This is a genomic window from Paenibacillus silagei (genome assembly GCF_017874735.1).
GTDB lineage: Bacteria > Bacillota > Bacilli > Paenibacillales > Paenibacillaceae > Paenibacillus_AQ > Paenibacillus_AQ silagei.
In genome coordinates this window covers 57,672-115,342 of sequence record NZ_JAGGLV010000003.1, presented here as the reverse complement: position 1 = coordinate 115,342, position 57,671 = coordinate 57,672, and the positions used below count along the sequence as shown (strand labels likewise).

The 57,671-nt window shown below is 52.6% G+C and carries 46 protein-coding genes and 1 pseudogene (2 of these 47 cut by a window edge); 10 read left to right on the top strand and 37 right to left on the bottom strand.

Features of this window, described 5'->3' with window-relative positions:
- Positions 1-188, top strand: partial view of a hypothetical protein gene (locus J2Z70_RS06015; RefSeq protein WP_209870436.1) — the 3' end only. The gene continues 223 nt to the left of window position 1, outside the view; the window shows 188 of its 411 coding nt (coding positions 224-411); the start codon falls outside the window, past its left edge; it ends in the stop codon at positions 186-188.
- 436 nt (positions 189-624) lie between these two features.
- Here J2Z70_RS06015 and J2Z70_RS06010 read toward each other — a convergent pair whose 3' ends face one another.
- From J2Z70_RS06010 to J2Z70_RS06000, 3 genes are all read right to left on the bottom strand, one after another.
- Positions 625-1,743, bottom strand: coding sequence for a 5-methyltetrahydropteroyltriglutamate--homocysteine S-methyltransferase (locus tag J2Z70_RS06010; protein WP_209870434.1), 1,119 nt, complete (start codon positions 1,741-1,743; stop codon positions 625-627).
- A 15-nt stretch (positions 1,744-1,758) separates the two neighbouring features.
- A complete protein-coding gene (locus J2Z70_RS06005; RefSeq protein ID WP_209870431.1) occupies positions 1,759-2,691 on the bottom strand; it encodes a LysR family transcriptional regulator in 933 nt (310 codons plus the stop codon).
- Between the two features lie 126 nt (positions 2,692-2,817).
- Positions 2,818-3,957, bottom strand: a complete 1,140-nt coding sequence (locus J2Z70_RS06000; protein ID WP_209870428.1) for a phosphodiester glycosidase family protein — start codon at positions 3,955-3,957, stop codon at positions 2,818-2,820.
- Positions 3,958-4,108: 151 nt separating this feature from the next.
- On the opposite strand from J2Z70_RS06000, the gene J2Z70_RS05995 reads away from it, so the two are divergent.
- Positions 4,109-5,050 carry an amidohydrolase family protein gene (locus tag J2Z70_RS05995; RefSeq protein WP_209870425.1) on the top strand — a complete coding sequence of 314 codons (942 nt, stop codon included), beginning with the start codon at positions 4,109-4,111 and terminating at the stop codon, positions 5,048-5,050.
- Positions 5,051-5,132: 82 nt separating this feature from the next.
- Positions 5,133-5,672 carry a DUF4303 domain-containing protein gene (locus J2Z70_RS05990; RefSeq protein WP_209870422.1) on the top strand — a complete coding sequence of 180 codons (540 nt, stop codon included), beginning with the start codon at positions 5,133-5,135 and terminating at the stop codon, positions 5,670-5,672.
- Between the two features lie 69 nt (positions 5,673-5,741).
- Here J2Z70_RS05990 and J2Z70_RS05985 read toward each other — a convergent pair whose 3' ends face one another.
- From J2Z70_RS05985 to J2Z70_RS05940, 10 genes are all read right to left on the bottom strand, one after another.
- Positions 5,742-6,251, bottom strand: coding sequence for a GNAT family N-acetyltransferase (locus J2Z70_RS05985; protein WP_245368020.1), 510 nt, complete (start codon positions 6,249-6,251; stop codon positions 5,742-5,744).
- Positions 6,252-6,678: 427 nt separating this feature from the next.
- Positions 6,679-8,169, bottom strand: a complete 1,491-nt coding sequence (locus tag J2Z70_RS05980) for a TPM domain-containing protein (protein WP_209870420.1) — start codon at positions 8,167-8,169, stop codon at positions 6,679-6,681.
- A 129-nt stretch (positions 8,170-8,298) separates the two neighbouring features.
- Positions 8,299-9,129, bottom strand: coding sequence for an aldo/keto reductase (locus tag J2Z70_RS05975; RefSeq protein ID WP_245368019.1), 831 nt, complete (start codon positions 9,127-9,129; stop codon positions 8,299-8,301).
- A 39-nt stretch (positions 9,130-9,168) separates the two neighbouring features.
- Positions 9,169-13,692, bottom strand: a complete 4,524-nt coding sequence (locus J2Z70_RS05970; protein WP_209870417.1) for a coiled-coil domain-containing protein — start codon at positions 13,690-13,692, stop codon at positions 9,169-9,171.
- Complete coding sequence (locus J2Z70_RS05965) at positions 13,679-14,437, bottom strand: DUF6063 family protein (RefSeq protein WP_209870413.1); 759 nt, start codon at positions 14,435-14,437, stop codon at positions 13,679-13,681. Before J2Z70_RS05965 ends, J2Z70_RS05970 begins: the two co-directional genes overlap by 14 nt.
- Positions 14,434-15,957, bottom strand: coding sequence for a hypothetical protein (locus tag J2Z70_RS05960; RefSeq protein WP_209870410.1), 1,524 nt, complete (start codon positions 15,955-15,957; stop codon positions 14,434-14,436). The genes J2Z70_RS05965 and J2Z70_RS05960 overlap by 4 nt, the downstream gene beginning before the upstream one ends.
- Positions 15,954-17,033 carry a Wadjet anti-phage system protein JetD domain-containing protein gene (locus J2Z70_RS05955; protein WP_209870407.1) on the bottom strand — a complete coding sequence of 360 codons (1,080 nt, stop codon included), beginning with the start codon at positions 17,031-17,033 and terminating at the stop codon, positions 15,954-15,956. The genes J2Z70_RS05960 and J2Z70_RS05955 overlap by 4 nt, the downstream gene beginning before the upstream one ends.
- 1,025 nt (positions 17,034-18,058) lie before the next feature.
- Positions 18,059-18,655 carry a GNAT family N-acetyltransferase gene (locus tag J2Z70_RS05950; RefSeq protein WP_209870404.1) on the bottom strand — a complete coding sequence of 199 codons (597 nt, stop codon included), beginning with the start codon at positions 18,653-18,655 and terminating at the stop codon, positions 18,059-18,061.
- 58 nt (positions 18,656-18,713) lie between these two features.
- The gene (gene thrS, locus J2Z70_RS05945) at positions 18,714-20,627 is read right to left on the bottom strand and encodes a threonine--tRNA ligase (protein WP_209870402.1); all 1,914 of its coding nucleotides are present in this window, start codon (positions 20,625-20,627) and stop codon (positions 18,714-18,716) included.
- A gap of 484 nt (positions 20,628-21,111) precedes the next feature.
- Positions 21,112-21,831 carry an HAD family hydrolase gene (locus J2Z70_RS05940; protein WP_245368018.1) on the bottom strand — a complete coding sequence of 240 codons (720 nt, stop codon included), beginning with the start codon at positions 21,829-21,831 and terminating at the stop codon, positions 21,112-21,114.
- 73 nt (positions 21,832-21,904) lie between these two features.
- On the opposite strand from J2Z70_RS05940, the gene J2Z70_RS05935 reads away from it, so the two are divergent.
- On the top strand, positions 21,905-22,963 hold the full coding sequence (locus J2Z70_RS05935; protein ID WP_209870401.1) for a hypothetical protein: 1,059 nt from the start codon (positions 21,905-21,907) through the stop codon (positions 22,961-22,963).
- Here J2Z70_RS05935 and J2Z70_RS05930 read toward each other — a convergent pair.
- Positions 22,940-24,310, bottom strand: a complete 1,371-nt coding sequence (locus tag J2Z70_RS05930) for a glycoside hydrolase family 64 protein (protein ID WP_209870399.1) — start codon at positions 24,308-24,310, stop codon at positions 22,940-22,942. The two genes, J2Z70_RS05935 and J2Z70_RS05930, sit on opposite strands and share 24 nt — an antisense overlap.
- Positions 24,311-24,659: 349 nt before the next feature.
- Positions 24,660-25,178 carry a peptide-methionine (S)-S-oxide reductase MsrA gene (gene msrA / locus J2Z70_RS05925; protein ID WP_209870397.1) on the bottom strand — a complete coding sequence of 173 codons (519 nt, stop codon included), beginning with the start codon at positions 25,176-25,178 and terminating at the stop codon, positions 24,660-24,662.
- Between the two features lie 363 nt (positions 25,179-25,541).
- On the opposite strand from msrA, the gene J2Z70_RS05920 reads away from it, so the two are divergent.
- Positions 25,542-26,099: a TetR/AcrR family transcriptional regulator gene (locus tag J2Z70_RS05920; RefSeq protein WP_036728667.1), complete on the top strand. Its 558-nt coding sequence runs from the start codon at positions 25,542-25,544 to the stop codon at positions 26,097-26,099.
- A 108-nt stretch (positions 26,100-26,207) separates the two neighbouring features.
- Here the strand turns inward: J2Z70_RS05920 and J2Z70_RS05915 are convergent, their stop codons facing one another.
- From J2Z70_RS05915 to J2Z70_RS05900, 4 genes are read right to left on the bottom strand one after another with little or no spacing between them, the layout of a single operon-like run.
- Entirely contained in the window at positions 26,208-27,224 is a 1,017-nt protein-coding gene (locus J2Z70_RS05915; RefSeq protein ID WP_209870396.1) for a Gfo/Idh/MocA family protein, read from the bottom strand.
- Positions 27,225-27,262: 38 nt separating this feature from the next.
- Positions 27,263-28,351 carry a Gfo/Idh/MocA family protein gene (locus J2Z70_RS05910; RefSeq protein ID WP_209870394.1) on the bottom strand — a complete coding sequence of 363 codons (1,089 nt, stop codon included), beginning with the start codon at positions 28,349-28,351 and terminating at the stop codon, positions 27,263-27,265.
- On the bottom strand, positions 28,348-29,124 hold the full coding sequence (locus J2Z70_RS05905) for a sugar phosphate isomerase/epimerase family protein (protein ID WP_209870392.1): 777 nt from the start codon (positions 29,122-29,124) through the stop codon (positions 28,348-28,350). The genes J2Z70_RS05910 and J2Z70_RS05905 overlap by 4 nt, the downstream gene beginning before the upstream one ends.
- A gap of 53 nt (positions 29,125-29,177) precedes the next feature.
- Positions 29,178-30,341: a Gfo/Idh/MocA family protein gene (locus J2Z70_RS05900; RefSeq protein WP_209870389.1), complete on the bottom strand. Its 1,164-nt coding sequence runs from the start codon at positions 30,339-30,341 to the stop codon at positions 29,178-29,180.
- Between the two features lie 158 nt (positions 30,342-30,499).
- On the opposite strand from J2Z70_RS05900, the gene J2Z70_RS05895 reads away from it, so the two are divergent.
- Positions 30,500-31,333, top strand: coding sequence for an AraC family transcriptional regulator (locus J2Z70_RS05895; RefSeq protein ID WP_327196478.1), 834 nt, complete (start codon positions 30,500-30,502; stop codon positions 31,331-31,333).
- A gap of 537 nt (positions 31,334-31,870) precedes the next feature.
- Here J2Z70_RS05895 and uxaC read toward each other — a convergent pair.
- Positions 31,871-33,280 carry a glucuronate isomerase gene (gene uxaC, locus J2Z70_RS05890; protein ID WP_209870386.1) on the bottom strand — a complete coding sequence of 470 codons (1,410 nt, stop codon included), beginning with the start codon at positions 33,278-33,280 and terminating at the stop codon, positions 31,871-31,873.
- A gap of 155 nt (positions 33,281-33,435) precedes the next feature.
- Here uxaC and J2Z70_RS05885 point away from each other — a divergent pair, with 155 nt between their 5' ends.
- Together J2Z70_RS05885 and J2Z70_RS05880 are read left to right on the top strand one after the other, a co-directional pair.
- Positions 33,436-34,128 (top strand): GntR family transcriptional regulator, encoded by a 693-nt coding sequence (locus J2Z70_RS05885; protein ID WP_036728682.1) that lies wholly within the window; start codon positions 33,436-33,438, stop codon positions 34,126-34,128.
- 48 nt (positions 34,129-34,176) lie between these two features.
- Complete coding sequence (locus J2Z70_RS05880) at positions 34,177-35,031, top strand: SDR family oxidoreductase (protein ID WP_209870384.1); 855 nt, start codon at positions 34,177-34,179, stop codon at positions 35,029-35,031.
- Between the two features lie 66 nt (positions 35,032-35,097).
- Here the strand turns inward: J2Z70_RS05880 and J2Z70_RS05875 are convergent, their stop codons facing one another.
- The 12 genes from J2Z70_RS05875 to J2Z70_RS05820 all read right to left on the bottom strand — a co-directional run bounded on the left by J2Z70_RS05875 (position 35,098) and on the right by J2Z70_RS05820 (position 46,901).
- Positions 35,098-35,787, bottom strand: coding sequence for an ABC transporter ATP-binding protein (locus J2Z70_RS05875; RefSeq protein WP_209870382.1), 690 nt, complete (start codon positions 35,785-35,787; stop codon positions 35,098-35,100).
- The gene (locus J2Z70_RS05870; RefSeq protein WP_209870380.1) at positions 35,784-36,908 is read right to left on the bottom strand and encodes an ABC transporter permease; all 1,125 of its coding nucleotides are present in this window, start codon (positions 36,906-36,908) and stop codon (positions 35,784-35,786) included. The genes J2Z70_RS05875 and J2Z70_RS05870 overlap by 4 nt, the downstream gene beginning before the upstream one ends.
- A 276-nt stretch (positions 36,909-37,184) precedes the next feature.
- Positions 37,185-38,555 carry a sensor histidine kinase gene (locus J2Z70_RS05865; protein ID WP_342592990.1) on the bottom strand — a complete coding sequence of 457 codons (1,371 nt, stop codon included), beginning with the start codon at positions 38,553-38,555 and terminating at the stop codon, positions 37,185-37,187.
- Positions 38,556-38,572: 17 nt separating this feature from the next.
- Entirely contained in the window at positions 38,573-39,250 is a 678-nt protein-coding gene (locus tag J2Z70_RS05860) for a response regulator transcription factor (protein WP_245368017.1), read from the bottom strand.
- A 109-nt stretch (positions 39,251-39,359) separates the two neighbouring features.
- Complete coding sequence (locus J2Z70_RS05855) at positions 39,360-40,178, bottom strand: SDR family oxidoreductase (protein WP_209870377.1); 819 nt, start codon at positions 40,176-40,178, stop codon at positions 39,360-39,362.
- 124 nt (positions 40,179-40,302) lie between these two features.
- Positions 40,303-40,749 (bottom strand): MarR family winged helix-turn-helix transcriptional regulator, encoded by a 447-nt coding sequence (locus tag J2Z70_RS05850; RefSeq protein WP_209870376.1) that lies wholly within the window; start codon positions 40,747-40,749, stop codon positions 40,303-40,305.
- 171 nt (positions 40,750-40,920) lie between these two features.
- Positions 40,921-42,108: a metallophosphoesterase gene (locus J2Z70_RS05845; protein WP_209871034.1), complete on the bottom strand. Its 1,188-nt coding sequence runs from the start codon at positions 42,106-42,108 to the stop codon at positions 40,921-40,923.
- 177 nt (positions 42,109-42,285) lie between these two features.
- A complete protein-coding gene (locus J2Z70_RS33845; RefSeq protein WP_209870373.1) occupies positions 42,286-42,951 on the bottom strand; it encodes an HIT domain-containing protein in 666 nt (221 codons plus the stop codon).
- 350 nt (positions 42,952-43,301) lie between these two features.
- Positions 43,302-43,715 carry a bacteriohemerythrin gene (locus J2Z70_RS05835; protein WP_209870370.1) on the bottom strand — a complete coding sequence of 138 codons (414 nt, stop codon included), beginning with the start codon at positions 43,713-43,715 and terminating at the stop codon, positions 43,302-43,304.
- A 120-nt stretch (positions 43,716-43,835) separates the two neighbouring features.
- Positions 43,836-44,741, bottom strand: coding sequence for an NUDIX hydrolase (locus tag J2Z70_RS05830; protein WP_209870368.1), 906 nt, complete (start codon positions 44,739-44,741; stop codon positions 43,836-43,838).
- Positions 44,742-45,113: 372 nt separating this feature from the next.
- Positions 45,114-45,977 (bottom strand): cation diffusion facilitator family transporter, encoded by an 864-nt coding sequence (locus J2Z70_RS05825; protein WP_209870365.1) that lies wholly within the window; start codon positions 45,975-45,977, stop codon positions 45,114-45,116.
- A 420-nt stretch (positions 45,978-46,397) separates the two neighbouring features.
- On the bottom strand, positions 46,398-46,901 hold the full coding sequence (locus J2Z70_RS05820; protein ID WP_036728710.1) for a ferritin: 504 nt from the start codon (positions 46,899-46,901) through the stop codon (positions 46,398-46,400).
- 115 nt (positions 46,902-47,016) lie between these two features.
- Between J2Z70_RS05820 and nagZ the strand changes: the two genes are divergently transcribed.
- Entirely contained in the window at positions 47,017-48,363 is a 1,347-nt protein-coding gene (gene nagZ, locus J2Z70_RS05815) for a beta-N-acetylhexosaminidase (RefSeq protein ID WP_209870362.1), read from the top strand.
- A gap of 378 nt (positions 48,364-48,741) precedes the next feature.
- Here the strand turns inward: nagZ and J2Z70_RS05810 are convergent, their stop codons facing one another.
- The 5 genes and pseudogenes from J2Z70_RS05810 to J2Z70_RS05790 all read right to left on the bottom strand — a co-directional run bounded on the left by J2Z70_RS05810 (position 48,742) and on the right by J2Z70_RS05790 (position 55,872).
- Positions 48,742-49,842 carry an efflux RND transporter periplasmic adaptor subunit gene (locus tag J2Z70_RS05810; protein WP_209870359.1) on the bottom strand — a complete coding sequence of 367 codons (1,101 nt, stop codon included), beginning with the start codon at positions 49,840-49,842 and terminating at the stop codon, positions 48,742-48,744.
- A 27-nt stretch (positions 49,843-49,869) separates the two neighbouring features.
- Entirely contained in the window at positions 49,870-51,261 is a 1,392-nt protein-coding gene (locus J2Z70_RS05805) for an ABC transporter permease (RefSeq protein ID WP_209870356.1), read from the bottom strand.
- A gap of 263 nt (positions 51,262-51,524) precedes the next feature.
- Positions 51,525-52,190 (bottom strand): annotated as a pseudogene (locus J2Z70_RS05800) (ABC transporter ATP-binding protein); the annotation flags it as partial.
- 54 nt (positions 52,191-52,244) lie between these two features.
- Positions 52,245-54,854 carry a hypothetical protein gene (locus J2Z70_RS05795; protein WP_209870353.1) on the bottom strand — a complete coding sequence of 870 codons (2,610 nt, stop codon included), beginning with the start codon at positions 54,852-54,854 and terminating at the stop codon, positions 52,245-52,247.
- Between the two features lie 184 nt (positions 54,855-55,038).
- Positions 55,039-55,872, bottom strand: coding sequence for a helix-turn-helix transcriptional regulator (locus J2Z70_RS05790; RefSeq protein WP_209870350.1), 834 nt, complete (start codon positions 55,870-55,872; stop codon positions 55,039-55,041).
- 144 nt (positions 55,873-56,016) lie between these two features.
- Between J2Z70_RS05790 and J2Z70_RS05785 the strand changes: the two genes are divergently transcribed.
- On the top strand, positions 56,017-57,671 hold the 5' portion of the coding sequence (locus J2Z70_RS05785; RefSeq protein WP_209870347.1) for a beta-galactosidase. Its footprint extends 409 nt past the window's final position; 1,655 of the gene's 2,064 nt are visible here — the first part of the coding sequence; the start codon lies at positions 56,017-56,019; its stop codon lies off the right edge, out of view.

The window sequence follows — 57,671 nt, the reverse complement described above, 5'->3', positions numbered from 1 at the left end:
AACGAGAAAGTGGATTAAAGCATTTTGAAGAAAGTATTCAGCTTCTTAGTTCCCACGCACCAATTGTCTACCAATCTGGAAAATATATAGTTCTGTATTACGCCCTCGTCGATTCAAAAACTAGAACACCCAAGCTAAACGAAATAGAGTTTGGAGTAAAAATAGAAAAAGCTCTCAACAGTATGTAACAGTAACAGTAAAAAATCACGATTCAGGTCTATGCGACTATTAGAATCGAATGCCTCGGCTCATATGGCCAAACGATCAGTGCTCTTCGGAGGGCTACTTGTGATTAGATGCACGCCTTATAACGTTCTATTGATCTACAACTGCAATCACACAGAACACAAGCCATCCGCAGCAAACAAATGGAATAACGTATCTTATTTCCCTCGTTTCTAATAGTTTCAGGTAAACAAGTGGAAAAACAGCAACTACTGGATCGGGATATACCACTATGGCGGAAATATGGGAGAAATTAAGTGTCGTTTATCCAACTGTTGTCCCGGCAAAGTCCGTTCATTCATCAGCAAGTGGAGGAAATCCACCTATGATCCGCCACAGCCCGCTGCCTGGCGATCCCCGCAAAAAGGAGGATCGCCCCCGGCAATCCTCCCCACTAACCTACACCCAAACCTCATTCGCCGTCTCAATCACCAGCCGCAGCTTATCCCACTGCTCTTCCTCCGTCAGAATATTGCCTTCCTCCGAGGAGGCGAAGCCGCATTGTGTGCTAAGACACAGTTTGTTGATGTCTACGTACTGTGCAGCTTCTTCGATACGCGCGATGAGCTGCTCCTTGCTCTCCAGGCCGCCATGCTTGGTTGTCACCAGTCCCAGTACAACGAATTGATCTCGAATGAAGCGCAACGGCTCGAAGTCGCCGGAGCGTTCGTTGTCGTATTCGAGGAAGAACGCGTCCACGTTCGTATTCGAGAAAAGCTCCTCGGCGACCGGCCCGTACCCGCCGGCGGCGAACCAGGTGGAGCGAAGATTGCCCCGGCATACATGCAGGGCAATGGTCATGTCCGCCGGGCGGCCGGCAATGCTCTCATTAATCAGCCGGACGTAATCTTTTGCCAGCTGATCCGGGTCAACGCCCCTGCTGCGCAGATGAGCACGATGTCTGCCGCTGCACAGCGTCCCCCAGGTGGTATCGTCCAGCTGCAGATAACGGCAACCGGCATCATAGAAGGCCTGAATCGCCGTCCGGTACACCTGAATGATATCTCCGTACAGCGTTTCGGTATCGGAATAAATCTCGTTTCCGTTATACTCCTGCACGAAATGGAACAAAGAGGGTGAAGGAATCGTCATTTTGGCCAGCGTCTCTCCGGCCATCTGCTGCAAGGTACGGAATTCCGCGACCATGGGATGGTCCCCGAAGGCGATTTTGCCGGTAATTCTGAAGCTCTCCGCCCGGTTCGTCTGCTCCTTGGAAGCGCCGGGAGTACCGCCAAGAGTGATCTTTCCAGTACCCTCAATCCCCAGGAAGAAGTCCAGATGCCACCAGGAGCGGCGGAATTCGCCATCGGTCACAGCCTTCAGCCCAAGCGCCTTCTCCTGCTGCAGCAGCTTTCCAATCTCTATATTCTCAATCTCCGCCAACTGTCCCGCGGTTAGTTCACCTTCCACATGCAGGTTGCGTGCATTCTTGATCTCCTCTGTACGCAGGAAGCTCCCGACAATGTCGTAGCGGAAGGGCGGTGCATTTCTTGTCGATCCGATCACTGGACTGCTCATACGTCCCTCCTGCTCTTATAGTAAGAAAGATTCAAGCTTGAAAACATTACCCGACACCAGATCATTCAGAATATCGATATATGTAGACATAATCTCACTAGGTTTGCGGTCCTTGTGGGCGATCCAGCCGACAGAGAACACTTCCTTGCTGTCAAAAGGAATCGTGATCAGCCCCGCATCATCCAGCTCAGAGGCCATAATCCCGGTCCCCACGGTATACGAATCGCTTCCGAGCAGCAAATGAGTCAGTGTGGCCCGGTCGGTCACCTTAATATTCTTCTCAATCTGTGTGAAGCTAAGCATCTCCTCCGAGAAATGCAGCGAATTGTTATCCCCCTGCTCAAAAGTAATGTAAGGATACGGATGAATGTCCTCGGCCGTAATTCTCTCTTTTGCAGCCAAAACATGCCCTTCCCGCACATATACATGCGGATTCGTATTGAACAGCGGAGTGAACTTCAGGTTCCCGTCACTGAACAGCTTGTTCATGATCTTGTAGTTGCTCTCGTTGATATACAGAATCCCGATGTCACTGCGCAGGGTACGCACATCCTCGATGATCTCATAGGTCTGCTTCTCTCTCAGGCTGAAATTGTATTCCTGCACCTTGCTCTCCTTCATCAGCTTCACAAAAGCATCCGTAACAAACGCATAATGCTGTGTAGATACCGAGAAATAGATCGGGCTGCGCTTCTTGCCGGTATAGCGGTTCTCCATGAATTCAGTCTGCTCAATAATCTGCCGGGCATAGCCCAGGAATTCCATGCCTTCCGCCGAGATGCTGATCCCCCGGTTATTCCGTTCGAAAATCGTGATGCCAAGCTCGTTCTCCAGCTCCTTGATAGCATTCGAGAGGCTGGGCTGCGACACAAATAGCCGTTTGGCCGCTTCATTCATAGAGCCGCTGTTCGCAATCTCAATTGCGTAGCGGAGCTGCTGCAAAGTCAAACCTTTTCCCCCTCCGATCATGGACTTCACCTGGCAGGTTCAGCAAAATAAGAATTTACTTGTTATCCTAGCACACCTGCCGCGTCTGATCTACTATTGATTATGAAGCAGGGAACCTAGCGTATGTTACTGGGTGCGCTTCTTGCCTGCGTCGATCTTGGCCGGGTCCAGCCCTTCCCAGATATTCTTGATCTTCGCGTTCTCGGGGTCATCGAATACCAGGAATGCCGTCGGCAAGTAACGCTCCCCATACTGCGAAGAGGGCTTGTTGACAATCTCATTGTCCTTCACCAGCACCGTCGAAGATCCCCCATCCAGATTGGCCGCAATGACCGCCCCATGCTTCAGCATAATCTGCTGCACATCATATAGATTCGCCCCGATGCTGTAGCCCGGCTGCCGCCCGTCAATTACTACGAAGATGAGCGCACCGTCCGCCCGTTGGCCCATAGCCGTTCTTGGCGCGATGCCCCAGCCTTCGGCGGCATTCTTAATCTGACCTTTACCGTTCACAATAATCCGTGGCTGAAAAGAAACCGCCTCCTGCACCCCCATCTTGCTGAGCTGATCCAGAGTGTAGTTACCGGCGACCATTTTGCCTTCCTTATCGATACCGACAATCTGTGTGGATTTCTTGCCGCCCAGTCCATTGTAGAACAGCTTCCCTTGCGAGATCACCAGCCCGATCGGCTTGAAGCCATTGCCCTTCCAGTTCGGATCGGCGAAGCCGCCGCCGTTCACCCCGGCGATAGCCCCGGTCCGCGCCACCATGCTGGATACCTTTTCCCCGGAGCCGATTTTGCTAGGCACACCCAGGCGCACCTTCTTGGGATCGTTCACAATCATGACATAGCCGCTATAGCCGCTGCCCGTGACTTCTTCAATCTGGACGAGCGGAGTATGTTCGGCTTCCTTTACAGGCTCAGGCTTGATCTCATGGGTATCTACCTCGTCGCCCATCTCCTCGAAGCGCTTGGTATAATCGCTGACGCGGTGCTTCAGTTCCTCTTCGCCGATAATATATTTGGCCCAGTGCCGGTGTTGAGTCGTAATCAGCGTATCTGCGATCAGGAAGCGCGTATTCTGGGCCGACGGTGCAAAATAGAGCCAGCCTCCGGCTGCTATAACCAGAATGAAACAGACCATGAACACTCTGAAGAGTGTGCGGAAGAAACCTCTTTTTTTGCGCTTCAGCGCCGGTTTCTTCTTCTTACGTACAGTAGAACGTTGTGGTAAAGAGCTCACTTCTGAAATCCTCCCTAACATACTGATAGTGGTTAAGTCTATAAACTCACAACTTCCATGATAGACGAAATCTCTGTTTTAAAAGTTTCAGTTTGTTTAACTCTGTCCAGAAACTGTAAACTAGTTCATATAAGCGCAGGCCGGCCCAATTAAAACATAGGAGGACAGCGGCATGAAACAGCAATTCATCACAGCCTTGGAGCAGAACAATCTGGACAGCATCCGGCAAATACCTAAAGGCGATCTGCACAACCATAGCACCCGGGGAGGCAACAAACGGTATATAAGTGCCTGGTGCGGTACGGCTATACCGGAATGTCCAACATTTAAGGATCTTGGGGAGATGAACCGGTGGAATGCCCGCTTTATTAAGCCTTTACTGCCTGGGCGAATCGGATATGAGAAGCGGATTGAAGCAGCTTTTGTCCAAGCGAAGACTGATGGTGTTCAATTGCTGCATATGAGTGTGACGATGGGAGAAGAGGAGTGGTTTGACGGCTCGGTAACAACACTGATTCAGACCATCCAGGGCATTCACCAGCGGTTTGCACCAGAGATTCATTTTGTCCCGGAGCTTGCTTTTCTCACCCATACGCCGATTCAAGAAACCATTGAGATGCTCGAACAATATCTGGAACATAACTACTTTAAATCCCTCGATATCTTTGGCGATGAGTTTGCCGTTCCCGGATTTAAGCAGGTGTTCCGCATGGCGAAGCAACAAGGGCTAATTCTCAAAGCGCATGTTGGGGAGTTTGGTACATCTGATCTGGTAAAACAAGCTGTGGAGGAACTGGAGCTCGATCAGGTTCAGCATGGCATCGCAGCCGCACAATCACCAGAGACGATGAAGTGGCTTGCCGACCATCATATCCAGCTTAACATCTGCCCTACCAGCAATGTTCTGCTTTCCCGGGTGGCCAATTATGCGTCACATCCCATCCGCAAGCTCTATGATTATGGCGTCACAGTCACGGTGAACACTGATGATATGATTATTTTTGACCAGAGTGTGTCGGAGGAGTTCGTTAATCTGTATCGGAGCGGATTGTTCCGTGCAGAGGAGCTGAATACGATCCGGGAGAATGCGCTTACGGACGAAAACCGGAAATAAGGACAGGTGCTTGCATTCCTATACGCAACGCCACTATTCTATAAGTGAAGTCATACTTAATCGTAATATAAGGAGGGTTATAATGAACGCTTTTCTTACTGAAATTGAACAACGGATTCGCGAGGGCTTGGTGGCTGACCTTGAAGCTATATTGGCCGAAGTTGCACATGAGAAGGTATATGTCTGCGCAGTCGGGACCGATAGCGACTTTGTCACTCTGTTCCTTGCTGTCAATACAGAGCAATCACTTGCCAGACATATTGCCGATATGACAAGTGAAGGCTTATGTGATGATGCTGAAACAGAGCTTTATTACAAATGGGCAATTTCCGAATTTCAATATGGTGAGCATTCGCATTTCAATCATATCAGCCGTTTTTTATATGCAGAGGATAATGTATACCAATATAAAGATGAAATGGTCAAAATCATTGCCAAGGCTGTTAATGAAACCAAGGACGATTTATTCACAAAATATAATCAAACCAAAGAGGACATTACCTTCTTTGTATCCATGACCGACGATGAGCTGGCTGAGGAATTAGAGAATGAATCGGTGGCGCTTATGACAAATCCTGAATTAGTTCCTGAATTCATGGCACGCTATGATGCTGAAATCTAAAGAAACCTAATAGCGGCAGCCCGGACATTAATATCCCTGACTGCCGCTATAGTAATGGTAATTCGTGTTCTACCTTGATTTTGTCAAGTATAGAGTAAGCTCATCATCCACCCGCACCTGACTTCCAGGAACCACAGGCTTGTTGTCATACATGAGTCCCCGGCCATCCGGAATGTAGCCGCGTTTGGTGTACAGCCTTTGGGCCGTACCGTAGCTGTCATATAATCCGAAACCAATGCCAATTGTGTCAAATCTGGCGAATGCTTCTGCTTCGAGAGCGTCAATCAACACACTGCCAATGCCGCATTTCCGTAAGGTAGGAATCACATCAAGATTCTGGATCTCAGGGATGTGATTCTCTGCAAAATAAGGATAGTGTGAGGTATACACGATATGTCCCCAGCCTGCAAACAGATTCTCATGGAAGGCTAATAGCGTAAGCCGCTTCTCCCCTTCGTTTTCCTTCCAACACTGTTCAATGTACGTTAACGGTTTGCTGACATCATGCGGGGCCAGCCCTTCATGTATCCATGTAATGTCTTCGGACTTCATCCGGCGGACCCTTATAGTTGAACTCATAAAGTCAATCCTTCCTTTCCAGTTGCACTGTGCCTATCCCCTAAGTGTACTTTGTACAATTAAAACGGTCCATTATTGCGCCGGGATTGACTTAATTGCACTTTGTACATTTAAATTCACCCTTATTCGGTAAAAGAGGGCTTTCGACCAATTATAGTTGTACATAATACATTTAAGCTTACAAATCCAGATTTACACCGTCATTTAGCTGCACGGAATACATCTATTTGCTGCATGCCCTCCGTAAGTACGTGTAAAATCTGCATTCCTCTTAACTCGTGTTACGCTGCTTACTTAACCACATAATAGCTTTTGAAAAGAAGCCGCGCATCCCTGCACGGCTTCCCCTTCTTGTCCATTCTATGCGTGTTACACTTCAGAATGTGGACGAACAATGCCTAACCCTTAACGGGTCAGAGTACCAGGCTCACCCATGTCTCCCGACACCGCCGCCGCTGCTTGCACTGCCGCCACCGCCGGAATTGCTATCATCGTCGTCATCGTTGGAGGAATACCGGCCGGCTCCGCCACCGCCCGAGTATCCGCCACCGCCACGATTCCGGTCATCATCATCATCATCGTCACGCGAGGAATACCGCCCCGCTCCCCCTCCGCTCGAAGAACCGCCGCCCCCGGAGTTACTGCCCCAGAAGCTGCTGGAGCTGGATGAGCCGCTCCCCGAGGAGGAGTGATGGTGCGGCCGCCGGTATCTTCTTCTCTGGCTGTAGCCATAGCCGGGCTGGCCGGTCCAGACGCCATATCGCCGGATATTGCGAGGGTTATGCGGATTCAGCCGTATCCCGTAACGGGCAACATAACGGTTGCGCGCGGCAGTCGCGAGACTGATTAGCGCGACAAGAACCAGGAAAATCCCTAGAATCATCATCCCCTTCGATCTGGAGACAGGCACCAGCTCCACAGGTTCTTTCGCCTTCACAGGTGCTTTGCTGACGGTGGAGGCTGCTGTAGATGTGGAGTTGCCTGCGGCTTGTCCCGAAGCAGCATCTGCCCGGGCCAGGAAGAAGCTGTAGAAGGCATTCGCCGTCCCCGTTGCACCGCCAGCGTAATCTTTTGCCGCGAATTTAGGCTCCAGCACCGTATTCAGAATCCCGCTGATCCGCTCATTCGTCAGCACTCTGTCGATCGACTTGCCCTGTAGCGCATGATAGTTATCCCCGCCGATATCCAGCACCAGCATCACATCTCTGGGACCGGCAGCAACCCCGGCGAATTTCGCATAGGTGTAATCCTGCAGGCTCTTACCGCCAGTATTCTTAACAGTTACCACATAGATTCCGCTCCCGGTGGTAGCCGCGTAACGGTTGCTGGACTGGTTCAGATAATCCTTGGTGACTTGCGGGAGGATTCCGGCATTGTCCGAGACATAGCTTCGGGTGCCTAGTGTTTCCGAGTAGCTTCCGCCGAGCTTCTGAATGAAGGCGCCATAGGTTTTATTCGCACCGGCGCTATACTTCTTGGCTGCGAAGTCCGGCTCCAGCGATGCCGAGAGAATCTTCGAGATTACACCACTGTTCAGTTCATTCTCCAGTCCCTTGCCGGGAACCGCCCAGTAATCATCGTCCTTAATGGAGAGCAGCAGCAGCAGTCCATTATTCTTGTCCGCTGAGCCGACTCCCCATGAATTGAACAGCGAGGTCGCATATTTCTCCATAGAGACGCCGTTCGTCGAATCCACGGTGACCAGCACTACCTGCGCCCCGGTCTCCTGATAGAGCTTCACCCCATAGTTGACCATGTAATTCTCGGTCTTCTCATCAATTACGCCTGCAAAGTCATTCACATAGAATGATTCTGAATGTTTCGGAACAGCAGCCTCCGCCCGCCCGGGTGCCAGCGGCAGCAGAAGCACAATCATCAGGATGGCGGTAAGTGCTGCTTGTATACTTTTACGATTCATAGTTACCCCTCCGGCTTCTCAAATCTCTTCTATTACTATATCGGTTACGCACAGGATGGACTTATAGTTCCATCTCTCTTATGTGTATGTCCGAATCTAGCAAATATTCAAAAGAGACCGCCGGGCCCTTTACTCGTTGTTGAACCGGTCCGGGTGAGAGCCGAAGCGCTGATCGCGGTTCAGGCCGTTGATCCGGCTGATCTCCTCTTCAGACAGCTCGAAGTCAAAAATATCGGCATTCGCAATAATCCGCTCCTCCTTGATCGACTTCGGAATCGTCACGATTCCGTTCTGCAGATCCCAGCGCAGGATGACCTGCGGCAGTGTTTTGTTGTGTCGGGCTGCAATATCAGCCAGCACCTCATTGTCCAGCAGATGCCCTTGGGCCAGCGGGGCCCAGGCTTCAATCTGAATGCCCTGTGCCTTGCAATATTCGCGGAGCTCTTGCTGGTTAAGCAGCGGATGCAGCTCCACCTGGTTGACCATCGGCTTCACGGTGGCGTCAGCCAGCAGATCCTCCAGATGATCGATCTGGAAGTTGGATACTCCGATGGCACGGACTTTACCGTCCGCATACAGCTTCTCAAGTGCGCGCCAGGTGTCTTTGTATTTGGCCCGGATCGGCCAGTGTACCAGATACAGATCGGCATAATCCAGTCCCAGCTTGCTTAAGCTCTGGTCAAATGCAGCCAGCGTAGAATCATAGCCCTGCTCTGTATTCCATACCTTGGTGGTGATGAACAGCTCCTCACGCGCAACTCCCGATTCACGGATAGCCTGTCCGACCCCTTCTTCATTTCCATAGACGGATGCCGTATCAATACTTCTATAACCGGCCTTGATGGCTGTTTTGACCGAATCAATAACCTCCTGACCCTCTTGTACCTTGAAGACACCCAGCCCGAACCATGGCATTTCTACACCGTTAGCTAATTTCGTTGCCGATTTTAAGTTCATCATAATCACACTACCACCTGTCTATTGGATTGGTTAGATTAACTAGAATAATGAAGCAGGGATCAGCTTGCGCCCGCCTTTGATCAGGGTCGATTCCAGGGCATCCCCTTTATCTCCGCCAAAATACAGCTGCCAGTACACGCCGAAGCGGATGCTGACATCATTCTTGACCAGCTCCGGCGGCGTGACGATCAGCCACTGGAACTTCAGCGCCTTCGAGATCTCGAAGACCGGATCGAGCACGTTATTCGAGACCATCTCACCGAACGGGTTATCGTACAGGAAGACCGTCCAGCCTTTGTTTTCCCGGTTAACGCGCTTGTGAGTCATAATCATCATCGCCACTAGCAATTGAACAGACTGACGCTGTCCGCCGCTGCCCACCGCCTCATCCAGCGCGCCGCGGTTGATGACCTCCCAATCGGAATAATGATAGTCCTCGGGAGCGGCATACAGGAAGTAATTCTCCGTCACCGGCTTATACACCTGCAACACCGGGAAGCGGTTCTGCAGTGCGGCGTACACCATGCGTCCATCGTTAATCAGCTCTCTGACAGCTGAAGCCGGAACCTGCTCCATCTTCGGGAACCGCTCCAGCAGGCTGCTGATGCAGCGGTTGAAGTACTCGCTGACCAGCGGTTCGATGTCATCGGTCGTCCGTGGAACGTTAATATTCCTGTAATTCAGCTTAACCAGCGGGAAGGCATGGCCGTTCTCATTGTGAATGATCATCCGGCGTTCCATCCGCTTCAGAATATCAACGATCTGCACCACACGCTTGGTTGCCCGGCCTACCCACAGCTTGCGGGACAGCTCCATATCCTCTTTATCGCTGCGGATGCTCTCCATCTGATCACGTGAGCTCTGAAGCATCGAATCCAGCACCTGTAAGGCGATAGCGAAATCATCCCAGTGAACATTGTTCAGGCGTTCCTGAATCTTGGTCTCAAGCTCCGCATTCCAGCCGGACTTGGCCACCTTGCCGCTTAGCTCCGTCTTCTCTTCCTTCACCTTGCGGGAGATCTCTGCCCGCTGGCTGCGGCTCTCCTTGCTGCGCTGCAGCCAATCCTCCACCAGCGTCTCGCAGCTCTCCCGCACCTTCAGCTGCAATTCTTCAGGCACATCCCGGAGCGGCACACGGTGCTCAACATGGGTATCCATGATCCGGCTCTGATTGCCGAGAACGAGCAGCCATTGATCCATAGAAGCCAGCGCCTGCTTACTGGTATTCAGCAGATGCTCATTCTCCCGGACCCGCAGACTGATCTCTTCTTCCTTCTGTTCCAGCGGCTCATGCCACAGCTCTACCGTCCGCTCATGCTTCTCCTTGATCGCCTTCTCGGACTTGCCCAGCTCTTTGCGCAGGCTGTCAAGCTCGGTCTGGCAGCGGATGAAGGAATCACGGAGCTGTTGATAGTCCTCGTCCAGAATCATCGTGTCGCTCTTCTGTCGGACTCTGGCGGACTGAATCATATCCGGCGACTCCTGCGGCTCAGGGGCAGACGGCCATCCGGCATCTACCTGCTGTACAGCAGCTTCCAGCTCGGCCAGCTGTTCTCTGGCCCCCTTAATCTGGGCTGTTCTTGTGCGGATCTCCAGCTCATTCTGACTTAGCGACTGCTGAAGACTCTCAACTGTACTGAGCAACTGCAGCAGCTTGTCCTGTACCTTCTCATTTAGCACTTCATCGGCAGCAGCTTCGTCTGCCTTAACATCCGCCTCAGCATCAGCACCCTGAACCTTCGCACCCGCAGCTTCTCCGGGGAACTCTATGTCCGGGAACCAGTTTTGCAGCCGCGGAAATACGGAATAACGGGCATCCCCGATCCATTTCTCGCGCTGCAAGGCGAGACTGTCCATCTCCGCCTTCAGCCGGGCGAGCTGCTGGTCCTTAACCGCAATCTCTTTGCTGAGATTATTCTTCTGCTCCACAGACTTGTGCTTGTCTGTATAGTTCTGCTCGTGCTTCCGGCTCCGCTCACTCCACTCCCGCAGCGCCGCCGCCCGGGTCTCCTGCTCAGACTTCTCCGCTTCACAGGCTGACAGGTCTCTGGAAATACCAGCCAGAACCTCCTCATAGCGTACCTGTTCTGCGTTCATTTCATTCAGCTGGCTGTGTAGCTGCTGCAGCAGGGTCTCCGCACTCTTCTGTCTGCTCCGCAGACTTGCGGTATGTTCGCCTTGATGCAGGCGTTCATATTCCTGCCGGCCGGATCTCAGCTTGGCAAGATACGCTTCCTCCGCCTGAAGCTCCTCCTCCTGCTCACGGAGTCTGGAGGCCATCCCCCGCTTCCACTCCTGGAAATGATCCGGCTGCAAGACCATCTGCGGCCCTTGATGCGCCAGCAGCAGGAAGGCGTCTGTACCGCCCTCCGCCATCTCCTCGCGCACGAAGATCGGGACCGGAGCCTTAAGCAGAAGCTCCTTAAGCAGCTCCGGCTGCAGCTTAGCCGCTTCACGCTTCGTGACAATCAGGCCGTAAGGAAGCAGCGGATGGCGTTCCAGTTCCTCCTCGCGGACCAGATAAGGCTGATCGTTCAGATACATGGTGCCGGTCATGGAGCTAATCTTGAGGGCATCCAGCGTATCCTTCACCGTTACGATATCATGGTTAGGCAGCCAGTAGGTTTCCTGCTGCAGCTCGACATCCAATAGCTGCTGATAATAATCCCGCCGCAGCCGCTTCGTCTGCTGCTCGGTATCCTCCAGCCTGCGAATGAACCGCTCCTGGATTAGAGGCTTCGCTTCGAATAGAGCTGTCGCGCCCAGCAGCTGATGCTCCTCATACATCTCCAGCAGCACTACGAGCTGTGACCAGAGCTGTGATTCCTTGTTCATCTGGGCTTCGATGCGTCCGCTCAGCTCCTCTGCCTGGGCCTCGGCCCCCAGCAGCTTCTCAGCCAGCCGGGTATGCTGCGTATGCAGAAGCAGCTTCTGGTCCTCAGCGGTCTTGCGCTGTCCGTTCAAGGCCTCAATCTGCTCAGTGAGCCCTCTGGCCGCAATCAGCGCGCGCTGAAGAGCGGCTCCCGGTGAGTGGGCGGCTTCCTGCCCGTGGCGGGAAGCGAACACGCCCAGATCCTCCGTATATTGACGGATCATAGCTGTTAATTCTTGCAACTTCCCATCCAACCTGCCCAGCTCCAGCAGTAATTCCTCCCTGCCCTTGCGCAGAATCTGCTCTTCCGCTGCATGGGACTGCTGCTGTCCGCTGTAGAAGCGGCTCTTCGCCTGCCATAGCCGGTATACCTGCTCCCACTGTACGCGCAGCTCCTGCTTGGCCCCTTGAATCACCTCTTGGCGCTCCTTCATCGCAAGCGACCCTTCGATGGCTTCAATCTCCTTCTGCCACTGCTCCATCTGGCGGAGCTGCAGCTTGCGCCGGGCCAGATAATGGGCGACCTCCAGCGATTTCTCTCTCTGCTTCGATTCTTCCAGACGCTGCTTGGCCCGTGTCTGATTGTCAGAGACCACTCTGAAGTGCTCCTGCTTGCCGTCATGCTCTTCCTTCAGCCGCAGGTACTTCAGATTATCGCTCTCGAATCTGAGCGTCTTCGCTTCCAGATAATGTCCGGCCAGCTCATCCGCCGTTCTGCGGCGCTTGTCTTCCGCCTGCTTCAGTTCATCATGAATAACGGTATAGAGCTGCGCTCCTAGCCTCTCGGTCTCCCGGAAGCTGAGGTCCGCCTCCGTTCCGAGTTTCACCGCTTCATACAGAGGAGCCGCAAGAGAGGTGAACTCGGCAAAAGCCCGCTCCCGCTGCTCCAGCATCGGCAGCCGCTGTGCAACCGTAGCGGTATCCACAAACATCCGCTGAAGCGAGCCTTCATCCTCGCGCATACTTCCCCCAAGACTGGAACCAATCTCTGGAATAATCAGCCGCTCAAAAAGATTATGATTGGTGAATGCGTCATTTTTCTGAAAATAGCCCTTGATGCCGCCCTCTTCCCCGTTGATTCTGCGCATATTGCGCCATTCATCAATATGGATATCATGGTCAGCCAGGTAGGCATAGTATTTCTTCAGATCGGAGCTGCTGCTGCCGTAGACATTAATCTCACCCCGCCGTTCCCGCACAAACTGCTGAATCGCTTCGAAGCTCGCAGGCGTATTCAGCTCATGATCATATAAGGGCAGGGTGGATAGTGTAAGCTCAGCCGTCTCCTCATATTTCAGCAGCGCGTATAGCAGATAATCCACTTTGATCTCAAGCTGGTCCATGGAATGTTGAGCAGTCATCGCGATCCCGGTGGTGACATACTCCGTCCGCTCCTTATCGTCGAGCCGCCATTCGATCGCCACGTGGAAGGTGTAGGGCTTCAGCTGTTTTTTGTGATTATGGAAGAAGGCCTCGACCTGGTTCTCATTATCCTTACCCCAGGCGGCTCTAGGCATCAGCAACTGGAAAATCGACTGCAACAATACGCCCTTCCCCCCGCCGTTCATCAGCGTAATCAGGGTATTGGCCGGGCCTTCTTCATTACAGAGATCAAGCGTCATATCCTCATATTTCTTCAGCATCTTCTCGTATTTCAGTCCGGCGATGCGGATTCGCTCAATGCGCGGCATGGGCTTCACCCTCCTGTTCGCTGAGTGTCCGGCCAACCAGAGCCTTCAGCTCTTTGTACCGGTCCACATCGTGGTAGAGATAACGCATCCGCTCGTACAGCTCTTCTCTTGGGAAAATCCGCTTCTCATTCTCGGAAATGAACACCAGATGCTCTTCCTCCAGCAGCTTCATGCCTTCATGGATGAGGCCAATCCGGGAGCCTGCGCCGCGGGTTAGCGAATCGCCCTCCTCCTGGCTGCGGGTCTGCATATAGAGGCTGGTCCACACTCTATGCATCGCCTGGATATCCAGCCGCCACTGCTTGCTGAAGCTGCCGTCTTCATCCATGCCGATCCAGCCTTGGAACAACTCGGATACCTGATCCGACAACTGAATATAGGACATGCTGTCCTGTCCCGGCTTGAAGTGCTGCTCATCCTGGTCCATCTCCGCCAGAAAAACGAGGATAATAACGTTAATGATATGTAGATGCGTCTTGCGCTCAATCCGTGAATACTTATTGCGCAGCTGAGTGAAGTTGCTGGCGAATCCGGAGCCGATCGGACTCACGAGCAGGTGCAGGCGGTGACCGGAATTCATAATCCGGCAGCCGGCTTCTTTGGCTACGTATTGCAAGGCGTCATAAGCGGAGGTATCCTGCAGACATTCGGCGGCAGCGGGATCATCCAGCGGAATCACCTTGCGCTTAAGCAGGTCGAAGAACAGCCGGGAAGCCTGCTGAACTTGCTCTAGGGAATAACTCATATCCGAATCATCTCACTTCTCTCTACTATAGTAATGGTATAAGGGCTGATCTCAAGACCAGGGATACAGATGCGGTCCTGCTGCTGTGAAGAGATGGTGGTCCGCAGCCTTGAGCCGCGCAGCACCGCAAGCTCCGGGTGGTCCAGCATCAGCCGCTGAAGCAGCTTCTGGCATTCGTCTGCCACCCCGTGGCCCTCTGCTTCCTGTTCCTCGACAGTAATTACGGTATGGAAAAATTGCACCCACAAATCCACGGCATCCGGGCAATCCGCCCAGCGCCGTTGCTCCTGCTCCGTGAACACCTCGGCAGTGAAGGTGAAGCTGCCGTGCGCAGCCACTCCGGCTATGACCGGCAACCACAGCTCGCATACCTCGGTCCAGGGAATACCTCTGGGCACATAATGGATGTCCTCGTCTTCCCCAGCTTCCTCCGTCACATCCGGCGTATCCTCCGGCAGGAAGCCAACCTCCTGCTCTTCCCAGGCCCAGGCCAGCGGATAGATGAAATCCTGGCTGGGCGAGAACAGCCCGCTGATCAGCGTCTCCAGGCTATCCCCATCCCGCAGCCCTTCGGGCTTCACCCATTCCTCCCACACATGGGTGCGGAAGTTAAAGCCCGCTGCTCCCCAGAATAATTCCGGGAAGTTCAGCCGCAGATTCGTCTCCGCTTCGAAGATGCTCAGCACGACCTCGGCCAGCTCGTCATGCACCCGCCGGGACAGCTCCACCCGCTCGGAGAGCTGACGCAGCTCATTGAAATCAATGACATCCTTCTCATCATTGGCCAGCCGGGCCAGCGAGCGATGGATATTATCGAAATGCTTGCGTTCCTCGTCAAATTGCTGGTGGATCTCCTCCAGCCGCTCATGCCGCTGGGTGCCGTATTCGCTGAAGATATGCTTCGGATTACGGCGCAGGGCATTGCGGTATTCCTGCTGCTGCTGTGTCATTTTGCGTACGCGAGAGATCAGCTCATTCACATCCTGCATCGCCCGGGTAACCCGTCCATGCTTGATATGCATCTGAATCTCCAGCAGCTTGATGCTGACCTGGAACTCATCGATAATCTCGTGGCTCATGAAGATCAGCTCCATCGCATACTCGGAGAGCCGGTAAATGGTCGTCCCGTTCTCCTCCCAGCTGATACGCGTAGCATCCTCGTCCACAGTGAAATACTTGTATTTCTGGACCCCGATCTGCCGGGTGTGATCATCGTAATAATGGGACTCGAAATCCCCGCCGCTGCCGCTCCACAGCAGTCCGTCTACCAGCCGTTCAACCGATTCCGGGCTGCCGAGCTTCTCTATGCCGAAGCGCTCAAGTGAGCTCCAAGCAAGATCCACCAGGTCCTCCCGGGCCCGCTGTTCATTCGATTCCAGCTCCAGATAATAGACCTGCAGCAGCACACTAAGCGCAATCATTTCCTTATACGGCTGCAGCTCACCCAGATTCATGCCTGCGCCCAGACTCCACAAGGGGTTCAGCCGCTTGTTCCGTTCTCCGAAATCATTCCAGTTCATGCTCTTGCCAACCTCGCCATCACTTCATAATTTAAGACTTCCTGCGGAATCCTCTTATTCTCAGTTAGTTGGGTATTCATACACAGCAATAATTCTGGAATAGCAGAGAACTCCTGACGCACCCGCTCCAGATAAGGCGGAGGACAGTCCGTTTGTTCTTTCGCATAATCGTACGACCGAGTGGCGTTGCTATGCATGGAAAGGTAAACTGGCAATGCCAGTTTCATGTTCAACTCCGGGTAATCGAGCTTCAATTTGCCATAGATCTCCCAGCCCTTCTTGTCCATATCGCCCACATAGAACAGCTGCGCTTCACACAGATCGATCCCCCGTTCCTCCAGATAAGACAGACTGCTGACAATCTTCCAACCTTCCCCGTAGATCAGCATGTCCGGCTGCAAGCCGCATACTGCCATATCTTTCACCATTAACCTTTTGGCAGATTGATAGAAGGAATGGTTCTCTGAAATAAGGATACAAAGTATTGGTCTATCCGGCATCATATGTGCCTCGAAATCTTCACGTACAATCTCGGCCCGGAGCAGTTCTAAGTTCAGACCCAGTCTGAATAGAAATTGCTTACCCTCCGATTCTGCCAGATATTTCTCCTGATCAAAAAGCTCCAGCGAGCGCTCTTCCCGAGTAATCGTCTCCCTGTTCTCTGCTGTTCGCAAAAATTCATATATCCGTTCTATGTACTTCCACGTGTCCGCCGTCTGGGCTTCAGGATGATTCCGGTAGTAATCCAGATTCATCCCTTTTGCGCCGATAACCCGCATCATGGCCGTCTCACTCCATCTAGCCTGAGAGGAAACAGGTACAGTCAGCCAATAGGATTCATCCAGATGGGTAGAGCTATACTTTGTCTTCTTTATAATAGGGGTCAAATATCCCTCTGTTATTAGTTCTTCAATTCCTCTAACAAACGCTGAGAGCCCTCCATCTTGATAATAGTCTGTTTTATAAGCAAAAGATTTCGTAACTGCTTCTTCAAGCTTCTTAAGCTTGATTATGCTTCTGGCTGTGTGAGAATTTCTGAACTTACCTTCCACCACTTGCTTAATGCGCTCTTTCATCCCATCACCCTCGCAACATAACATAAACCCAAATCCGCACCACAGGTGAAGGTTGGGCCAGAACATACAGAGATATAGACGGTTTGTTAATGCTCAGGACCCTGAAGAAATGGGAATGTATGTTTCTATTCTCATGTCATTCTATTATATCAATGTTTCATAGATATGGCTATTTACAAAATAAATAGGGGCTGTCCCATAAGTAAACTAGCGGAGGCAAGCCTCTATCTCCAAAAGCTTAAAACTCAAAAAGCAGCGATTCTCCCGTCATTGGAGAATCGCTGCTTTACGTTTTTGGTCATTTGCAGCTTGTTTTAATACAGTGTGGGCAAGTGAAAGCCAACCGACCTCGAGCGTCACTTTTTTGATTCTGCGAAGCAGAAAACGCCGGAAGCCCTGGTTAGGTGATGTTCTGGACTATCTTTTTCGAGATCCATTGGCAAGCAAAGTTGGTCCATTTCCGCTTAAACAGCGGAGAGAACGAAATGATTGTGGAAAAGCGGCAGCGGTTGCCTTGGTCTCCGGATTTTCAGCGCTAAGGGGAAGAACTAAGTCATCCTAACGGATGAATAGGATTACCTTCGTACCAACACAATGTATGCTGTTTTTCGCATACATTCGGGCCATATGCCTGCGTGGGGCCACAATGTATGCTGTTTTCCACATACATTCTGGCCATATGCCTGCGTGGGACCACAATGTATGCTGTTTTCCACATACATTTGGGCCATATGCCTGCGTGGGACCACAATGTATGCTGTTTTCCACATACATTCTGGCCATACCATTCAAAGACCCCTTATCCACTAATCCACACACCTTGTCCACAAAAGGAGGAAACCATAATTTCCTAAACAATGATAAATTTTCTTACGAGCAAAGCGATTGTAACAACGTTTCGTTCGCGGAGCGTCCTCACCAAGCGCAAACGTTCATCCAACTCCAAAACAAGGGGGCCAGCCATTTCATAGCTTATGTGCCCCTCTATGTTAAAGCACTACTTTATGACACACCATAGCACACCGCTATTTGTATTTCTCATTCACCAAATATAGCAGATTCTTCTTCACCGCAGGCCATTCTTCATCGATAATGCTGTACAGCACATTGTCCATAACAGTACCGTCAGCGGTGATCCTATGCTTGCGCAGAATGCCCTCCCGGACCGCTCCAATCCGCTCAATGGCCCGCTGGGAGCGCAAATTGTGACTGACAATGGAGAAGTCCACCCGGATCAGGCCCAGCACTTCGAAGGCATATTGCAGTAAAAGCAGCTTCGACTCTGTATTCACCGCAGTTCTCCAGTATTCCGGTGAAATCCAGGTGCAGCCAATCTCTGCATTGCGATGCGTACGGTCCAGATGCATCAACCGCGTGGTCCCTACGATCCGGCCTGATGGCTGCTCTATCATGACATAAGGCATATCCTTGCCTGCCGCCTGATTCTTCAGAGCCGTATCCACCAGTTGTCCTGCCTCTTCCTCTGAGCTGATCTGCCTCCATGTGTACTCCCAGATCAGCGGATTGTGCAGCAAATTCTTAAGCTCAAGCTTATGCTCCTCCGCCAAAGGCACAAGCCGGATTACGTTGCCTGCAAGCTGACCTGCTTCTAGTACTGTCAACTGACTTCCCCCTATATCTTTACCTGTTATACTTTTCAACTATTATATATGAAGCGATTTATTCCCAACCGTCAATCTTAGCTGTCAGTTGCTGAATGAACTCCTGGGCGCTCAGTGTGAATAATATGTTCTCCGCACGGCTTCGTACCGAGATTGTTCCGTCATTCTGCTCCTGATCTCCCAGCACCAGCATATAAGGGATTTTCTCCAGCTGCGCTTCACGGATTCTGTAGCCCAGCTTCTCATTCCGGGAATCTGTCTCCACCCGCAGTCCGGCTGAAGCCAGCTGTCTTCTGACCTGCTCGGCATACTCGTCATGAACCACAGAGACTGGCAGCAGCTTGACCTGCACCGGAGACAGCCACAGCGGGAACGCTCCGCTATAGTGCTCTGTAAGAATACCCATGAACCGGTCAATAGAGCCGAACACCGCACGATGGATGACAACCGGACGATGCTTGTTGTTATCTTCGCCAATGTAAGTCAGGTCGAACTTCTCAGGCATCTGGAAATCCAGTTGAATCGTACCGCATTGCCAGCTCCGCTTCAGGGCATCGAGGACATGGAAATCAATCTTCGGTCCGTAAAAAGCGCCATCCCCCGCATTCACGCGGTACTCGATTCCATTCTTCTTCAGTACACGCTCCAGCGACTCCTCCGCCTGATCCCAGAGCTCTTCGGAACCCATATAGTCCTCCGGGCGTGTAGACAGCTCGACCTTGTACTCGAATCCAAAGATCGAATAGAACTGATCGATCAGCTCCAGCACCCGAGTAATCTCGGATTCAATCTGCTCCGGGAGCACGAACAAATGGGCGTCATCCTGGCAAAAGGTACGGACCCGCATCATTCCGTTCAGCGCACCGGAGGATTCATGGCGGTGAACCTGCCCGTATTCCGCAATGCGGATCGGCAGATCCCGGTAGGAACGGAGGCTGTTCTTGTAGATCAGCATGTGTCCTGGACAGTTCATCGGCTTCAGCGCAAAGTCTGTCTCATCCACCTTCGTGAAATACATCTCATCCTTGTAATGATCCCAGTGCCCGGATTGCTCCCACAGACGGCGGTTCATCATCAGCGGCGAGCGCACCTCCTCGTACCCGTCCGCGCGCTGCAGCCTGCGGGAGAAATCCTCCAGCGCTGTGCGGATCAGCATCCCTTTGGCCAGGTAGAACGGCATGCCCGGCGCTTCCTCGGAGAACATGAACAAGCCCAGCTCCTTGCCCAGCTTGCGGTGATCCCGTTTCTTCGCTTCCTCCAGCAGGTGCAGATGCTCCTCAAGTAGAGCTGTGCTCAGGAAAGCCGTGCCGTATATCCGCTGAAGCACCTGATTGTCAGCATCCCCGCGCCAGTAGGCACCCGCTACACTAAGCAGCTTGAACGCCTTAATCCGGCCAGTGGAGGGCAGATGCGGCCCCCGGCACAGATCCGTGAATTCGCCTTGCTCATACAGGCTGATGACCGCGTCCTCCGGCAGATCCCGAAGCAGCTCCAGCTTCAGCGGCTCTTCCAGCTGTTCAAAGAACTGCACCGCTTCCGCCCGGCTAACCACCCGGCGCCGGATCGGCAGGTTCTCCTTGATGATCTTCCCCATCTCCCGCTCAATTGCAGCAAGATCCTCGCTGGACAGGGGCTGTTCAATATCTATATCGTAATAGAAGCCGTCCTCGATCACCGGACCAATGCCCAGCTTCACGTTCCGTTCTCCATAGATCCGTTTGATTGCCTGGGCCAACACATGGGCTGTGCTGTGTCTGTGAATCATCAGCCCGTCGCTGCTGTCTGCTAACACAATCTCCACGAGGCTGTCCCCTTCAACCGGACAATCAAGGTCAACGAGTCTGCCATCGATTTTGCCGGCTACTGCATTCTTCCTTAGACTTACGCTAATCGACTCCGCAATCTGCGCAATTGTGGTGTTACGCGAATACCTCCTATTTGCTCCATCCGGCAGCTGCACTTGAATCTCCATGATTATGGCCTCCATTTCTTCAGTGTATATTCGTAAATGTAAACACAAAAAAACGCATCTCATCCCGGAAAGGGACGAGTGCGTCTTAAGCTCGTGGTTCCACCCTAATTCGACTATACGTCACTTCACCCCCGGCTGTTCGGCGGAAACGTGATCAGTACAATCCTCATGGCATCCGTTAACGGGGATGGGTCGGTGGCATTTACAGCCTCGCTAACAGCAGGAGGGTTCAGTGTCACGGCTATAGAGGGGTAACATCCGGCTGGTCTCTGTAAGAAGCTCTCACCTTGCACTTCTCTCTCTGGTCAGTCCTCACGGGATATCCTGTCTCTGGTCATTGCCTTGGTTATGGTGTTGCTGGTTACATAATACGCACGGTCTTCGTCAGAAGTCAATACCGCGCAGAAAAAAACTTAAAATCCGCTTCCCGCTTGACCGCTTAATCCTTTTAACTTTAACTCCCTTAACCCTCAGCCCGCGGGCCTTATCCGTTAAGCTCAGTCCGCTGCAACCGCAGAATAATATCCCCTACTTCTTCCACCGTATGCGCAATAAAATCCGCTCCGGCCGCCGATAATTCCTCCTCGGAACCATAGCCGAACAACACGCCCACAGAGGCTACACCGCAGGCTTTTGCCCCAATAATGTCATGCTCCCGGTCCCCGATCATCAGCGACTGCGAAGCAAGAAGATTATTCTCGTCCAGCACGTGTTGAATGACCTCGCGCTTCTTCGAGCGTGTCCCGTCCAGATTGCTGCCTGCCGCATACTTGAAGAACCCGTCCAGCTCATAATGGCGCAGAATCTGCTCAGCGAATACAATAGGCTTGGAGGTCGCCACATACAGCTCGAACCCCTTGGCTCTCAAGCTCTCCAGCAGCTCTGGAATGCCTGGAATGACATGATTCTCGAACATCCCCAGCGTCCGGTAACGCTCCCGGTAGAACTCCACAGCCTGTGCCGCTGCCTCCGCCGTGAAGCCCTGAATTTCAATAAAAGAATCATATAGCGGCGGACCTATGTAAGGAATCAGCAGGTCAGGATGCTCCACCTCGATGCTGAATTGGTTAAGCGCATACTCCACGCTTTTGGTAATGCCTTCCTTGGGGTCAGTCAATGTGCCGTCCAGATCAAATAAGATGTGCTTCAAGCTGTCCTTCATCTCTCCCGGATGCTCCCTTCGTGTGCAATTGCTATCTATCATACCTTTCTTCCTGTTTATTTTCCATCCTTAGGATGCTATAATTCAGAACAATTCGAGGAGCAGGAGGAATACGATGATACTGCTTAATCCCGCTACAATACTCATAGGCGACTATAACTTCGCCGCAAGGAACAATGCCGGACCTCCTGTTGTTGTATATGACAAGGAAGGCAGAGTGTACCGCCTGGATGCGGACTTAACGCCTCGTGAAGCCGGACAGCTATATAACTTGCAACCGCTTAACCTGGACTCCCTTTCGTTCCATCCTGAGCTTGCGCTGGCGGCTTTCATTATGGAGGATGAGGCAATGGGCGCAGGAGACTTCACGGGCCGCTTGCTGTGGAGCAAAGTCGGGGCTTATGTATGTGTTCTTTTCTCGCGTGATGGGGGGCTAATCTGGTCTGTAGCCAGGCTGGACGGGGAACATCTGCGGATTTCAGTGTTTCATAGCGGGGACGGAACGTTAGCACATTCACTAGACTTGGAAGATCCGTTCGGTGATAGTGCGCTGCGGCTGATGGACATTCCTGGGTCGGATGCTGTAACACTGGAGCTTGCGGCAGGTCAGAACGGTATATCCGTGTATGAATTATCTATTCAGCAGGGCGGGTTACATAGCAGGGAGATGTTCCCGCAGGGATGTTATATTGCGCCAGCTTGGCATCCTAACGGCAGTCAGCTGTTCACCTTGGAGAATGATGCGCAGGTGTATGCCCGGTTCTCCTATCCAGCCTTGGAGCTGCTACAGGAACAGGGCCCGCACGACGGGGAATACGAAGACGAGTATGAGGAAGAAGACACATATCCGGGCTATGGTATGCTCTATCTTCAGAACGGTCAAGTCATCACGCAAAATACGAATGAACGGTTCTTTTTGTTTGATCCTGAAACGATGGAACGAATCGGTGAATGGGCTTTTGCCGGATATGAGCCTGTGCCTGCGAGTGTGGTTTTCCCTTCGCTGGATGATGATCCTTCCCAGTATTCCCAGCTTCAATTGTGCGAGAGAGTCGGCAGCCTGCTTATATTCAGGACCGGCTCTCTACACGATATCCCTCATTTGCTGATGATTGAGGAAGCTGCGCTGCTGGAAGCCTTCGGCTCTATCTTACCAGGCCACGCGAATAATTAGACCTTTAGGGTCACCGACTTCCAGATAGGCTGCCTGGCCGTTAACATCGTCATACGGGAAGCCATAAGCCAAGCCGCTGATGCTGTGATCATGCCAGAATTTCGCATAAAAGTTGGCGGGAGCCGCATTGTAATAGTTCGCTACGTTGTTCCAGTTACTAGTGGTGTACACATGGCGGTTGATCGCAGCGGAAGTGGCGGCATCGATTAACGAACCGTCATTGCGCAGAATATCCTGGGTGCTATAGCTGGAATAGCCTGCAAAGTAATTCGCGTTGGCACCGCCGGCCTTGAACGATCCATGGACTGGAGCAATAATCCGGTAAGGCGCCTGATCGGTTGCCAGCGATTTGAAGGCGGACGGAACTTCATTCTGGTATTTGGTGAAAATGCCGGCCCGTGTCTCCGATTCCAGCTCGCCAACCGTCTTGTCATAACCGCCGGACAAGCCGACCAGCCGGTGCTGGATCGGGAAGCCGAAGGCATCTACACGGGTCGTATTGCCATGGTAGCCTGTAGCATCGACCGTGAATTCAACGAAGTCGAAATAGAGATTACGGTTAGGATCGGTTGGGTTATCAATATCCGGTCCGGCAAAGCCGTCGTCATAGGTCTTAATATACAACGGCGTGCCAACACTTAGGAACATGCGGCCGGAGGTGATTTTGGGCAGCGTTACCCAGTTGGTCTGGCTAACCGTATGATAAATATTGGCATAGTTGACCCCGTTCTTGGTCAGATGGCCGGAAGCATTATTCAGCGCATTCGAGATCGGAATGAGATTGCCGCTAAGATCCAGATAACTCCATTTGCCGTTGGCCGGATTGATGCCGATGACGCCCCAATAGACCTGGTTATCGGGGTAAGCGCCTCCCGTTCCATTCATGACTTTGACAGACACGGAGCCTCCCGGCGGTGTCGGAATAGAAGATGCAGCGATAGAATAGATCGAACCGGAAGACCCGGAAGGCGGAGTAGTCGGCGCTGCAGTGGGCACGGTTCCCGCAGTGTAGTTGAACCAGCCGGTATCATAAGCCGGAGTCCCATTGTTGTAGGTGAAGAAGTACGAGAGTGCTGTGCCGCTGGCGACGCCTGTAACCACCTGCTCATAACGCGCTTTATTGTTGTTATAAGTCATTCGGTAGTTTAGCTGGGTTCCCGAGTTCACCTTGTAATGCACATCGGTCCAGCTGGTACTGACCGTAGATTTGAACCAGATGGTAGCTGAGGTTCCCGACAGATCTACCCCTTGGGTATAATCAGCTGCGGCTGCTTTGGAATTGAACAAAGGCAGGCAAGAGAGCAAAAGCACGAACGCAAGCATCGTCATTAGCCATTTTTTGGACATTCTTAGATTCCTCCTGAATAATATTGGCATTGCAGCACTTCCCTTCAACTACAGGAGCTATAGAGCATTCTGTATTTCGCTGAGCTGCTTATTCTATCCCCTGTTCCCTCCTCTCTCTTCCCGCTGCATCAAAACCAGAATTACCAATGCTTGTATCCGTTTACAAATATGATTATAGTTGCACAATCGGCAATTGAGTAGGCACGGAATTTCGGATTTAGGTTCCCATATTTTGGTTTTTGGCATAATGATCTATAGCTTAACCCACAGGATGCTGCAAAAATAGTAAAAAGCCCGCAATTCCCAGATGCCGGGTAATCACAGGCTTTGTCTAACGGATATTCACGAATCACTTGTGCCAGTGCTGCGAAATAAAGGTATCCCGTCCGGATTGCTCACGGTCCTCTTTATAATGCTTCGGATTCTTCTTATGATAGTCCTGATGATAGTCTTCTGCCGGATAGAATACCGGCGCAGGCAGAATCTCCGTCACCACCGGAAGCTCGAATCTGCCGCTGACTGCCACCTGCTCCCGGGAAGCAAGTGCAGCCAGCCGCTGCTCTTCCGTATAATAGAATACCGCCGTGCGGTACTGCGTTCCCCGGTCCTGAAACTGTCCACCGTCATCCGTCGGGTCAATCTGCGGCCAGAATAACGCAAGCAGCCGCTCATATGGGAACAATTCCGGGTCAAAAGTGATTTGAACCACCTCGTAGTGACCGGTTGCACCGGTCTTCACCTGCTCATAAGTAGGGTTATCTACCGTTCCTCCGGCGTATCCCGATACAATCCCGTGAATTCCGGGAAGCTCTTCGAACGGCGTAACCATGCACCAGAAGCAGCCTCCGGCAAACATTGCCTGTTCCATAGCCATACTTCCACTCCCTGTCTCTCTTCTGCTGACTCTAGGTAAACCCTGTACTGAAGATAAAGCCTAATGGTCTAAAAGTCAATTGGATTGCTTGTATTAGCAATCCATTCATAAGCTTAAGAAATAGAATATTTATTCTATTGATATTCTAAAAGGAAGAAAATTAAACTTCAAATAAATTCAGAATGAAAATTCCACTTCTCCTAATTTTGACATAAATATAGTTCTTTTATTGTCTATTCCACCACAAATTCAATCTTTTTTCCACTTTACAGCGGAATAGACATTCTGATAATTGACATTTCCTTGCAGAAGCTGTACTATTTTATAGAATGATTTTTCCGCTAGTGAGGTGTAATGATGGGTAAACGCGATGATATTCTTCAGGCAACCCTTGATTTAATTACTGAAGAAGGCTTACAATCTGTTACTTTTGCCAAAATATTCAAGAGGGCCAATGTAGGATCCAGCACATTCTATCATTATTTCGAGAACAAGGAGCAGCTGGTCAATGAGTTGTACCATAAAGTCCGCATACATAAAAATGAGTTCGTCATGAACGGCTATGATCCCGGCTTAACCATCTATGAGCGTGTGAAGAGCCTTCTGAAGAATACGGCCAACTATTCGCTTCAATACCCCAAAGAGGTTGATTTCACAGAGAACTATTGCTCCTCGCCCTATATTTCCGAGGACTTGCGGAACACGCTGGCCCCCTCAACCTTAGAGATATTCTCCATCATTGAAGAAGGCCAGCGGCAGGGAATCATCCGGGAAATGAATGTCTGTCTGTGCTATCAGCTGATCTACGGGATATTAATTGCTGTCATCAAAGGATACCTGGACGGAAAATATCCGCTTAACGAGCAGCAGATTCAGCAGACCATTGAAGCCTGCTGGCTTGCGATTAAGCTGTAGCGGCTTACTTCCAGTCTCTTCGGCTAAACGCAACACAAATAAGGCTGTCTCTTACGCAGAACTCTGCCTAAGAGACAGCCTATTCCGGCATCAGCCGGTTGATGAATGCTAGACCTGAGGGACCAGATTCCGGCTGCCCGAGGACTTGTAGATCTCTGCAATCAGCTTGAGCGCTTTGATGCCCTCAGCACCGTCAATCCAGAACCTGCGGCCTTCACGGATGTGGGCGTAGAAGTCATGAATTAACCGTGAGTGCCCGGTGCCCCAGTACGATTTCCCGCCGCTGCTGATGCTCTGCGGCTCGCAGAGCAGCGTCTCCTCACCCTCTTTCCACAGATAGAGACTGTCACGGCGCTGCTGCAGGGTCCCTTGCTCGAAGACCAGCTCCAGCTCCACCGGCGAATTGGCCTGATACGCATTGGTTCCGTAGAAAAGTCCGCGCGCCTTGTTTTTGAAGTCGATACACGCATGTGCGCTGTCCTCGACCTCAATGACATCGTTCAACACATCGGTGCTGACACTCCCTTTCACGGCAGCGATGTCACCGCCGAACCATTGCAGCAGATCCAGGGTATGGATAGCCTGATTGATCAATACCCCTCCGCCTTCCGTAGACCAGCGGCCTCTCCATGGACTGTTCGTGTAGTACTCCTCAGTCCGGGTCCAGGTTACCAGGCCCTTCATACAGAGGAGATTGCCCAAGCTGCCGGAATCGATTACTTGTCTGATCCGCACTGAAGGTTCATTATAACGGTTCTGGAACACTACACCCAGCTGACCCGCTGCATGCTCCGCCGCCTCCTGCATCAAGCGGGCCGAAGGTACATCCAGCGCCATGGGCTTCTCTGTTAACACATGCTTGCCGGCCTTCAGCAGCTCTATCGCCATTCCGGCATGCAGATGATGCGGCGTGCAGAGATGGACAATGCCGATATCTGCACGCTCCAGCAGCTCCCTGTAATCCGTCAGGCCTTCACATTCGTAATCCTGAGCAGACTGTGCTGCCTGAACAGGGTCACTGTCCACCACGGCTACCAGCCGCGCATTCTGGATGGAAGCAATGGCTCTGGCATGCAGCGGGGCAATCGCCCCGCAGCCGATAATCGCTGCTCCATTGGTATTCATCTTAACCACCTTCCGATCTTCTGATAGCTGTAATGCAACTATTTGAGCGTATCCGGGGTCAGATTCACCGCTTGCCGCTGCGCCTCCAGACACAGCTCAGCAGCCTTGAACGCATGCTCCTGCGTCATCGCCTTCTCCGTCCGTTCCAGGCAGTCCAGAATCAGCTCACCGAAGAACGGGAAGCCGATCTTCCCGGCCACATGCTCATAATGCTCGCCCTCACCGTCTACCCAGTAGACATGGTCCGGTGTGCTGGAGCGGCCGATATCGCTGTATTTGCGCAGTTCAATATAGCCTTCCGTGCCGAGAATGATCGTCCGGCCATCGCCCCAGGTTCCGAGTCCTGACGGAGTGAACCAGTCCACGCGAAAATACTGCGTAGCCCCGTTATCCCCAACCAGCGTAGCATCCCCATAATCCTCCAGCTCCGGGTAAGCCGGATTGTTGTAGTTGGCGACCTTGCTGTGAAGTACCTTGGCATCACGGCAGCCCGCGTAGAAGAGGAACTGTTCAATCTGATGGCTGCCGATGTCACAGAGAATGCCGCCGTATTTATCACGCTGGAAGAACCATTCCGGCCGGCTGGGTGCATTTAACCGGTGCGGCCCCAGTCCCATCACCTGAAGCACACGGCCAATCGCCCCCTGCTGCACCAGCTGACCGGCATAGACAGCGCTCTCTACATGCAGTCTCTCACTGTAATACGTCATGTATTTCCGCCCCGTCTGCTCCACTTGAAGGCGTGCTGCCGCGAGCTGGTCCAGAGAAGTAAACGGAGATTTGTCCGTGAAATAATCCTTCCCGTGTGCCATCACCCGCAGACCGAGCGGACCGCGCTCCGAAGGAACGGCCGCTGCTGCTACGAGCCGGACCTCAGGATCTTCAAGAATCTCTTCAGCAGAGCGTGCGGCTTTGACGCCGGGATACTTGTTCAGGAATGCTTTTACCTTCTCGGGGTCAGGATCGTATACCCACTTCAGCTCGGCTCCCGCCTCCACCAGCCCGTTGCACATCCCGTAGATATGCCCATGATCCAGTGCCAGCGCAGCAATTACGAATTCACCCGGTCCCACGACAGGCTTCGCCTCATGTACCGGAGCATACATCATTCCATCCTTGCGGCTCATGCTTGCACCTCCAATCTGGAGTGCAGATGCCGGAGGCTGATCTCCAGGCTCTCGAACGGATCACGCTGGCACACATCCTGCTCCACGATATGCCATTCCACCCCGGTCTTGCGGCAGGCATCAATAATCGCTCCATAGTTCATATTGCCTTCGCCGATCTCGGCAAACACTGCCTTACGGTTCAGAATAGTCATATCCTTGAAATGCACGGCCTGCATTCTGCCTTCCACCTTGTGAATCCACTCTACAGGATCTCCGCCCCCCGCCTGAACCCAGTATAGATCCAGCTCGAACCCGAAGACCTCCGGATCACTGTCCTGCAGCAGCACATCCATACCGGTCAGACCGTCAAAACGTTCAAATTCAAAATCATGATTATGATAAACGAATTGCAGACCATACTCTTCCTTAAGTGTACGTGCAATGCCGGAAGCCAGCTTGGCGAAGGTGCGGTAGCCCTCCTGGCTGGTCTGATATTCCGCAGGCAGCGAGCCAAGACCGATGTATTTGCAGTCCCACAGCTTATGTTCGGCGGCGAGCGCATCCAGATCATTCACCAGCCGGTCCCAGGGAACATGTGTCGCACATATTTTCAGATTAAATTCATCGGCATATTCCTTCACCAGCCTAGGGTCCATAGGACCGATCCCGGAGATCTGCACAGCCTGATACCCGATGCTGCTCACCTTCCGCAGGCTCTCCCGCAAGGCTTCCGGCGTCTGGGTATATTCACGCAGGGTATACATTTGGGCGGCAATCGTTGAACGGTTCATTGTATTCATCCACTCCTAGATAAGTTTAATTGGCGTAAGAGAGTAAAGTTAATCTAGTGGGTACCCGATACATCAAGGGCTTTTTGGCTGACCGGAGCTTTCTGAAAAGTCGAATTCTCCACCTGCTCCATCAGCTTCTCATAGAACAGCTCGCTGTCAATCGGCAGGTCCACCCAGTTGTCGGTCCACGCAGACAGATACATGGCATTGGACAGGGTCAGCCCGTGAATGCCCTCTTCCCCCGGAGCCAATAGCGGCTCATCATGCAGAATCGCATTGGTGAAGTTGCGCAGAATCCCCTTATGCTGCTCTCCATTCCCGGAGTCCACCGGAATTTCGCATTTCCAGCATTCCGGCGCTCCGAAGCCTCCGGTATATTCCGCATTGAACTTCGGCTCAGGGGTGCGAAGGCGGAAGAAGGTCAGCGTGCCGTCTTCGATGACGATTTTACCGTTGTCGCCTGTAATCTCGAACCGGTTCGTCCCCGGCGCTTCCCCTGTAGTCGTGATGAACAGCCCGGTTGCGCCATTCTCATACTCCACATAAGCGGTCACATCATCCTCAACCTCAATATTCCGGTACTTCCCGAACTGGCAAAAAGCTCGTACCCGCTTAGGCATCATCCCGGTGGTCCACTGCCAGAGATCTAGCTGGTGCGGGTCCTGGTTCAGCAGCACTCCGCCGCCTTCCCCGCCCCAGGTCGCCCGCCAGCCGCCGGAATCATAGTAGCTCTGAGAGCGGTACCAATTGGTGATAATCCAGTTCGTGCGCCGGATCTCTCCCAGCTCCCCGGATTGAATCAATTCTCTCAGCTTCTGATAGAGCGGATTCGTCCGCTGGTTATACATAATGCCGAATTTGCGGTCAGACTTCGCTGCGGCGTCATTCATCTCCTGTACTGCCTTCGTATAGACACCGGCAGGCTTCTCAATCAGAACATGCAGCCCGTAGCCCAGCGCTTCAATCGCCAGTGGCGGATGATCATAATGCGGGGTGGCAATCATCACCGCATCAATGATCCCGGACTTGAACAGCTCCTCCGGCGACAGAAAGCGCTGCACATGATCCGGCAAATGCTCCTCTGCCCATTCCAGCCGCTCAGGGCTGATGTCGCAGACGGCCGTTAGCTCGGCCCCCTTAATATCACTCAGCAGACTCTGTGCATGGGTCCGCCCCATACCCCCAACGCCAATAATTCCATAACGTACCTTATCCATCTCCCATTCCCTTCCTGAAACAGTTTATGTTATGAGGATAACCCTATTTGCCGGTGGTGAACATGACTGTAATTAAGGTATATTTGTATAATAATAAGATGTATTGGATAAATGGAAGCGTTATAATAGATTTATATCCTTAATGGAGGGGCCCTGACATGAATATGATTGCGAACGGCAATTTGACCGGACGCCTGCTGCACAACCTGACGGTTACCGTTACCCATGCCCAGTTAACCAGCAGATATCCGGGATGGAACCGGACGAATGAGACCCCTGCCTTCAACCGGCTGTATTATATTGATTCCGGCGAAGGCAAGGTGATTATCAACGGAGTGGCGTACTATCCGAGACCCGGACAGCTGATGATTATGCCCGCAGGTTCCACCCAGACCACGGATACTTCACGTGATGATCCTTATACACGCTACTATTGCCACTTCGATGCGCAGATTGGGGAATGGCCGCTGTTTCATTCGGCGAATAAGCTCTACATCTGTGATGTGCCTGATCCGGAGGCCACCCGGACGATGTTCGCGGAGATGATTGAATGGTTCCAGGATACCGGCTTCCTCGCTACCCTGCGGACGCAGGCCGCGCTGCTTACGCTGCTGTCCCTTTGTCTGGAATCGGGGGGCTACAGCAATTTCCTTGACGATCTGACACATACGAGCGACCAGGGCAAGCTGGCGAATGTGCTGGGTTACATCGATCAACGGTTAATGCGGCCGCTGACGGTCGAGGAGCTGGCAGAACGGGTCCATCTGCACCCGAACTATTTCATTCCCTATTTCAAGAAATTCATCGGCGTTCCGCCGATGCAGTACGTCCAGCTGAAACGGATGGAGCTCGCGAAGAGGCAGCTCTCCTACACCGATTTCAGCATCTCCAGTATCGCCGAGCAGGTCGGCATGGAGCTGGCCCACTTCTCGAAGGTGTTCAAGAAGTCAACCGGCGTATCCCCGTCTGCTTACCGGAGCAGTACGCGGTAGGGTGCACCGGAAGGTGCCAGAACAAATACGCACCAGCACCGAATGTATGCTGTTTTCCACATATATTCGGGCTACATGCCTGCGCGCCAGCAAATGTATGCTGTTTTCCACATACATTCGGGCCACATGCCTGCGCATCAGCATAATGTATGCTATTTTCCACAGACATTCGGGCCACATGCCTGCGCGCCAGCAAATGTATGCTGTTTTCCATATACATTCGGGCCACATGCCTGCGCGCCAGCAAATGTATGCTGTTTTCCATATACATTCGGGCCACATGCCTGCGCATCAGCATAATGTATGCTGTTTTCCGCATACATTCGGACCACATGCCTGCGCGCCACTTATCCACAACAGAGGAAAATCATAGTTTCCTCAAGAAACAAAAAATCAGCATGCCTCTTTAGAAGCCTGCTGATTTTTTGAAAATATAATTTATAGGTTTCCGAAACGGTACCGTCCTTTAAAAGGACGGCAAAGCCGTTTCCACTTGTGCTTTTCCAACCCATGAATGGTATGCTGCGCTCCTGCTCTCTACTTGATCCCGAAATACGCATCCGCATTGTTGTAGCATATATTCTCAATGGTCCGGCCGATCAAGGCATAGTCTCGCGGCAGGTCCCCCTCTTCCATCCACGTGCCGAACAGGTTGCAGAGAATGCGCCGGAAGTATTCATGACGAGTGAAGGAGAGGAAGCTTCTGGAGTCAGTCAGCATGCCGACAAAAGGGCTGATCAGGCCGATGCTGGAGAGCGCCTTCAACTGCTGCAGCATACCCTCCTTCTGATCATGGAACCACCAGCCGGAGCCCATCTGCACCTTGCCCTTGATGCCATCGCCCTGGAAGTTACCGATCGCGGTGGCGATCATCTCGTATTGCGAAGGGTTCAGCGTATAGACGATGGTCTTCGGCAGCTGTCCGCTGGCATCCAGCTCATTCAGCAGTGCGTTGAGACTGCGGGCCATATTGAAATCCAGAATCGAATCGAAGCCGCTGTCCTTGCCGATGGCACTGAACATCCGTGCGTTGTTGTTGCGCAGCGCTCCGATATGCAGCTGCATGCTCCAGCCCCGCTCATGATAGAGCCGGCCTAATTTGATCAGCGTATGGCTCTGGAACTTCTGTTCCTCCTGCGGGCTGATCTCTTCCCCTTTGAAGGCCCGGGCGAATATGTAGGCCGCTTCATGCTCTGTAGACTGGGCATGCGGCAGCTCGCCGAAGGCCTGATCCGACAGCCGGCAGCCATGCTTATGGAAATAATCGATCCGCGCGGTCACAGCCTGGAGGAATCCGGAGTAATCGTGGATCTCAATACCGCTCGCCTCACCAAGCAGGCCCACGTATCCGGTGAATCCTTCATCACGGATATTCAGCACCCGGTCCGGTCTGAAGGTCGGGGCAACCACCGTCTGAAGCACATTGTCCTTCTTAATCTGAATGTGATGCTCCAGTGAATCAATGGGATCATCCGTTGTGCAGACCACATCGACATTGAGTTTTTTGAGAATCCCCTGCGTAGTCAGTTCATCTCCCTGGAGCTGCTCATTGCAGCGTTCCCACACACTGTCCGCAGTCTCCCCGGAGAGCAGCTCGTCGATCCCGAAGTAGCGCTTCAACTCCAGATGAGTCCAGTGGTAGAGCGGATTGCCCACCATCTCAGGCAGGGAACGCGCCCAGACCATGAACTTGTCCTTGTCCGGCGCATTCCCGGTAATGAGCTGTTCGTCAACGCCCAGCCAGCGGAGCGCCCGCCACTTGTAATGATCCCCGGATAACGCGAGATCAGCGATATTGCGGAACCTGCGGTTACTGCTGATCTCCTGCGGATTCAGATGACTGTGGAAATCATAAATCGGCATTGCAGCGGCATAATCGTGATACAGTCTCTGTGCACTTGGACTTAACAGCAGCCAGTCGTCATGAATAAAAGATGAGGTACTCATATTGTTATCCAGCCTCTCGTGTATGATATTGACGGGCCACGGATACCGTCCTGAAGCGGACAGCAGGCGCTTCTGCCCATTCGCACTACCATACTACCATACAAGTATGGTAGTATGGTAGTGCTTACATTAATCATTAACAGGAGGGTTACACGATGGAATACACTATCGGTACACAAGCACTCTCCACAAGGGACATCGTGTATCGTTCACTGAAGAATCAGATTCTGCTGCTGGAGCTGCCGCCCGGAACCGGGATTTCGGAGAAGGAGATTTCACTGAAGTTCAGTGTCAGCCGCACTCCGGTCCGTGAGGCCTTTGTCCGTCTGGCCCAGGAGGGCCTGCTTGCTGTATACCCCCAGCGGGGAACGGTGGTCTCCCTGATTGATTCCGAGCTCGTGGAAGAAGCCCGCTTCATGCGCGAGCATCTGGAGCGGGCAGTCATCCGGGAATCGTGCAGCGCCTTCCAGGCCAGGAATCTTATCGATCTAAAGGCTAATCTGGACAAGCAGAAGCTCTGCATCGAAGATCAGGACTATAAGGAAATGTTCATGCTGGACGAAGAGTTCCATCATGTGATTTTCATGGGCTGCAATAAAAAGAATACCTGGGAGGTCATCCAGCAGATCAAGGTTCATCTGAACCGCAGCCGGATGCTCAAGCTCACGGCAGATCACAACTGGGAGCATCTGTACCGGCAGCATTATGGTCTATATGAAGCCATTGAGCAGCATAATATTCAGCAAGGGGATCAGATTATGCAGGAGCATATGGCCCTGACGATCGCCGACCAGGAGATGCTGATGGAGAAATATCCGCAATATTATAAGCAAAGATCCGCAGACTGATATAACCTGACGCAAGATCATACTTTCACCAAGAAGGGTTGGATCACTATGTCCGAGTTGGCATTACAGCCTGCATTGGCAGGCAAGACCGCTGTAATTACCGGAGGAGCCGGAGCCCTCTGCAGCGCTATGGCGCTGGAATTGGCCCGTCAAGGCATGAAGGTCGCCATCCTGAACCGTACGGAGGCCAAAGGGGCAGCTCTGGCTGCACAGATCACTTCCGGCGGCGGCCAGTCCCTGGCCTTGGCCTGCGATGTTATGGATGCCGGGAGTGTCCGGCAGGCTGCGGAAGAAATCCACAAGCAGTGGGGTCCCTGCGACTTGTTGATCAATGGAGCCGGGGGCAATCAGCCTTCTGCGATCACCACCAAGGAGACCTTGGAGCCGGGAGACCTGGAGAATCCCGATGTCGTCTCCTTCTTCGATCTGTCCGTGAGCGGCTTCCGCACGGTCCTCGACCTCAATCTCACCGGAACATTAATTCCAACTCAAATCTTCGCCAAGCAGATGCTCGGACGCCCCGGAGCAGCGGTGATCAACATCTCCTCCATGAGCGCCGCATCGCCACTCACCAAGGTTCCGGCTTACAGTGCGGCCAAGGCAGGCATCAACAACTTCACGCAGTGGCTTGCGGTTCATCTGGCAGAGTCCGCCATACGGGTGAATGCCATCGCCCCCGGCTTCTTCGTCACTGCACAGAATGAACAGCTGCTGAAGAATCCGAACGGTGAACTGAACGAACGTTCGCTCAAAATCATCTCCCAGACCCCGATGCGCCGCTTCGGCACACCGGAGGATCTGCTCGGCACCTTGCTCTGGCTGGCCGATGAGCGCATGTCCGGGTTCGTAACCGGGGTAACCATCCCCGTAGACGGCGGGTTTATGGCCTACTCGGGCGTGTGAAGGCATTCTGCAGCGGGAAACCGGCATTCAAAAAAACTGAACCCCGTCCCCAGGGTTCAGTTCCAATTAATTAAGGCTATGCGCTTCAACCAGCACGCCATCCTCCAGATGCAGCACCCGGTCGCACCAGTCCAGCATTCGTTCGTCATGAGTAACCATTACAGCAGCCTTGCCTTCGCTCCGCACCTCGTCGGCTATCATCCGTACCACTTCCCGGCCACGGCTGTAATCCAGGCTGGCTGTAGGCTCGTCTGCGAACAGAATGGCCGGCTTGTTCATCCACGCCCGGGCAATCGCCACCCGCTGCTTCTCGCCCCCGGACAGCTGTTCGGGGTAATGGTTGCGGCGTTCCCAGATCTCCAGACGCTTCAGCAGATAGGCGGCACGCACCTTCGCTTCCTTCGGGCTGAGCTTAGCCAGCTTCGCTACATAAAGCAGCTGCTCCTCTACCTTCAGGAACGGCAGCAGCTGCGCACTTTGGAACATGAAGCCGATTTTTTTCAGCCGCAGCTCCGTCAATTCCCCCTTGTCCTTGTCACGCAGCGATTCACCATCGAGCAGGATCTCTCCGCTGGTGGGCGTAAGCAGCGCACCGGCTGCGGAGAGAAATGTGCTTTTCCCGGAGCCGGATGGCCCCAGTACTGCTATGAATTCGCCTTCGTTCACCGTAAGGTCCAGATGGTTCAGAACGGTCATCGCCCCGTCCCCCTCCCCGTAAGTCTTGGTTACCTGCTTCATCACTAATTTCGCACTCATGCTCCAGTCCTCCCTATCGCTTCCAAGGCATCCACCTTAGCTACTCTTGCTACCGAAATTAACGAGCCCAGCAGGGACATCCCTATGAACAGCAGACTGGTCATCGCCATCGTCTGTCCGTCCAGCTCAAACGGCATCGTGTCGGGCAGGCCCATATTCATCCCAAGCGTAAGCAATATGCCCAGCACCAGACTGGCGACAGACAGCAGCATCACTTGACCGATTACACTCCAGGCCAGATAGGACATCTTGGTCCCCATCGCCTTCAGGATACCGAATTGGCTGGTCTTCTGGATCGTAATGACATAGAAGAATACAGCAAGAACTACTGCGGCAATCACGATCAGGAACACAATCATCATCATCAGCGAATTCTGCTCGGCGGAGTAACCGGGAACACTGGCGATCGCCTGCTTTTGCGTAATTACCTCTACGGACTGTAGCTGATCTGCAATCTGCCCAGCTTGAGCCGCCGTTACATCCAGCGCGATCACATTGTACGGGGCATTGGCCTTGCCTGAACCTCCGCCTCCCTGAACCGTTCCTTGCTTCATCGCCTGCCAGTCCAGCTGATTGATATAGACCACCGGAGTATGGCTGTAGGAGCTGTCCTTCACGAAGCCGGTAACCGTCCAGCTCATGCCGGAAGCCTGATCACGGATCGTACTGCCAATGGTAACGCCGGACTGTTCCAGCTTGGAGTCTGCAATCGCGCTGCCTTGAACCTCATTGGTGAATCCGGCGCCTTCCGTTACTTCAGGAGCCAGCATGCCCGTCATATCTACGGCAAAAAAAGTAATATCCGCCTTAACATCCGCACCGGCAGCTGTAATTGTACTGGTCTGTACCCCCAGCGGAGTCGCGTTCGCCTCTCCGGCTACTGACCGGGCAGCCGCAAGCTCCGTATCCGTTAACTGTGAACGCCTGAAGGTATGATCCGCATCGCTCTGCACGGCAAAGTAATTGGCGGGCATATTTTTCAGCGCCGAAATGTTGGCATAAGCAAGACCTCTAGCCAGGCCGGTGACGAACAGCACCAGGAACGAGACCAGCAGCATAATCACCATAATGAGACTGTAGCGTGCTTTGGAGTGCCTCATCTCCCGTATTGCCAAGAACATATAACCACTCCTTCTAATCTGTATATCCACAGTTTAGAGAGTGAAGATGAACGGAGTATGAATAGAGAATTACACTCTATAGATTGAACATAGCCGCTTCCAAAAACAGATGGCAGGCGCAACTGCGGTGAATATTGGACTTCCGGCCGCTGTTGTATTTGAATTTCCTGATTAAACCGCTCTTCGCGGTAGAAATCCAAATACAAAGGCGGTCGCTACCGCTCCTCCAGTTCCAAATTCCCCTCCGTTGCTTTCATCTATTTTATGAAGGACTAATCAATCTATATCGTTAGGGTGGCAGGGCAGAGTGACTGTGAACGTAGTTCCTTCTCCTACTGTGCTCGTCACCTCGATGGTTCCGCCATGCGCCTGGACGATCTTTTGGGCAATGGCCAGCCCCAGCCCGCTGCTGCCTGGCTCACGGGATCGCGACTGATCCACCTTGTAGAACCGGTCGAAGATCATCGGCAGCTGCTCCGCCGGAATACCCGCCCCGTTGTCGGTCACTGTCACAATACATTGCTGGCCCTCCACATGGGCTGCGATACTGAGGGTCCCGCCCGCCGGGGTGTATTTGATCGCATTCGTCACCAGATTCATCCACACCTGATAGAGCAGATTGGAATCGCCCGTAAGCCGGATTTCTCCGGCATGCAGCCGTACCGCCAGCTCCTTCTCCGTAAGATGCCACTCCATAATCTGAATCACCTGCCGCAGCTGGGCGCGCAGATCGAAGCTTCTTTTTTGCAGAGCATGCTCGTCATAATCCAGCGAAGACAAGGTGAGCAGTTGTGTACTGAGCATGGACAACCGCCGGCTCTCATCCCCGATAATGGACAGATACTCCAGACGCTGGGCTTCCGGCAGAGTACCGTCCTGGAGCGCATGGGCGAAGCCCTGAATAGAGGTTAGCGGCGACTCAATCTCATGCGAGACATTGGCGACAAACTCCTGTCTTGCCCGGTTTGTGCGTTCCAGCTCACGGCTCATCGTCATGAAGTGGGAAGCCAGTTGGCCGATCTCGTCGCGGCGTGCGGTGTAGAGCTTAATGTCGTAGCGCCCTTTGGAGATTAGGAGCGTGGCCTCGGTTAACCGGGTGATCGGTCGCACCACATGAAATACAGTAATCAGCATGAACCACAGGCTTAGCAGAATAATGACCCCGATAATCACGACAAAAAAGATCCGCAGCTCCCCGAACTGCACCTGGGCATCCGGACGCATGAACAAGGCATAGGTCTCCCCGTTAATATGGACTGGCACCCCAATGGAATTGCTGAGCTGGTTATCGAAGAACCCTGTCACGAACAGCTGGCCGGGGAAATTACCCACCCCATGGTAAATCTCCCCGGCCAGCACACTGCGCAGCGCTTCCTGCTTGAGGTCATTTTTGCGGAAAGGCAGGCCGTAGAAGCGTTCCTCTCCATCGGCATTGACCAGATACATTTTGTACCCCAGGGAAGCCGTACTCAGGAGATATTCTTCCACAGCATCCGGGTGATCCTCAATGAACTGCTGCAAACCTATGGCCATCCGGGTCAGCTTAGCATCATTCTTCGGCTTGACCTGGGATTGGTAATACAGGTTGGAGACCAGAAATCCCAGCACGCTGCTGATCATAATCACCGAGCAGAAGATAATACTCATCCGTACATAGAGCGATCTCATGAGTTCACCATGTCCACTTTGTAGCCAATTCCCCGGACCGTGCGGATGGTAAAATCATTCTGATATTCGCTGAACCGCTGACGCAGGCGCTTGATATGCACATCCACCGTCCGCTCGTCCCCTTCGTAATCCGCCCCCCAGACCAGCTCAATCAGCTCACCGCGCGTGAACAGGCGTCCCGGATATTGGGCCAGTTGGGCCAGCAGTTCGAATTCCTTCACCGGCAGCAACAGCACCTCTGTCCCGTCACTGATCTCGTAATTCTTACGGTCGATCACCAGCGAATTCAGGCGAATCCGGTCATCTGAAGCGATGGAATAACGGCGGAACAAGGCCTTGATACGAAAGATCAGCTCCTCCGGTTCAAAAGGCTTGGTCACATAATCATCCGTCCCGTGCAGATACCCCTGCTCCTTATCGCTGAGCTGCTGACGGGCCGTCAGCAGAATGACGGGAATGTCATAGTTCTCCCTTATGTATGCACACAGCTCCAATCCGTCCATATGCGGCATCATCACATCCACCACCGCCAGATCAACCGTCTGCTCCTTCATGCGTGCCGCCGCTTCCAGCCCGTCTCCGGCTTCTATCGCTTGATATCCTTCTCTGGTAAGAACATGCCGCAGCAGCGTGCGGATATGAACATCATCATCGGCTACCAGTATCTTTTTCAACTTACATACGCTCCCTCCGGCTTGCCTGATCAATGTCATCATACTAGCAACAAACCCTGCTCAAAACAATAGGACTCCAAACCAACAAGCTCACTTAGGTCAGTACGTCCTACACTATAAAAAGCAGAATGCTGTCCCGCAAGGGGGTGACCGGTCTGCCCATAAGCCGCTCCAAATCCCCGGAGGTGGAAGCCGTATCCAGCTTGCTCATAAAAGCATAGATCCAGTGCTGAATTCCGTCATCCTGACGGTGCACCACCGGCTTGCCGGCAACCTCTGTCAGAACTTCGGCCAGATCACCAAAATCCCAGGTCTGCGGAGCGGTCAATTCATAGATCCGGTTGCCTGCTCCCTCTTCGGCCAGCACAGCAGCAGCAGCCAATGCAAGATCCCGTCGGCCTACCGAGTTAAACTTCCATTCTCCCGGTGCCGTCACCAGCTCTCCGCTGGAGATTGCTTCCTTCAGCCCCAGCACTCCAACGAAATCAATATAAAGGGCATTGCGCAAAAAGGTATATTCCAGCCCGGACTCTATAATCGCCTGTTCCGTGAGTGTGTGCACATTATCCGGCTTGCTCTGATCTGTTGTCCGTTGTGAGAAGGCAAAACCCGTATAGAGGATATGCCTCACACCGCTTCGTTTGGCCGCATCAATCACCCGCCTATGCTGGGACAGACGAACATTGTCATCCGTATGCGAGCTGGAGATCAGCAGGAGCCGGGAAATCCCGCGAAAAGCTTCATTCAGTGTTTCCGGCAGATCATAATCCACCTTGCGGACTTCAATTTCCTGCTCCCGGATAAAAGTAGCTTGCTCAACACTTCTTACTCCGGCAATGATCTGCCCTACAGGGATGCGGCTACGCAGATTCTCCAGAATTAGACTTCCCAGTTGCCCGTTTGCTCCCGTAATCAATATTGTCGTCATAGGCGATAACATCCTTTCCTTATTGGAATCAGATTTCTTTACATATCCCACCGTCATATTCCAGCTGCTATATATAATCTCTGTCTGCGGGCAGCCTCCCGGTATGCTGAACATTCCACACCTTCTATCCTCTGCTCAGCTTATTCAGCAGCTCCAGCAGCAGCTGCAGCTCCGGCTCATCCAGCCGGTTCATTACCGCCGCAACGGCTTTCCGGTTCCCCGGCAGCTGCTCCAGCAGCAGGCGCTTACCTGCTCCGGTCAGCGAAATGACTGTCTTACGGCCATCCTGTGCGTGAGCCGCCCGTGTAATATAGCCATCCTTCTCCAGCGGAGTCAACAGCAGGCTGATGTTGGCTTTGGTTACCGCGATTCGCTCAGCAAGCAGTGAGGGCAGAATCGATCCCCCGTGCTTTGCAATCTCAACCAGTACGCGGATTCTTGCCCCGTTCAGCCCCTGTACCTGCCAGTATTTCTCGGAGACGGCCACAGTGCCCGCTGTCGCTCCCACCAAGGCGAAAAAAACCTCATTTTCAAGCGGCAGCTCAAGCACAATCTTTTGCAAATCATCCATTAGCAGTCGTCAACTCCATTTAGTTAATAGCTTAACTATTTCTACAGATAGATTAGCGGATTCCGGCAGGAATGTCAAAAGAAAATGAATAACTCCTCCATAACCCGAAAAAAACCCCCTATCTTCCCTAAGGAAGGTAGAGGGTTCAATCCTGCCACATGCAGGTTTCCGTTAGATCAAAACAGGCTTAGCCGCAGGTGACACCTTGTCTGCACCAAAGCTCATGCTGCCATCCAGCACAAGTTCCAGCTTAATCAGCTCCGAGCGGCTGGCCAGCCGGATCGGCGGTCCCCAGGTTCCGTAGCCGGAGGAGACAATGACATGCAGCTTGTTTTTGAGCAGGTAGCCCCAATCCAGTTCGAACAGCCGCCGGGTAATCCAGTGATTCGGTGCAATCTGCCCCCGGTGGGTATGTCCAGACAGCAGCACATCCACTCCAGCCTCCGAAGCGATCCCGAAGCCAGTCGGCTGATGATCCATCATCAGGATCGGCTTGCTGCGGTCCACTCCATGTAGAAGAGTCTCCACGCTGAGCCGTCCACCCTCCATGTGCTCGGCAGTCTTGTCTTTGCGCCCGACCACGTAGACTCCCGACGTCTCCACCACTTCATCCTGTAACACCTGAATGCCGACACTCCGCATAACCTCCGTATACTGCGCAATCGAGCCGCCGTAGTATTCGTGATTCCCCAGCACGGCGTAGACTCCATAACGTGCCTTCAGCTGCTTCAGCTGCTGCTCCATCCCATTGCGGAGAAAAGGCTCAATGCTGTCATCCAGCACATCCCCGGCCAGCAGAATGATATCCGGGTTCATCGCGTTCATCTCCATGACCATTCTTCGTAGATGGCGGTTGCCGACAATGTTGCCCAGATGGAGGTCGGAGGCTACTGCTACCGTCAGCGGAACGCTGGTTCCGATGGATTTTTCCACCTTAAGCCGGTGGGTCCGCACCACAGTACTCCAGGCATTGCGCGATCCCCAGACCAGGAAGACAGCGAGCAATACCAGCACTGTAGTCCCGGCTTCCGTTACGAATGCGGAGAGTCCCACGCCTGCGAGCGCCAGCACACCATAGAGCAGATCGGTCAGCGGCAGCATGATCACGGCGAACTCCATACAAGCCAGATAATAAGAGCCAATCACCTTGAACAACCTGCCTACCGGTCTCAGCGCCTGCGGCAGCGGCACCCGGCCAATCATATAAGAGAAGGAAATGACAAGAAAGACAGTCCAGTACGCAGCAGTATTCATCCCCGGCAGCCATGCCTGGAGCAATACGGACAGATGCCATCCAATGTAGACATTCACCAGTCCAAGCACCAGCACCATGACCGCTGCCCCGGCCAGCATCCGCATGTTTTTCACTTAATCCCACTCCCTTAAAGTAAGTTTCTATCCTATCTACTCCAAATCATAACACAAAGTATTCACCGAGTATAAACTGTGCCGCCAACCTGTGATAAACCTGAGTTCCCCTTGGACAAAAAAGAAAGACAGCCCTGCGGCTGCCGTTAAAGGAATGTGTGCTTTCGCTTATTGTCTCAGTTCCTTAATTTCTTCAAGCAATAAGCCGGTGGCTTCGGAAATGGTTTGCAGGTCTATGCCGCGCTCCAGAAGTTTAATGGCAATTTCTTTACTCGTCTCCGATCTACCCTTTTCTTCGGCACTTTCAATACGGGAATGTTCATCGCTCAGCGCCTTCATCCGGGCATCATAAGCCATTCGCGCTGCCGCATCCTGACTTAGAAACTCCAGGGTGTCCATCGCCTTTTTCAGCATCGGTTCTTTCTCAGCCAATTCTTCGACCATTCTCCGTCTGGTCTCGCCCAGCCGTTCCCCTGCTCCGTCCGGGTGCAGCGGTTCTCCCCACAGTAGCCCGTCCCCCTCGTACCGGGGAAGCACATGCATGTGATAGTGGGTCAGATCGTTGAATTTACCGCCGTCAGCAATAATTCTGATCCCGTCCGGCCGGTACAGACGTTTGAGCAGGGCGGAGAGCTTTTGTGAAGCCTCCATAACAGTATGTGCAGTCTTCGCATCCATCTCATCGACGTCCCAATAGTGCTTTTTCGGCAGAATCAGGGTATGGCCTTCATTGAAGGGCTCGATATCGAGTACACAGGTGATATATTCATTCTCATAGACGATATTCAGGTCAGGCTCAAGCCCGTTCGCAATTCTACACCCCAGGCAATCCATGATGATCCTCCCCCTTAAACACAATGAATACTATGATAATATCAACAGGCAATAGGGTTCATTGAAGTATTTTGGTAACTCTTATAGAAATGTGATCGGTTTTTCGATTACATTCGGCTTACTCGGAGCTCCCAGTTCAATTGTGATCGGTTTTTCGATTACATTTGGCCTACGTAGAGCTTACAGTCCAATTATGATCGGTTTTTCGATTACATTCGGCTTACGTAGAGCTTACAGTCCAATTATGATCGGTTTTTCGATTACATTCGGCTTACGCGGCGCATCCGGTCCAAGCAGCTAATATAAAAAAAGAAATGCCTTACAGCATTTCCTTGTTCCCGATCATTCAGTTAGCCCGCCCGGTTTCCTTTGGCAGCGATGCATCCACCGATTAGCTTGTCGCATTTGTGAATGTGATTGATCAGCCAATCCGTCAGCGTCCGGTTCAGCTTGATCGTGGATAATACGGATACGCCCTTGGTCTTGATCGTCTCCTCCAGTTCCAACACCGTCTGCACGAATTCAGCGTGTGTCTTCTGATGCTCCGTCAGCTCCGGGAAGTCGATGTCCTTCATTAACTGCTCTTCACTGCCGAAATGCTCCACGGTGTAATCCTTGAGGAACCTCAGCGTCTCTTCGATCTTTTCTTTGCCCTGCTGGTTGCTGCAAGCGTCAAAAAAGTCGTTCAGCTTCACCAGCAGCTGCCTGTGCTGACAATCAATCTTTTCTACTCCGATATCATACGAATCCTTCCAGCTAATCATAGGCTCACCCTGTCCTTTGCCATAAACACAATAGTCAAAATATAACTAATTGTCTGCTTTTCCCTATGAAAGTTCTATTAAGAACATCACAAGGCAGCGTTGCCGGACAGAAGGGCATTCTCAAAATAAATTCCATTCCCGGTTATACCGGTACAGCTTCGAGGGACGGTGTCCGGCATCCCGGGTGCTCTGATCCGTCTCGATGACCCGCTCGGCGATTTTGCGGCGGAAGGCGGCGGCGAGCAGCTCTTTGCCGAGGATGATCTCATACACGCGCTGCAGCTCGGACAAGGTGAACAACGGCGGCATGAGATTGAAGATAATATCGGTATATTCCACCTTGCCGCGCAGACGTTCGATGGCATACTGCACCATGAGCAGATGGTCAAAAGAAAACCCCGCGCTGCGCACGATCTCACGGCTGACCTGTCGGACATGCCCTTGAATAGTCTCGGTAAGCTTGACCACCCCGCTTAGCTTCTCCTGCTCACTCTCCAGTATAATCTCCACCAGTGTCTCCTGACGGACGTCCTGCTCCAGCACCTCGCGGCGGGTCTCCAGAATGTGGTACGAGACATCGAACCAGGCAGCTGCGGCTGCATCATCCCCTGCCTGTACGTCCAGAGCCTTGCGGTCCACGAGCGCCATGTAGGAGCAGCTGATCACCCTCATCCGCGGATCACGGTCTACCTCGCCCCAGGTATACAGCTGCTCCATGTAGATATTATCAATATTAGTCTCGCTGTACAGCTCCCGGCGGGCTGCTTCCTCTACGCTCTCACTGATCCCTACGAATCCTCCCGGCAAGGCCCACTGTCCCAGAAAAGGATGCTCCCCACGCTGAATCAGCAAGAGCTGTAAGGACTTCTCCGCCAGCTTGCGGTAGTTATTCTGCTCCCGCTCCATCACGGTGAAAATCAGCATATCGACGGTGACAGACGGACGTTCGTAGTTGCCCGCATTATAATTCTGCAGGAATTGCTCCTCGTTCAAGCCGTTAGAGTCGGTTACGGGTTGATTTGGCATGGATATTCTCCTTGTCTTGAATCGATTAATAGGATTCGGTTGTTAATAACATATTGATATTATATACATGGTAATGGAATGCGGGCAAGTCCGGTCCCGTACTCAAGGTTTGAACTTGAAGCTTGGTCGTCGCTGCGGTGAATATTTGGACTTCCGGCCGCTGCCCGCCCCCAGATTTCTTGATTTAAACCACTATTCGTGGTAGAAATCCGGTGACAAAGGCGATCGCTATCGCTCCTACAGTTCCAAATTTCCCCTCCGCTTCTTTTTGCTGTTCGTTAATTTCTTTAGTGCGCCTTATCTAGCACAAAAAAATGCCCCACCCGAAGGCAAGGCAATTCATATAACCTATTCTTGTTGTACACCTGTTGATCACATCGGTTCGATGTGGACGAGTACGGTAGCGACCTGATGACGGTCCTTAAGCTGATCTTCGATCTCCTCCGTAATATCGTGACTCTGCACCACATTCAGACTGGAATCCACCAGTACTGTAGTATCGACCAGCACATTATTACCGTGAATACGGGCTTTGATATCCTTAATCGACTCCACACCTTCAATCTCAGCTACTGTCTGCTTCATCAGTTCCAGCTTACCGGCATCGAAGCCGTCGGTGAGGTCATGTGTAGCTTTGCGGAAAATATCCCAGGCCGTCTTGCAGATCAGCAATCCGACAATCGTAGCTGTGAGCGGATCTAACCAGGGAATGCCGAACTGTGAGCCGATAATACCAATGAAGGCTCCCATGCTGACCAGCGCATCCGAACGGTTATCCTGTGCCACTGCATGCATGGCATTGCTGTTGAGCTTGCGGGCAAGCCTGATGTTGTACCGGTATACGGCGATCATAACCACAGCACAGGCAGCTGCCGTCCACGCTGCAATCAGATCAGGGGTCTCCAGCACAGGCTGAATGAATTTGTTCACACCCTGATAGAGCACTTGGAAGCCTACAGCAATCATGATAAAAGAGGCGACCAGTGCGGCAACTGTCTCTGCTCTGAAATGACCATAGCCATGGTTCGAATCCGGGGGTCTGCGGGAAATCCTGAGTCCGGTCAGAATGGCCAGGGAAGCAATAATGTCGGTGCTGTTATTCAGCCCGTCAGCCAGGAGTGCCTGAGAGCCTGACACCGTTCCTATGAATAATTTGACTGCAGATAAGAGTATGTATGCTAAAAGACTTAGCCATGCTCCTTTTTCACTTTGTTTGATATCGCTGTAATTTTCCAAGAAAAAGGACCTCCAAAGATTAGTATTGTTCCATACTACACGCTGACTTACGGGTGGGTCTAGAGAAACAGTGTTGCCGGACAGCGCAAGAGTTAACCCCGCTAAATAGAGTTGGGAGCCCGGAAGTAAGTTGCCACTTCCTACATTCTTTGCCCTTGTTCAACTTTGCAGTCCATCTGCTGCTGACAGGCCGTGTAACTTTTCTCGCAAAACGTAGTCTAAGTATATGGGGACCTTAGGTCAGCCAAGCAGAAACGGCGTTCCCGTCCTCTCAAGGACGGTACCGTTTCAGCGAGAAATAGAAGGATAAGTTATCGTGTGAAACATATAATTTCTTATATTTGCACACAAAAAAGCGGCTTCCCCCTCTTCAGGAGAATGCCGCTAAGCTTGCGTATGAATGGTTACCCTAGCTGTCCTCTACTCCGCTGGCGGTGTAAATGAACGTCCTGCAAATTCTGCATCCAGCATATAGAAGGCATTGCTGTCGGTTTCGATCCGTTTGAGCTTGGCGATAATGTTGCTGAAGAGTGCCTCTTCTTCCACCTGCTCATCAATGAACCATTTCAGGAAATAGATGGTCGCATGCTCCCGTTCATCCAGGGCCAAATCCGCCAGATGATAGAATTTCTTCGTATTCTGCTGCTCATGGGCGAAGGCATGCTCGAACGCATCCAGCATGGAGCTATACTCATTGTTCGGTTCAGGCATCGCCGCAAGGGTGGCCCGGTAATCGCGGTCATTCAGGAATTTGTAGATTTTCATGGCATGGAACCGTTCTTCTTCAGCCTGTACCAGAAAGAAATTGGCGAATCCGTCCAGGCTCTCACCGGAACAATACGCAGCCATCGCAAGATAGACATGAGCAGAATAGAATTCGAAATTCATTTGTTCATTAAGCGTGTTCATTAATTGCTCTTTCATTGACAGGTCACCTCATCCTATAGTATTGATTATGCTTGAAGCAGTTCATATGTAATGTCTTATTCATTCTATCATCCTTATCCGCCAAACCGCAATCGAAAGGAAGATTCCCCCTATGAAATGGTTCAGCCGTCAAAAAATAAACAATACTTCCCCCCGCCGCGCTCTCCTCCTGCTCGCTGCCTCTGCCTCTCTGCTGCTGGCAAGCGGCTGTGAGGGGAATGGAAATTCAGCACAACTGACAAACGCAGGCTCCTCCCAGGCAGCGGTGTCAGCCTCTCCGGCTGCCGCACAGACGCCTGTGCCTGTGGCAACCGATGCCCCAGTGACCCCGTCACCTGAGGCTTCAGCCACTCCTGACCCCATCTCCCGGAAGCTCGCGGGAATGAATCTGGAGGAGAAGATCGGGCAGATGCTGCTGGTGGGCATCCAAGGCAAAACAGCAGGTGCTGAAGCGCGGAAGATGATTGCCGAAGATAAGGTGGGCGGAATCATTCTGTATTCTAATAATGTCGGCAGCCTGAAGGAGCTGGTGCAGCTGACCAACGCTCTGAAGCAGAGCAATGCGGGGAATCCCGCACCGCTGTTCATGAGTGTCGATCAGGAGGGCGGCAAGGTCAGCCGTCTCCCCGATGACTACGCCGCCTTCCCTTCGAACGCGGCAGTCGGCAGAGGAGATGATGCCGCCGCTGCCGGAACGATGGGCAAACTGCTTGCCCGGGCGGTGAAATCCTCCGGCTTCAATATGGACTTCGCGCCGGTGCTCGACATCAACAGCAACCCGGATAATCCGGTAATTGGTGACCGTTCCTTCGGCAGCAACGCAGAGCTGGTCACCCGGCTCGGCATTGCCGAGATGCAGGGGCTCAAGCGTGAAGGCGTTATTCCCGTGGTCAAGCATTATCCAGGCCATGGCGATACCTCGGTAGACTCACACCTGGAGCTGCCGGTCATCAACAAGACAGAGGCCCAACTGGCAGAACTGGAATGGCTCCCATTCCAGGCAGCGATCCGGGAGAAGGCTGATGCTGTAATGGTGGCCCATATTCTATATCCGAAGCTCGACCCGGACAAGCCCGCCTCCCTGTCCCAAGTGATTATCGGCCAGCAGCTCCGCGGGCTGATGGGATACGAAGGGGTAGTTATTACGGATGACATGACCATGGGCGCAATCGTCAAGAATTACAGTCTCCCTGCTGCGGCAGTAGATACCGTGCTGGCCGGAAGCGATATCCTGCTTGTCGCGCATGAATACAAGAACGAGCAAGCCGTACGCGCCGCACTGCTGGACAGTGTCAAGAACGGCCGCATCTCCGAAGCACGGATTGACGAGAGTGTCTACCGGATTCTGGCGCTGAAGGCCAAGTATCAGTTAACGGACGAAGCGGTGCCCTTGCCAGATCTCGCCGGACTGAACCGTGACATCCAGGCTTGGCGTAAGCCGTATCAGCAGAACAAGTAGTTAACACGCGGAATCGGTACACTCTCAACCATTTATATACTTAGGGGGAGATTACTCCACTAACCCGTGGGATGAACCGTCAGAGTTGGAAAAAAGGCACTTAATTAAGCCGAAACCATGCGCTGTGGGGAAGCAGTTGGAAAAAGTACATTTAATCCACCAAGTCCCATAATCTCAACAGAATTCGGTCTGATTAAGTGTTATTTATCCAACTGCTATAAGTAATTGTTCCTGCGACCATAAATTAGATGTACTATTTCCACTTAGATGATCCGCCGCGCGCCACTCACGCCTATACTTTCTATTCAAAAAGCCCCAAACCCGGCAATCAACCAGGTTTGGGGCTATATACGGTTTGGGCCCATCATCTGCTATCAACTACTGCAGAACCACCGTGTCTCCTGCCTTCAGTCCCGACAGCACCTCTGTTTTATCGGTCGTTTCCATTCCAGTCTTGATCTCTTTGCGTTCGTATTGGCCGTTTCCTTTGTCCACCATAACGAAGGCCAGATCCCCTTCACGGATGACGGCGATATTGGATACAACTACCGCCTTCTCTTTGCGTGAGGTCTCGACGTCTCCGCTCAGGCTGAGGCCGCCCATCAAATGCTCGTCCGGCTGCATGGAGATGACCACCTCGAATTGCGGAAGCTGGCCGGCTGTGTTCTGTCCGGTGGTCGTCGTGGCGAACTTGGCCACTCCGGTTACCTCTCCGTCCAGGACCAGATCTTTTACGGCGGTCATCTTCACCTTTACCTTCATGCCCTTTTTGATACGGAAGATATCCTGCTCCCCTACCTGTGCTATGAACTCTACTTTGTTCGTGTCCACAATCTTACCGATGTACTGATTGTCGGTGACGGTCTGCGGCCGTTCCGTACTGCTGTCGAAGAGGAAGATGCCGTTCTCCGGAGCATGGTATACCGCAGTGCTCAGCTTCGCCTTCTTCTCCGTAAGCTCTTTGGCTTGAATCTCGGCGTTCACCTGGTTCAGCTCATCACTCAGACGGGCGGTTTCCTGGGCAGCCAAGGCCTTCAGCCGTTCCGCTTCTGTACCGGCCGGGGCCGAAGAATCATCCTCCTGCTGCGCGACAAAAGCATTCAGTTCCCCCTCCAGCTTCGCCTTGCGGGCGGCTGCCTCCGCCGTGGCAATCTCATTACGGAGTGTGCTCTGATCCAGGGTGAAGAGCACCTGGCCCTTTTTCACCTGTGCCCCGTTCTCCACCTTCCAGGCAGTCACCTTGGAAGCAAAGGGGGCATACACCAGCGTCTCCTTCTGGTATTGCGATCTGCCTTTGATCTGCACTGAGCTGGTTAACGTCTCTTCCGTTACCGGGAAGCTGATCACCTGCATCGGTTCAGGCGGGAGATCAGCGGTCTCATCCGCCTTGAAGAATTTGGTATATCCGAAATAACCGGCAGTTCCGATGATACCTAAGATTATGATCCATTTCAGGCTCTTCTTTAGAGTCCTCTTCATCGTTTCGGCTTCCTTTCTAGCTTAGGGTTAGTCTCGTTTAATAGCGGTTAATGCATCGGTTCTGGAGGCACTGATCGCCGGATAGATCCCCGACAGTACACCCGTCATAATAGCAAAGGAGATTCCGACCGGCAGATTCATCGCCGGAATGAAGAAATTCATCCCGTCCCCTGCACTGCCTACCAGCTTGTTGAGCCCCATCACAATGAGATAGGAGAATGCAACACCCAGCATGCCCCCGAGCAGCCCCAGAAGCGCAGCTTCGGTAATAAACATGTTACGGATCTGCCCCATGTTAGCCCCCAGGACCTTCATAATCCCGATCTGGCGACGCCGCTGGTGGGTGGACATGGTCATGGCCACTATGATGGAGATGGAAGCGATGATCAGGATGAATACCCCGATGCCGAGAGCCGCCATTTTGATCATATCAAATTGCTCCTTCAGCATCTCCTGCTGGAACAGATTGTCTTGAGCGTTCAGGGACAGCTTCTGAATCATCTGCTCCACCGGCTTAATGTTCGCCACATCGTCCACCTTGACTGTAATCGAGTTATAGCTGCCCTCCGGCGGGAGCGTAAGCACACTGGTGGTGGAATTATCGAACGCAAGCTCCTTGGAGAGCTGCTGTGCGGTCTCGGGAGACACATACATAATCTTCTCATAGGATGACCGCAGTTCATCCATACCCTTGGGAAGCGCCAGAATTCCGGAGATCTGCAGGGGCGAACTAAGCTTGAACACCGGGGTTGTAGAGCTATAGTCCTGCGCCTGAATCTGAACCTGCTTGCGGTACAGTTCAGTAGGCACAGTGGCCATTTTGTCATATTGCTGGTACAGCTCCTGATTGAACGGATCCGCACTCATCTGATCGAACAGCTTCTGCCGGGTCTCCAGGTCAATCAGGCCCAGTGTAGCCCCGTGATTGAGCACAATGGATCCGAGCTGACCATTCGCCCCTCCCTGCTTGAACTTGTGGTCGTACGCCGTCAGCTTCTGTAAATCGGCGACAACGACCTGAACATCGGAGATCTTGTTGTCTATGGTTACCATCTGCAGATATCCTGCTTGATGAAAAGGCGAAGCCGCCTTCACATGATTCAGCCCCTGGATGATCTTCAGCTTCTGATCGGTCAGCTTGCCGGGGTCGAGGTTCTCATTTACCTCACCCGATCCGCCGCCTCCGCCTCCGCTCTTCCCGTTCGTTGGAAGTCCTCCGCCGGGCGAGACTGTAATCTCATCCATTTTGAAGTTGGCATTAACTTGTTCCGTTACATAGACCTGTGCAGATTGGCCTACACTCAAAGCCACGATAATTGCTGCGCAGCCGATGGATATCCCGGTCATACATAGACCTGTAACCACCTTGCGCCGTTTGACCTGTTCCCAGGCCATCCGTGAAATGTCTCTGATCTTCACGGCTTCCCTCCCTCTGCAGGATCAGCTTCCTCAGCGGTCTGGTGTTCAGGTTCCTCAGCCGGAGGATCTTCATCCGCTCCTGCTGTCTGCGGTACTGGCTCTACAGCTTCCTGTTCAGCTCCTGCAGCTAATTGTTCTTCAACCTCTACCATGGTCTGCGGTTCAGCTTCCTCAGCGATTTGCTCTTCAACCTGTACTTCTGTCTGCGTCTCAAGCTGCGGTTCTTTTTGCAGTTTTATATCTGCTTGCGGTTTTGCCTGCGATTCAGTGACCAGGAAGCCGTCCTTCAGCGTGAAAATCCGCTGCATTTGTTCAGCCACCTTGTATTCATGAGTAACGACGATAAAAGTCGTCTTCATCGTCCGGTTCAGGTTCAGCAGAATACCGATAATTTCTTCTTCAGTCTTGGAATCCAGATTCCCCGTCGGTTCATCGGCGAAGATGACCGACGGCTCTGTGATCAGCGACCGGGCGATACTGACCCGCTGCTGCTGTCCTCCGGAGAGCTGCGAGGGGAAGAGATCCGCCTTGTCGGGAATTCCCACCTGCTCCAGCAGCGCCAGCGCCTTGGCCTTGCGTGCCCTGGGAGAGACTGACTGGAAGACCAGCGGCAGCTCCACGTTCTCGCGGACCGTCAGGCTGGTAATCAGCTCATAGGCCTGAAAGATAAATCCGATATTCTTGCGGCGGAACTCGGCCAGCTTATTCTCGCCCATTTTCACAATGTCCTGATCAGCAATGTAGATATGACCTTCCGTGGGCTTCATCAAGCCGGCCATCAGGTTGAGAAGCGTTGACTTCCCGGAACCTGAACTGCCCAGCAGGGCAACCATCTCTCCTTTTTTGACGGAAAAATTGATTTCATGAAGAACGGAGGTCCATTCATTACCGCTTTTGTACGAATGCGTAATATCTTCAACACGCAACATGGAAGCTGCTCCTTTTATAAAAATATAAGAATGTTTTAGTTGAGCGAATGAAGATTATTCCTGTGTCTTGTTCGGAACCACGTTGGTGACTCCAAAGGCCTGGCTGCCCAGCATCAGACGTTCACCCTGGAATTCATCATAGAAGGCTAACTTATAAGCGCCGCCGTCCATCGTCTTGTACACGGGTCTGCTGAGGGAGAAGGAATACTGGTTGTTCGTCCCTTCAATCAGGTCTGTGCCCAGTGTAAGAACCTTCTCAGTAGCGATACCGAACGGATCGGTAATCTGCAGAATCAGCTTATGCTCCAGCACACCTGCATCGTAGAGGTTATCCTTCCTCAGGCTGTAGTTCATAGTAATATCCAAGGTATCCGATGACTTCACCCGCTTGCCTTCAGAGGTCAGAACAGAAATCGTATAAGGATATAATGCCGTTGATTCCAGCGTATTCTTCGGTACGTTAGCCTGCGGATTCAGCTGCAGCGCTGCCACATTGACGAATCCGGTCGCTTCCTCCTTGGCCTCGATCAGCTTACCCTCTTTGATACCGGAACCGAGGTAGAGTAAGACATCCGCGAGGTCTGTAGCCTTAGGCACCTTGGCCCACAGGACCACGAGCTGCTTGGCACCCGGCGACGCGCTGTTCTCCGACTGGCTGGTGCCTGCTTCGAAATACTGGCCGTCCTTGGTCTTATAATAAGCCTGGAGACGGGCCATTTTGCTCTGTCTTTTCTCCTCACTGCTCAGATAGAGCTCTGTGTACACCAGATTATGGCTCTCCCCTTGATAGATCGTTGTCCGGTTCTCCTGTACACTGGCTGTTTTGCCTTTGCCGCTAATGGTGTAGCTCTTGTCTTTCTCGATGGTAGGAATACTGTTAATCGAGTTGTTGACGCTGACATCCAGGAACGGAACGGTCTCTGAATTCTGTGTGCCGTTCAGGGCAATCCGCATATTCTGAAACTCTGAGGTATAGGCGATTTTGCCAAGTACATACAGCTCCACCGACTTCCCTGGCGCAAGGACAGAAGAATCCTTATTGTCCATATACAGCTCTGTAGTCACGGGCAGGTTTTCTTTGTCCAGCTTAATGGTACCCTTCAGCTCAGGCAGCGTAAGAGACACGTTCTGGGTATTGGTGATTCTCAGTCTGGCAGCTACGATATCATCATCTCTCCAAGGGTAACGCTGAAGAGACTGTATGCTGTACGAGAAGGAGCCGTATGAATTCGTGGTCATATACTCCTGGCCGGACGTGACTTCCGTACGTAGTGCATATGGAATGACGAAGTAGGCTACCGGGAAAATCATTTTGGCAGTCGGTGTTGCAGGAGCCGCAGTGGACGGAGTACCAGTATTCCCGGTATTTCCGGTTGTCTCGCCGGTTCCGCTCGGATCAGGTACACTTGTGCTCTCGGCGCCTACCGATTCGATCATAATCAGCTGCAATCCGGATTGATCCACTTCAAGCGGTACGCGGACCGTAAGCGGTACAATTTTGGTCTCTAGCGGCTTGAGGGTGACTCCGCTTACACCTTTGGAATTCACCGGAAAAACCTTGCCCTTCACCGATTTGACCGCCAGGTCGTAGCTTGGCAGGGTTACCGCCTTGTTGCCGGTATTCTTAAGCTGCATCTGGAACGTCCATACCGCATCTGCATCCTGTGCGTACACATTGGCATTGCGGAGCAGCGTTTCTACCGTGTTGTTATTGACTACAATCTTTTTGACTACCCCGCTGCCCACTACCAGATTAGGCGAGCTTGCTGCGGGCAGCTTATAAGAGGATTTAGCAAGCTCCAGCTTCGTGGTCTCGTCCCTCTGCGTGAATTGCAGCTTCATATTATCTGTTTTAAGATAGGCCGGGATTTCCGTAATATAATAAATGCTCCGTTTCTCCTGCGGTTGAATCTTGTAATCCGCCTGTGTGCCGCTCAGCGCCAGCTCGAAGGAGGTGCCGCTCGCAGATACCAGATAAGCCGAATAGCCCGGATCACTGAGGACTTTATTGCCCTTGTTGGTCAGACTGACCCCTACTTTGGCATAGACCTTGCCGCTGTATTTATAGAGCTGGAGGGAGTCTGCACTGGCCGCGACGGGAATGTCGTTCATGACTGTACTTAGGCTTGTTCCAACTGCAGCCGTAGTTGAATAATTAGCGGGCACTCCAAAAGATCCCGTCTGCTTCAGATACCCCTTCGTCTTGGCATCCCAGACCAGCATCGAGATTTTGATCCCCTGCATAGAGGAGGTTTGTCCCACATTTACATAGTAAGTCACGCTAAGGCTTTCTTTGGCGCCGACTTTCTTCTTCAGGGCATCCGCACCTAAGGGATTACCTGGAAGTACTGATCCTCCCGGAGTGACAACGCGTGAGAAATAATGCATTAGGCTTGCGCTTGAATTGCCGGAATTCGTATATTTAAGTGTGTACGACAAGATGTTTCCGCTGGACTGGCTCCATATGTTGATATTCTCTAGTACTGCGGTCACTCCGGCACCCATGGGAACGGAATTGAACTTGAATGCCGCCGGAGCGGATACTGCGGGGGCCTTCGCCGCCGGGGCTGCATGTGCAGCAGGCGCAGTGATGCTGCCAGCCACCTGGCCGGCAACGAGTGAACTCACCAGCAATGCAGCATATGTAACTCTATACTTTCTCATTTATTTCCCTCCAGATGTATTTACTAGCAATAGTATAGTTGCTTGGCGCGTGGAATTTGTATCCACTTTGTAACCCTTTGTTTCCATTTGTAACTTTCTGTCACATAACCAAGGCTATCGCGGCGTGAACTCTGCCATAAATGTAACAAACTTTCTTAATACTTGGTCCTAAAAAGGCTTGATTCTATGAGTTGAAGGAACGTCTGTATTGGTTCGGCGGCATCCCTTCGAGCTGTCTGAACACCTTGATGAAATAACTGGATTGTTGAAAGCCGCTCTGCTGCGCAATTTGCGCAACGGACAGCTTGGTGGAGGCCAGCAGCAGCTTGGCCCGGGCCATCCGGCAATCGCTCAAATACCGGTTCGGCGTCTTGCCCATAATGCTGCGGAACAGGCGGAGAAAATGGTAGCTGCTATAACCGGCAAGTCTGGCCATAGACTCCAGCGTCCAGGGCCGCTCACACTCACTATAGATCCTGTCGGCGGTAAGCCGGATGGAATGCCGGATCTCCAGCGGAACGGAGCCGTGGAGCGGCTCGGTGTTCTGCATCAGCGTAACCAGAATCTCATAGAGCAGTGTGGAGAGGCGCGGTTCACTCCGGGTCTCATAGCCTGCACTGAGCCGGTACATTTCCTCGAAGAGCGCTTCATAACCGGTGCCGGGATCGAAGGTGAAGAAGTAGCCGCGTGACTGATCCGCCTCCTCCAGCATAGGCAGAGGCATCGCCGTGGCGAAGTGCATCCAGCGCACATCCCAGGCAGCTCCGGGATCAGAACCGTACTGCTGATAAGCCCCTCTGGGAAAAAGAAACCCGCTGCCCCGCCTCATGGATATCCGCTCCCCTCCCTGAAATACATACCCTTCTCCCCCGAAAACCATGTGGAGATTATAGCTGTTCAGGAACCCCTCACTTCTGCGCTCTGCATGCTCCGGGAAGTCGCTGTAATGCCCCAGCATCTCCGGATAACATACATAGTGGGCATAAGCAGGCTGCGGCAGAGCCCAGTGTTTACTCATGTGAATCTCCTCCTGCCCTGCGCTGAATCAAGCACGCAATATAATGATATAATAGCAATATTCTGTTATATAAGTGGATACACTGCTGATAATACAATAGATTGGTAGCTTAATGAAAGCACATTTTTACACTTGGAGGTTAACATGAAGAAACCTGTTGCAGCAGAACGATTTGAACTGGGCGTCTGCTATTATCCTGAGCACTGGCCTGAATCCATGTGGGCTGACGATTACCGGCGTATGGTTGAAACCGGATTCACCATAGTACGTCTGGCTGAGTTCGCCTGGTCCATTTTTGAACCGGAAGAAGGCGTGTTTCAATACGATCTGTTTGACCGTGCGGTCGACATGGCACACAGCTACGGGCTGAAGGTCATTCTGGGAACGCCTACGGCCACTCCGCCTGCCTGGCTTACCGAGAAGTACCCTGAGGCCTTGAATGTTACTTATGAAGGTGTGACGCTACAGCACGGCATGCGCCGCCATTACAATTACAGCAGTCCCAAATACCGTGAGCTCTGTGCCCGAATTGTAACCAAGCTTGCTGAACATTACGGCAATCATCCGGGTGTTGTCGGCTGGCAGATTGACAACGAGCTGAACTGCGAGATCAATGTATTCTACTCAGAGAGTGATCATCAGGCCTTCCGCCTCTGGCTGCAGGAGAAGTATGTCAGCTTGGACAAGCTTAATCAGGCTTGGGGCACGGTGTTCTGGAATCAGACCTATACGAGCTGGTCACAGGTCTGCCTCACCCGGCCTACTCCTTCACCGAATCAGCCGAACCCGCACCAGGCTCTGGATGAGAAGCGCTTCATCTCTGATAACACCATCCATTTCGCCAAAATCCAGGCAGATATCCTGCGGGAATTGGCTCCTAATCAGTGGGTTACCACCAACGGGCTGTTCGGACATCTGGACAGCCATGAGCTGAATGACGAGCTGCTGGATTTCTTCAGCTATGACTCGTATCCGCAGTTCTCCACCATCGGCTTCGATCCGGCCGAGGTGAACCCGATGCTTGACCGCGGCTGGGGACTGTCCCTGTCGGCAGTACGTTCGGTCAGCAGCAACTTCTGTGTCATGGAGCAGCAATCCGGTCCGGGGGGCTGGGTCAACCGGCTGGACATGCCTTCACCGAAGCCGGGACAGATGCGGCTGTGGACCTACCAGTCCGTCGCCCACGGCGCTGACATGCTGCTCTATTTCCGCTGGCGGACCGCCACCATGGGCAATGAGATCTATTGGCACGGCTTGAACGACTACCATAACCAGCCTAACCGGCGGGTAAGGGAAGCGGAGCAGATCGGCCGGGAGCTGGCAAGCATCGGGCAGCAATTCATCGGCAGCCGGACTCAGGCGAACGTTGCTATCGTGCGTGATTATGACAATGAGTGGGACGGGGAATATGATGTCTGGCACGGCCCGTTCATGTGGCAGAGCAACAAGGAATGGTTCAAGGCTCTGCAGCGGAAGCATATTCCGAATGACGTTCTGTACCTGCGCAGCCATACCACCCTTGCAGAGCTTGCCCGTTATGAAGTGCTGGTCTACCCGCATCCGGCGATTATGACCGATGATACGGCGGCTCTGCTCGACCAGTATGTACAGCAAGGCGGGAAGCTGGTCTTCGGCTGCCGCACAGGCTACAAGGATATTACCGGACAATGCTACATGCGGCCTTTTCCCGGAGCGGCGCAGGAGATGTGCGGGGTAACCGTGGAAGAATTCACGCTGGTCAAAGGAACGCGCAAGCCTACCTCCATCCGCTGGAACCATGATCCTGAGGCGCTGACCGG

What these genes read in the sequence shown, in the direction of transcription:
- J2Z70_RS05985 (WP_245368020.1), bottom strand. Translation starts at nt 6,251, where the DNA reads ATGAGTTCAACTATAAGGGTCCGCCGGATGAAGTCCGAAGACATTACA.
- J2Z70_RS05900 (WP_209870389.1), bottom strand. Translation starts at nt 30,341, where the DNA reads ATGGATAAGGTACGTTATGGAATTATTGGCGTTGGGGGTATGGGGCGG.
- J2Z70_RS05810 (WP_209870359.1), bottom strand. Translation starts at nt 49,842, where the DNA reads ATGAAGAGGACTCTAAAGAAGAGCCTGAAATGGATCATAATCTTAGGT.
- J2Z70_RS05930 (WP_209870399.1), bottom strand. Translation starts at nt 24,310, where the DNA reads ATGTCCAAAAAATGGCTAATGACGATGCTTGCGTTCGTGCTTTTGCTC.
- J2Z70_RS05895 (WP_327196478.1), top strand. Translation starts at nt 30,500, where the DNA reads ATGAATATGATTGCGAACGGCAATTTGACCGGACGCCTGCTGCACAAC.
- uxaC (WP_209870386.1), bottom strand. Translation starts at nt 33,280, where the DNA reads ATGAGTACCTCATCTTTTATTCATGACGACTGGCTGCTGTTAAGTCCA.
- J2Z70_RS05920 (WP_036728667.1), top strand. Translation starts at nt 25,542, where the DNA reads ATGGGTAAACGCGATGATATTCTTCAGGCAACCCTTGATTTAATTACT.
- thrS (WP_209870402.1), bottom strand. Translation starts at nt 20,627, where the DNA reads ATGGAGATTCAAGTGCAGCTGCCGGATGGAGCAAATAGGAGGTATTCG.
- J2Z70_RS33845 (WP_209870373.1), bottom strand. Translation starts at nt 42,951, where the DNA reads ATGGATTGCCTGGGGTGTAGAATTGCGAACGGGCTTGAGCCTGACCTG.
- J2Z70_RS05940 (WP_245368018.1), bottom strand. Translation starts at nt 21,831, where the DNA reads ATGATAGATAGCAATTGCACACGAAGGGAGCATCCGGGAGAGATGAAG.
- nagZ (WP_209870362.1), top strand. Translation starts at nt 47,017, where the DNA reads ATGAAATGGTTCAGCCGTCAAAAAATAAACAATACTTCCCCCCGCCGC.
- J2Z70_RS05880 (WP_209870384.1), top strand. Translation starts at nt 34,177, where the DNA reads ATGTCCGAGTTGGCATTACAGCCTGCATTGGCAGGCAAGACCGCTGTA.
- J2Z70_RS05870 (WP_209870380.1), bottom strand. Translation starts at nt 36,908, where the DNA reads ATGTTCTTGGCAATACGGGAGATGAGGCACTCCAAAGCACGCTACAGT.
- J2Z70_RS05975 (WP_245368019.1), bottom strand. Translation starts at nt 9,129, where the DNA reads ATGATGAACTTAAAATCGGCAACGAAATTAGCTAACGGTGTAGAAATG.
- J2Z70_RS05850 (WP_209870376.1), bottom strand. Translation starts at nt 40,749, where the DNA reads ATGGATGATTTGCAAAAGATTGTGCTTGAGCTGCCGCTTGAAAATGAG.
- J2Z70_RS05865 (WP_342592990.1), bottom strand. Translation starts at nt 38,555, where the DNA reads ATGAGTATTATCTTCTGCTCGGTGATTATGATCAGCAGCGTGCTGGGA.
- J2Z70_RS06010 (WP_209870434.1), bottom strand. Translation starts at nt 1,743, where the DNA reads ATGAGCAGTCCAGTGATCGGATCGACAAGAAATGCACCGCCCTTCCGC.
- J2Z70_RS05795 (WP_209870353.1), bottom strand. Translation starts at nt 54,854, where the DNA reads ATGAGAAAGTATAGAGTTACATATGCTGCATTGCTGGTGAGTTCACTC.
- J2Z70_RS05910 (WP_209870394.1), bottom strand. Translation starts at nt 28,351, where the DNA reads ATGAGCCGCAAGGATGGAATGATGTATGCTCCGGTACATGAGGCGAAG.
- J2Z70_RS05995 (WP_209870425.1), top strand. Translation starts at nt 4,109, where the DNA reads ATGAAACAGCAATTCATCACAGCCTTGGAGCAGAACAATCTGGACAGC.
- J2Z70_RS05970 (WP_209870417.1), bottom strand. Translation starts at nt 13,692, where the DNA reads ATGCCGCGCATTGAGCGAATCCGCATCGCCGGACTGAAATACGAGAAG.
- J2Z70_RS06000 (WP_209870428.1), bottom strand. Translation starts at nt 3,957, where the DNA reads ATGTTAGGGAGGATTTCAGAAGTGAGCTCTTTACCACAACGTTCTACT.
- J2Z70_RS05835 (WP_209870370.1), bottom strand. Translation starts at nt 43,715, where the DNA reads ATGATTAGCTGGAAGGATTCGTATGATATCGGAGTAGAAAAGATTGAT.
- J2Z70_RS05905 (WP_209870392.1), bottom strand. Translation starts at nt 29,124, where the DNA reads ATGAACCGTTCAACGATTGCCGCCCAAATGTATACCCTGCGTGAATAT.
- J2Z70_RS05790 (WP_209870350.1), bottom strand. Translation starts at nt 55,872, where the DNA reads ATGAGTAAACACTGGGCTCTGCCGCAGCCTGCTTATGCCCACTATGTA.
- J2Z70_RS05990 (WP_209870422.1), top strand. Translation starts at nt 5,133, where the DNA reads ATGAACGCTTTTCTTACTGAAATTGAACAACGGATTCGCGAGGGCTTG.
- J2Z70_RS05855 (WP_209870377.1), bottom strand. Translation starts at nt 40,178, where the DNA reads ATGACGACAATATTGATTACGGGAGCAAACGGGCAACTGGGAAGTCTA.
- J2Z70_RS05885 (WP_036728682.1), top strand. Translation starts at nt 33,436, where the DNA reads ATGGAATACACTATCGGTACACAAGCACTCTCCACAAGGGACATCGTG.
- J2Z70_RS05980 (WP_209870420.1), bottom strand. Translation starts at nt 8,169, where the DNA reads ATGAATCGTAAAAGTATACAAGCAGCACTTACCGCCATCCTGATGATT.
- J2Z70_RS05875 (WP_209870382.1), bottom strand. Translation starts at nt 35,787, where the DNA reads ATGAGTGCGAAATTAGTGATGAAGCAGGTAACCAAGACTTACGGGGAG.
- J2Z70_RS05955 (WP_209870407.1), bottom strand. Translation starts at nt 17,033, where the DNA reads ATGAAAGAGCGCATTAAGCAAGTGGTGGAAGGTAAGTTCAGAAATTCT.
- msrA (WP_209870397.1), bottom strand. Translation starts at nt 25,178, where the DNA reads ATGGAACAGGCAATGTTTGCCGGAGGCTGCTTCTGGTGCATGGTTACG.
- J2Z70_RS05820 (WP_036728710.1), bottom strand. Translation starts at nt 46,901, where the DNA reads ATGAAAGAGCAATTAATGAACACGCTTAATGAACAAATGAATTTCGAA.
- J2Z70_RS05935 (WP_209870401.1), top strand. Translation starts at nt 21,905, where the DNA reads ATGATACTGCTTAATCCCGCTACAATACTCATAGGCGACTATAACTTC.
- J2Z70_RS05845 (WP_209871034.1), bottom strand. Translation starts at nt 42,108, where the DNA reads ATGCGGATGCTGGCCGGGGCAGCGGTCATGGTGCTGGTGCTTGGACTG.
- J2Z70_RS05965 (WP_209870413.1), bottom strand. Translation starts at nt 14,437, where the DNA reads ATGAGTTATTCCCTAGAGCAAGTTCAGCAGGCTTCCCGGCTGTTCTTC.
- J2Z70_RS05915 (WP_209870396.1), bottom strand. Translation starts at nt 27,224, where the DNA reads ATGAATACCAATGGAGCAGCGATTATCGGCTGCGGGGCGATTGCCCCG.
- J2Z70_RS05960 (WP_209870410.1), bottom strand. Translation starts at nt 15,957, where the DNA reads ATGAACTGGAATGATTTCGGAGAACGGAACAAGCGGCTGAACCCCTTG.
- J2Z70_RS05830 (WP_209870368.1), bottom strand. Translation starts at nt 44,741, where the DNA reads ATGCCAAATCAACCCGTAACCGACTCTAACGGCTTGAACGAGGAGCAA.